Source organism: Aeromonas sp. R5-3, from assembly GCF_040908225.1.
GTDB lineage: Bacteria > Pseudomonadota > Gammaproteobacteria > Enterobacterales > Aeromonadaceae > Aeromonas > Aeromonas dhakensis.
Window position 1 is genome coordinate 454,875 of sequence record NZ_JBFODH010000029.1, and the last position, 57,258, is coordinate 512,132.

Here is a 57,258-nt window from a genome sequence, read left to right on the forward strand (position 1 = left end):
CAAAATCTCGGCCAAATTCTGATCGAGTCACCATGCTCAACTATGATCAGCCTCAACAGGATCGTGCCGGTTCACCCTGACGCCGAGTCTTGTGCCCGTTCCCACCTTGTCAGGTCATTACAGAGGTATGACACCCATGTTCAACAACAAGCTGAAGGCGCAACTGCAGGCCTGCCAGGCACAGCTCGCCGAGTCACAGGGCTTCGTGGAAGCGGTCAAGGCCGGGATCGCGACCATCATCTTCACCCCGGATGGCGAGATCCTGGAGGCCAACCAGCCATTTTTGAGCCTGATGGGTTACAGCGCCATGGAGCTGCAGGGTCAGCACCACCGAATGTTTTGCAGCCAGGAGCTGGCCCGCTCCGCCGAGTACCAGCAGTTCTGGGCCCAGCTCAAGCAGGGAAGGGTCAAGTCCGGCATCTTCTCGCGCCGCAACAAGCGGGGCGAGGTGGTCTGGCTGGAGGCCAGCTACTTCCCGGTAAAGTCGCAGGGCAGGGTGACCCAGGTGATCAAGATCGCCAGCGACGTCACAGCGGAGCATCAGCAACTGCTTAACCAGGAGGCGGTCTCCAAGGCGCTCGAACGGTCGCTTGCCATGATCGAATTCACCCCGACCGGTGACATCCTCTCGGCCAACGCCAACTTCCTGAGTTGCGTCGGTTACACCCTGAACGAGCTCAAGGGGCGCAATCACCGGATCCTGTGCGATGACGCCTTCTATGAGGAGAACCCCCGCTTCTGGGAAGAGCTGGCTCAGGGGCAATTCAAGTCCGGGCTCTTCCTGCGGCGCAACAGCCATGGCGATGCGATCTGGCTGGAGGCCACCTACAACCCCATTCGCGACGAGAGCGGCAAGGTGAGCCGGGTCATCAAGTTTGCCAGCGACATTACTGATCGTGTCACCAAGAGCCATGCGGTGCGCGATGCCACCCAGGTGGCTCACGCCACAGCGCAGGAGACCCTGCGCTGTGCCGAACAGGGGGCAGAGTTGCTGCGCTCCGTGGTGGAGACCTCGTCGCTCATCAGCGAGCAGGTGGACAAAACCATCCTGCTCATCAACCAGCTCAACGAGCAGTCCAGAAGCATAGAGGCCATCGTCTCCACTATCAGTAGCATCGCCGATCAGACCAATCTGCTGGCCCTCAATGCGGCCATCGAGGCGGCCCGCGCCGGCGATCAGGGGCGCGGTTTCGCAGTGGTAGCCGACGAGGTGCGCCAGTTGGCGGCCCGCACGTCGCTCTCCACCGACGAGATAGCCAAGGTGGTGCAGAAGAACCGCGAGCTGACCGCCAGAGTGACCGACGACATGGCCAGGGTGGCCGGTAGCGCCGAGCTCGGCAAGCAGCAGATCGACAAGGTCAACGAGGTGATGGTGGAGATCCGGCAGGAGGCCAACAACGTCTCGGCTACCGTCTCCAGCCTCTCCATCTAGTCAGCTGGCGGCCCAGTCTTCATGCGGGCCGCCTTGACCACTATTTCAACGACCTGCACACAATGTGAGTAGTCGAAATCCCAATCTGAACCCCTGCTGTATCGCTCCCTGCTTGTGAATTGCCCGTCGGCAGCAGCCTGTTTAGGCTTGCCGCCTCATTATTTCTGGAGCAGATAAAGACGATGGCAACGAGAAGAGAGGGCAGGGCGCTGGCGCTGCTGGCAGGTGTGGTGGCAAGCGTGGGACTGAGCGGCTGCATGGGGCAGATGGGGCTCTCCTCCATGGTGACCAAGGGCAACCTCAGCGTGGTGGACAACCGTTACGGCCGGGCCGGGGTCTTCATCCTGCTCTCGCCGGTCTACGGTCTGGCGGCCACCGCGGATCTCTTCGTGTTCAACACCATCGAATTCTGGTCGGGCAAAAACCCCATCACCGGCAAGTCGCCGGCGCTGGTGGATCAGAAGCTGGACGCCCTGATCAAGGTCAACCAGCATCTGGATCCCTCCCTCAACAAGGTGCCGCTGGCCCTGCTGCCGCAAGGGGTACGCGAGGTGGAGGTGAGCTACCCGGACGAGCGCACCGCCCAGATGGAGGTGCACTACCTGGACGGGCGCAGCAGCCTGATGCGCGGCGAGAAGCGCGGCGAGCTGCTGGATATCTACTTCGACGGCCGGCTGGTGTCGACCCTGACGCCGGCCCAGCTGGAGGAAAAAGCACGGACCGGTAGCGCCGAGGTATAAATTCATCTGAATCCAGATCTATTCCTCTCTGGATAAGGTATACCTAGTCAGCAGGCAAGATCGCCAAGATGACCAGGGATACAGGCTATGACGGTGAATGGATTGCGGTTGGCAGAGTTGATTGGTTCCCTCAGTCATGCGCTCGACATGACTGAGGGTCAACCAAGAGGGCACTGTATTCGCTGTTGCTGGATAGGTTCCCGTCTGGCCGAACGGTTGGCGCTGGATGCTCGACTGCGTCATGACCTCTATTACATGCTGCTGCTCAAGGATCTGGGGTGCAGCAGCAATGCGGCCCGTATCTGCGAACTCTATCTCACCGACGATCTTCACTTCAAACGCGACTTCAAGCTGGTGGATGGCTCTCTCTCCGAGGTGGTCAACTTCGTGCTGGGCCACACCGGTCTGCAGGCGGATCTGCTTGGGCGTTTTCGCAGCCTGTTTCACATCTTTCGCAACGGCGATCAGATAGCCAACGAACTGATCCAGACCCGTTGCCATCGGGGGGCGGACATCGCTCGTCAACTGCGTTTCAGTGAAGAGGTCGCCACCGGTATCCTCTCTCTGGACGAACACTGGAACGGCAAAGGTCGGCCGTTGCAACTGGTCGGTGACGCGATTCCGCTCTTCTCTCGCATAGCGCTGCTCTGCCAAGTGGTGGATGTGTTTCACGCCGCCGCAGGCCCTGATGCGGTGCTCAAAGAGCTGCGCGAGCGCAGCGGCAGCTGGTTTGACCCTCAATTGGTTAGCGAATTTGAAGCCTTGGCGGATGGTGATTTCTGGCAAGGGCTGGCGGATCCCAAGCTGACTGAGTGGGTGTTCGTCCACCCGGCCGGGCAGAGTGAGGTCGCTCTTGATGAAGATTATCTGGACGAGATCGCCGCGGCATTCGGCCAGGTGGTGGACTCCAAAAGTCCCTATACCGCCGGTCATAGCGGCCGAGTGGCACTCTATACAGACATTCTTGCCACTCAGATGGGGTTGTCCGAGCAGCGACGACGCTGGCTCAAGCGCGGTGCTCTGCTCCATGACGTGGGTAAGCTGGGGGTGAGCAATGCCATTCTCGACAAACCGGGCAAACTTGATGCGCAGGAGTGGGCCGCTGTGCAGATGCACGCCGCCTATACCGAGGAGATCCTGAGTCGCATAGGTGCGTTTGAAGAGCTGGCGCAAGTGGCGGGTGCCCACCATGAGCGCCTCGATGGCAAGGGTTACCCTAAAGGATTGAAAGGGGACGAGATAGCCTTGGAAACCCGCATCATCACCACGGCCGACATTTTTGATGCCATCACTGCCAAACGGCCCTATCGTGGAGCCATTCCGGTGCCCCAGGCGCTGGAGATGATGGCCGAGAATCTGGGGACGGCCATTGATCCGGATTGCTTTGCCGCTCTGCAGGCGGGGATCCAGGATTTTTCCCTCTATCTCCCGCTCGAGCAACCGCTGGCAAACGCCAGTTAATATTTGCGCCATATCGGGCTTCAGTCATTTGTCATTGGCCTGAGACGACAACGCCCCGCTTTGCGGGGCGTTTTGCTATGGGCGGCTCTGGCTGCGGGGCGGGTGCATCACCAGGCCCAGCAGCCGGCGCAGGTGGGTGAGCTGCTCGGTGAGCTGCAGGTTGAGCCACAGATAGCCGCTGATGGCAGCCTCGCCGCCGGCGTCGATCCGCACCCTGCCGGCCGCCTCCTGCAGGCGGCTGATGGCCAGCTCCGAGCCCTGCAGCTCGCCGCTTTTGAGCATCAGCGCCAGCTCGCTCATCAGCGCCTCGGTCGCCTGCTGGCAGGCGCGCAGTTCCGGGGTGCTCTGCATCAGAAAGTGGCTCTGGCGATCGCGCCAGTAGGTGTTGGCCAGCATCTCCAGGGTGCAGAGGGTGTTGCGCATGGTGGTCTGGATCGCCTCGAACAGGGCGCTGCCAAGGCGGGTCTCCTTGACCGCCGGGGTCAGTAGGGGGCGCAGGCTCACCATCTTGGAGAGCAGTCTGGCGTGGCTGTGGGCGAGCCGCGGTCGCTCCAGCACGTTGGGGGAGAGGTGGGTGTGATAGAGCCGCTGGGCCTGCTGCAGGGTGTCGTGCATCTGCAGCCGCCAGTGGCTGTAGGCGCGCTGGGGATAGATGCTGCAAAACAGCAGCGCCAGCAATGAGCCCAGGATCACGTCGGCACTGCGCCACAGGGCGGTCTCGATGTCGCCGGGCATGGCCCCCATGGTGACGCCGAGGGTGATGCCGATGAGCAGCCCCACGTAGGGACGCTTGCCGAGCGCCAGATAGCCGCACAGGAACATGATGCAGCCGCACCACAGCAGCATCAGCGGCAGGGAGTAGAGCTCGAGATAGAGCGCCACCACCCCACAGCTGGCGCCGAAGATGGTGCCGACCACCCGCTGCAGGGCGCGCGACAGCACATTGCCCCAGAACGAGATGGGGCCCATCACCACCACCAGGGTGATGAGGGGCCAGGTGCTTTCCGGCAGTTTCAGCTCGCGGGTCAGCAGAAAGGTGAGCATGAAGGCGAGCGCGATGCGCAGGCCGTGGACGATGCGGTAGTGACCGTAGATCAGCAGATCGAGTCGGGAGAGGGGGGCATTCAGGCGCAAGGGACAAGCCTCGGATTCATGGGGGCAGCCACCCCGCCACGCCCGGCGGGGTGGAGACCGGTATCAGGCCACTCGTCCCTGGAGTGGGTGGATCCAGACCCGCTCGCCGACCGCGATGGCCGGCTGGGCGGGGACGATTTCAATCAGGCAGTTGGCATCACTCATGGAGCTGAGGATGCCGGAGCCCTGCGGCCCTGTGGTGCGTACCCGCAGCACGCCGCTGGCGTCCTGATGGAAGATGCCGCGCAGGAACTCGGTGCGCCCGGGTCGGCTCTTCATCTGCTGCTCGGCCAGGGCTGAGAGGCGCAGCGGCTGCCACACCCGGCCCTGCAGGCGGGCGATGGCGGGCTCGACGAACTGCAGGAAGCAGATCATGGCGGCCACCGGGTTGCCGGGCAGGCCGAAGAAGGGAGTCTGCCCCAGCTGGCCGAAGGCGAGCGGGCGACCCGGCCGCATCTGGATGCGCCAGAAGGCGATCTGGCCAAGCTCGGCCAGCACCTGCTTGATGAAGTCGGCATTGCCCACCGACACCCCACCCGAGCTCAGCACCAGGTCGGCATCGGCCGCGGCCTGTGCCAGTTGCCAGCGCAGGATGGCGGGATCATCGGGGATGATGCCAAGGTCCATCACCTCGCAGCCGGCCCCGGCGATGAGCGCCATCAGGGTGAAGCGGTTGCTGTCGAAGATGTGGCCGGGGGCGAGCGTCTCGCCCGGTGCCTGCACCTCGTCGCCGGTGCTGAACAGCGCCACCTTGAGCGGCGCGCGTACCGTCAGGGTTGCCTGCCCCAGAGAAGCCGCCAACCCGAGCTGAGGGGCACCGAGGCGGGTGCCGGCCGGGATGGCGACCGCACCTTTGGCGAGATCTTCGCCAGCCTGACGCACGTTCTGCCCCGCCTTGACAGGGGCGCTGACGCTGACCCATTCACCGTCAAGCCGGGTCTCTTCGCGCATCACCACGGTATCGACACCGGGGGGCAGCGGGGCGCCGGTCATGATCTGCACCGCCTGTCCGGCCAGTACCGGCTCGCTGCGCGGCTGGCCCGCCAGCACTTCCCCTACCAGTTGCCAGCGGCCGGCGGCGAGATCGTCGCTGCGCAGGCCAATGCCGTCCATCGCCGAGTTGGCATGGGGCGGCACATTGATGGGGCTGACGAGATCCCCCGCCAGCACGGCGCCGTGGCAGCGGGCGAGCGGCAGGTCGATGCTGCGGGTAGAGGGGACGAGTGCGTCAAGAATGGCCTGGCGCGCCCCCTCGACCGACAGAAAGCCGTTGCCAGCCTCCTGCTCCCGCGTCTGGCTCTCCTTGAGCCAGTGGCAGACGAAGTCGGCAATGGCCTCCAGATCATTGATGTCGAGCCGGGGCAGGGTGGTCTCTACGGGCTGATCGCTGGCCAGGGCGATGATGTCACCATCGTCAGGGAACAGCAGCGGCTTGCCGATGGCGGCGCGGTGCAGCTCGATTTTCGGGAAGTGCTCATGCTTGAACCCCTCCACCAGCAGCAGGTCGAGGCTGCGCTGATCGAAGCTGGCCAGCAGCTCGCGAAAATCGGCCTCACCCAGATCGGTCTCGATGATGCGGGCGTGACGGCGGCGGGAGGCCACCATCATCTGGCTGGCGCCGGCCTGGCGCAGGCGGTGGCTGTCTTTGCCCGGCTGGTCGATGTCAAAGTCGTGGTGGGCGTGCTTGAGCACCCCGAGGCGCAGACCGCGGCTCACCAGCAGGGGGATGAGCTGCTCGAGCAGGGTGGTCTTGCCGGTGCCGCTCCAGGCGGCAAAGCCGAGCAGGGGCAGGGTGGGGGCCGGGATCATGAGGTGGCTCCTTGTCCGGTCGCGGCGTCTGGCAGGCGCGCCTCGTAGGCGGCCAGCTCGTCCGGGCTGTTGAGATTGATGAAGGCATCCGGTTGGTCGGCAAAGCTCACCACCGCCATATTGTGGCGGGCAAACCAGATATCGATTTTGCGCTCCCCCCCGGCCAGCGCGGCGCAGAGGGAGGGGAGCAGGGACTTGTGCAGCAGAGCCACCACGGGTTGCAGCCAGTCGCCGTCATGGGCCACCACCAGCTCGGTCTGCGGGGTGAGGGCGGCGCGAAAGCGCGCCATCAGATCGCGGGGCAGGGCGGGGCCGTCGCAGGGCACGAACAGCACCCAGTCGTGGCGGGCGGCACCAAGGCCCGCCTGCATGCCCGCCAGCGGGCCGAGATAGTCGGGGTTGTCGTCGCCGATGACCGGGGCCAGCGCCTGGTAGCGGGCCTGGCTGCGGTTGGCGTTGATCAGGATCTCGTCCACCTGGGGTCTCAGTCGGTCAAGCACGTGGTCGATGAGCGGGCGGCCCGCCAACTCGACCCAGCCCTTGTCGGCACCCCCCATGCGGGTGGCGCGGCCGCCGGCCAGCACCACGGCGGAGACGGGAAAGCGGTCAGTACGAGGTTCGCTGTGTGAGGTCATGTCGCTCGATGATTTTCAAAGGAGTGGGTTCGTGCAGCCGGCCCCGGGCGAGGGTCCATTGCCGCTCGCACAGGTCGGTCAGATCGTTGCTCTGGTGGCTGATGATGACCAGGCCGCTGCCCTGTTCCCGCAGATCTTGCGCCATGGCGGCCATCAGGGCAACCGAATGTGCATCCAGATTGGCGGTGGGCTCGTCCATCAGCAGAAACGCGGGCTGCAGCGCCCAGGCGCGGGCCATGGCCAGCCGCTGGCGCTCGCCGCCAGACAAAATGCTGATGTGCTCCCGTGCCAGGCTCTCCAGTTCGACCCGGCGCAGCGCCTCGAACACCCGCACCTCGTCGGCGGCGCGATGGCCGAGGGCCCAGGCCACGTTGTCGTGCACGCTGCGATCAAACAGGTAGGGGGTCTGGTGCAGGTAGGTGACCCGGCCCGGCCCCGGATCGCGCTTGAGCCACTGGCCGAGCTTGCCGCGCCAGCCAGAGGGGAGGTTGGTGTGGCCCCGGGTCGGGGTGAGCAGGCCGGCCAGGATCTTGAGCAAGGTGGTCTTGCCCACCCCGTTGGCGCCGCGCAGCCAGACGGCGTCGCCGGCCGCGATGGAGAGCTGCTCAATCTGAAACAGGTCGCGCTCGCCAAAGCGCATCATCAGCTGGTGGGCGGTCAGGGCCATGGCGTACTCCAGTGGATGGACGGTGGGGGCATGGTCAGTTCTTCAGATAGCTGTGGCCACGGCACGCGGTCAGCAACAGGTTGAGCAGCAGGGCCAGGGCCAGCAGCACGATGCCGAGCGCCACCCCCTGGGTGAAGGCCCCTTTCTGGGTCTCCAGCGCGATGGCGGTGGGGATGTTGCGGGTGAAATGCAAAATGTTGCCCCCCACCATCATGGAGCAGCCCACCTCGGTGACGATGCGGCTGAAGGCGCCGATCACCGCCGCCAGCAGGCCGAAGCGGCACTCGCGCATCAGCCCGAGCAGCGCCCTGGGCCAGGAGAGCCCCAGGGTGCGGGCGGTCTCCCAGGCACGCCGGTCGCTCTGCACGAACGCCGCGTGAGCCATGGTGGCGATCACCGGAAAGGCGATCAGCATCTGCCCCACCACCATGGCCTGCTGGGTGAACAGCATCTTCCAGTCGCCGAAGGGGCCGGCCCGCGACAGCAGCATGTAGAGCAAGAGGCCAATCACCACGGTCGGCACCGACTGCAGGGTATTGATGCAGGAGAGCCAGAGCCAGCGCGCCGGAATGGGCAGATAGGCCAGCGCGAAGCCGAGCAGCAGGGCCGGCAGCAGCACCAGCCCGAGCGCGAGGCCCGACACCGAGAAGGAGACCCCCACCACCTGCCACAGCTCGGCGTCACCACTGAACAGCAGCGAAAGGGCCGCCAGTGTGGTTTCGATCAGGGTCGGCATCGGGCGCCTCCGTCACTCAAGGTGGCGAGGGGCGCCAGGGGCTGGTCGAGCAGGGTCGGCCTTGGCATCACTGCGGCTTGGCGTCGGCCACGAACAGCGGCTGGCCGGCCACCTTGAAGTCACCGATAAGCTGCTGACCGTGTTTGGAGACCAGCCAGTTTTTCAGGGTACGGGCCCCTTCGGTGTTGAGATCCGGGTAGCGCTTGGGGTTTACCAGGATCACCTGATAGGGGTTGAACAACCGCTTGTCCCCCTCCAGCTGCACGGCGAGATCCAGCTTGCTCTGGTAGGCGAGCCAGGTGCCGCGGTCGGTCAGGGTGTAGGCCCCCAGCTCCGAAGCCATGGTCAGGGTCGGCCCCATGCCCTGGCCGATGGACTTGTAGCCGGCGAACTCGGGCTTGACGTCGGCCGCCTGCCACAGGGTCTTCTCCTTGATGTGGGTGCCGGACTCGTCCCCGCGGGAGATAAAGGTCTGCCCCTTCTCCTTGATGGCCTCCAGCGCCTTGGCGGCGTCGTGCAGCTTGCCAAGACCGGCCGGATCTTTCGCCGGGCCGACGATGACGAAGTCGTTGTACATCAGGTGCTCCGGCTCGATGCCAAAGCCCGCCTCGACGAAGGCCTTCTCGGCAGAAGGGGCGTGGGTCATCACCAGATCCGCGTCGCCGTTCTCGCCCATCTTCAGGCTTTGGCCGGTGCCGGCCGCCATCACCTGCACCGGGTAGCCGGTCTCCTTGGTGAACTGGGGCAGCAGCCAGCCCAGCAGGCCGGACTGTTCGGTGCTGGTGGTGGTGGCGAGGCGGATGGGGGCCCTGGTCTCGGCATGGCTGGCAGCGCTCCAGAGCGGCAGGCTCAGCAGCAGGGCGGGGGAGAGGGCAAGGGCGAGGCGTTTGCGCACTGTGGCTGTGATCATGATATCAGGGTACCCGGTGATGGAGAGAGGGCAGGACTAAGCAAGCAGGGTGCCAAGCTGGCCACATGCCTTGTTCGGCACGGTTTTTAATGTGAAAACAGTTGGTTAAGCGCCCTAATTGCGTGATGGCGGCGTCGCTTTTAATAAACGGAGTTGGCACTTGGGGCCGGTTAGCGACAAAATGTCCCACAGTTTATAAGGTCGGTGGAACAATCCCGGAACCTTGTCGAATCTGAGGTACTTTTTTCATGACTGCACCCGCCAGCCGCTGGTCCGCCCTCTCTTTGCTCATCGTCGACGACGAACCCGGCATGCGCAGCTTCCTCGCCAAGGCGCTGGCCCGCCGCTTCGCCCAGATAGAGACGGCCGCCAGCGTGGAGGAGGCCGAAGCCCTGCGCTGTCGCCTGCATTTCGATCTCATCATCGCCGACATCCGCCTGCCGGGGCGCTCCGGCATCGAGTGGCACGAGGCCATCGATCCCGCCACCCGGCGCAGCGACATCATCTTCATGACCGGTTTCGGCGACATGGATACCGCCCTCAAGGCGCTGCGGCTCGGCGCCAGCGACTTCATTCTCAAACCCTTCAACCTGGATCAGATGGTGCAGGCGGTGGACAGGGTCATCGAGCGCCGCCAGATGGAGCGGGAGAACCTGCTGCTGCGCCGGGAGGTGAGCAAGCTGTTCCCGCCCACCCTGATCGGCGACAGCGCCAGGACTCGCGAGCTCAAGACGCTGATCGCCCGGGTCGCCCCCTCCAACGCCGCCGTACTGGTGGAAGGGGAGTCCGGCACCGGCAAGGAGCTGGTGGCCCGCGCCCTGCACCAGCTCTCCGGCCGGATGGGGGCCTTCGTGCCGCTCAACTGCGCCTCCATCGCGCCCGAGCTTTTGGAGAGCGAGCTGTTCGGCCACGTGCAGGGGGCCTTTACCGGCGCCCGCAAGGGGCGCGACGGCCTGTTCCGGGTCGCCCATCAGGGCACCCTGTTTCTGGACGAGATCGGTGAGATGCCGCTCGCCATGCAGGCCTCCCTGCTGCGGGCGCTGGAGCAGAAGGCCATCCGTCCGGTGGGGGCCGAGCGCGAGCTTTCGGTGGATGTGCGCATCGTCGCCGCCACCAACCGCAACCTGAAGGCGGAGGTGGAGGCGGGCCGGTTTCGTGAAGACCTCTTCTATCGCCTCAACGTGGTGGCGCTGCCGGTAGCCCCCCTGCGCGAGCGCATCGACGACATCCCCGCCCTGGTGCACCACTTCACCCGCCAGCTCACCGCCGAGATGGGCATGGGCGCCCTGCACTGGACCCATGAAGACGTAGTTGCCATGCAGGCCTACCCCTGGCCTGGCAACGTGCGCGAGCTGCGTAACCTGATCGAGCGCTGCCTGCTGCTGGGCAAGCCGCCCGCCGAATACTGGCAGAGCGCCAAGCCGGCCGAGTCGGGACGGGGGGAGGAGGGCTATCCGCTAGAGTGGGCGCTGGCCGAGGTGGAGAAGGCCCACATCCTGCAGGTGGTGGCGAGCTTTGACGGCAACAAGTCGGCCGCCTCCCGGGTGCTCGGGGTGGCGCGCAAGACCCTGGAGCGCAAGTTCAAGGAGTGGGCCATCGAATGAGCCGGCTCGCCCCTTGCCGCCGGAGTGAGCCGTGAGGCTGGCGCAGCTCCCGTGGCTGCTCAGAACCAAGGTGCGCTGGCGGTTGCTGCTGCTCACCTCGGTGCCCATCATGCTGACCCTGGCCGGCATGATCGGGCTCACCCTCTACTGGACCCTCACCTACAGCTGGCAGAACCTGCTCACCACGGTGCGCAGCGACCTTGGCGTCGCCCACCACGCGGTGAGCGTGCAGCAGCAGCGTCAGGCCGAGCACCTCGAGCACCTGCGCGATGCCTGGGCCTTCCAGCTGCAACTGCGCGAATCCCCCGCCCGCTTGCGCCAGTGGGTGATGCCGCTCGCCGCCAACTACGGTCTCGACTTTTTGCGCCTGCGCAGCGGCAGCGAGCTGGATCAGCTGCCAGAGCAGGATCGCGCGGTCCTCGCCGCCGGGCGCAGCGTCAGCCACTTCGTGGTCTGGTCGCGGGAGCAGCTGCTGGCCCTCTCGCCGGCGCTGGCCAGCCGCGCCGTGCTGGACAAAGAGCTGGAGCCGGGCGCTGGGCAGGAGACTCGTGGTCTGATCAGCCTCTCCCTGACCCCGGTGATGGGGCGGGACGGCAGCCTCTGGGGCGTGCTGGAGGGGGGGGAGCTTATCAACGGCAGCACCCGGCTGGTGGACGAGCTCAAGGGCCAGGTGTTCGCCAAGAACACCCTGCCGGCCGGCAGCATCGGCAGCGTCACCCTGTTTCTCGGCGATCTGCGGGTGAGCACCAACGTGCCCGCCAGCAGCAGCCAGCAGCTGGGGCGGGCGGTGGGCACCCGGGCCTCGGCGCCGGTGCGCGAACAGGTGCTGGGCCGGGGCGAGCCCTGGATTGACCGCGCCTTCGTCCACGATGCCTGGTATGTGTCGGGTTACGAGCCGCTCTTGGGCGCCAATGGCGAGCGCATCGGCATGCTCTACGTCGGTTTTCTCGAGTGGCCCATCGTTCGCACCTACCTCACCAATCTGCTGGAGCTGGGCTCCGGCGTGGTGCTGCTGTTGCTGCTCTCGGGTCTGCTGGTCTATCGCGGCGCGCGGGACTTGTTCACCCCCATCGAGCGGATGCACAAGGTGGTGCGCCAGGTGCAGGCGGGCAGGCCGGCCCGCATCGGCGAGCTCTACCTCGACCCCGATCACGAGCTGGCCCAGCTCGGCCGCCAGTTCGACGCCATGCTGGATCGCCAGGCGGCGCACCGCCAGCAGCTGGCCCGCAGCGCCGACGAGCTGGAGCAGAAGGTAGCCGAGCGCACCCAGAGCCTCGAGCAGAAGACCGCCGAGCTCGAGCATCACATCCACATGCTGACCCAGGCCCGTCAGCAGCTGCTGATCAGCGAGAAGCTGGCGGCCCTCGGCGAGCTCTGCGCCGGGGTGGCCCACGAGATCAACAACCCGCTGGCGGTGATCCTCGGCAACGTGGAGCTGATGAAGCTGGAGCTGGGGGAGGCGGCCGCGCCGGTGAGCGAAGAGCTGGCGCTGGTGCTGGCCCAGATCGAGCGCATTCGCGCCATCACCCGCAGCCTGTTGCAATATTCCCGTCCCGGCGACTACGAGACGGCGCCGGTGTGGCAGCACCTCACCCCCATCATCGAGGAGAGCCTGACCCTGGTGCGCTCCGCCCTGCGCCAGCAGCAGGTGAACCTGGTGGCCGATCTCAAGGCCCAGCAGCCCATCGAGGCGGATCGCCAGCAGCTGCTGCAGGTGCTGATCAACCTCTTGGTCAACGCCAGCCATGCGTTGGGTGAGCAGGGGGAGATCCGGGTCGAGAGCCGCGACTGGCTGGATGACGCCGGGGCCCTGCAGGGGGCCGAGGTGCGGGTCATCGACAACGGCAGCGGCATAGAGGCGGCCATCATCGACAAGATCTTCGACCCCTTCTTCACCACCCGCGCCACCGGCACCGGGCTGGGGCTGGCCTTGAGCCACCGCATCATCAGCCGCTGGGGCGGGGAGCTGCTGGTGGATTCCACCCCGGGGCAGGGCAGCTGCTTTACCATCCGCTTGCGTAGCCACGCCCGGCTGGCCAACGGCGGCGAGCCAGCCCAGCTGGAGGGGTGGCGCATCGCCCTCAATGCCGAGGGGCGTGAGGCAAGCGTCGAGCCCCAGTCATGACGACATCATAAAAAGCCCGCCGAACTTGAAGGGCGCGCATTGCCCTCAAGGGGGAGGGGGGACTGTCGCAATTCAGAGTGAGACACAAAAAAGCCCGCCAATAGTGGCGGGCTTTTTTACAGGTAGGTGAGGGGATACTTACTGCGGGCTCCACACCAGCTTGCCGCTCTGGGTCAGGTCATAGCCGCCGAGGCGGGCCGCCAGCTCGCGCCCCTCGGGGGATTGCAGCCAGCCGATAAGCTGTTGCAGCAGGGTGCGAAAAAAGACCCCCTGCGGCATCACCAGATCGAAGCACTCCTGCGACAGCGGCATAAAGTCGAGGCCGAACTCGGTGGCGGTGCTCTGGGCGCCGGGCCCGACGTCGGCATCGCCGCGGCTGATGGCGGCGGCCAGCTCCCGCTCGCTGTTGACCTCGAGGGTACGCTCCAGCCGGGTCAGCGACTCCCCTTGGGTTTGCAGCCACTCCTGCAGGGCGCGCTGGCTGCCGGCCCCCTCCTGGCGCATGGCCCAGCGCCAGTCGAGCGCCTGTCTCGCCTCTTTCGGTTGCAGCCCTTGCCGCAGCACCAGCCCCTGCACCCGGCGAAATCCATGAACGATCACCCATTGCCGGTGGCCCTGATACTGCTGTACCAGCGCCGGGTGGCGCAGGTGGGCCTCCTCGGCCTGGCCCCAGTGGATGGCGCACAAATCCACATGGCCGCGCGCCAGCATCGCCAGCCCCTGACGGGTGCCGCACGGGGTGTAGCCCACCAGTGCCTGGGTGCCGAGCTGTTGGGCCAAGCGGCTGCTGGCGTAGTGCAGCAATACGTCGTCCGAGCCTGCCAGCAGCAGCCGGTCGTTCATCACCCCCTCGTGGCAGCTGCCGAGCAGCCAGCGGTCGAGCAGGGAGCGGGGAAACAGCCACTTGCCGGTCGCCTTGGTGGCGGGGATGCGCGCCTCGTTGGCGAGCTGGTAGACCTTCTTCTCGTTGAGATCGAGGTACTCGGCCACCTGCTTCACATTCATAAACTCGTTCATGGCTTGTTCCTGACCCCCGTGGTGGCCTGTGTAGTGGCGTGATCGAGATACAGCGCGATCTGCTTGGCACTCATCAACTCGTTCATTACCTAGTCCTGCATTCCGCGACCGGTTGAACCGGGCGCCAGCACAGGCGGCTTCTCGTCCAGCACCATATGGTCGTGGCCGCTAAAGACCTCGAAATGGCGCCCCTTGGCGCGGGCAATCATGGTGATGCCGAGCTGGCGGGCGAGATCCAGCCCCATCTGGGTGACGCCGGAGCGCGACAACAGCACCGGAATGCCCATCTGCGCCACCTTGATCACCATCTCCGAGGTGAGCCGCCCGGTGGTGTAGAAGATCTTGTCGTGGCCAGCCTCACCGCGCATCCAGAGCTCGCCCGCCAGAGTATCCACCGCATTGTGGCGCCCCACATCCTCGACAAAGGAGAGGATTTCGCTACCGCGACAGATAGCACAGCCATGCACGGCTCCCGCCATCTTGTAGGTTTCGTTATGGGCCGACAGCGCCTTGAGCAGGGCGTAGAGGGTGCTCTGTTTAAGCTCAGGCGCCGCCAAGACCACCCCTTCGAGCTTCTTCATCACGCTGCCATACATGGTGCCCTGACCGCAGCCGGAGGTGACCGTCTTCTTCTCCAGCGCTTGGTCGAGATCGGCGGCCTGCTGACTGCTCACCACGGCGGCGGCCTCGCTCTCCCAGTCGACGATCACCGACTCGATGGCTGCAATATCCTCGATAAAGCCCTGATTTTTCAGATAACCCAGCACCAGTGCCTCGGGGCGGACCCCCAGCGTCATCAGGGTTACGATCTCCTTCCAGTTGAGGTAGACCGTCAGTGGCCGCTCACAGGCGATTTGGCGGGTTTGCAGCGTGCCCTGTTCATCCATCACCTCGACGGCCATGGTGAGCTGGGCTGCGGCATTGCTTTTGATAAAGGTCGGTGTCATGGGCCCCTCGCGACCGGTTGCCGGGATCTAAGGGGAGGGATACAGCAAGTTTTGTTCCAGATTAATGTGGTAGGAAAGGAAAGACTAGAAATGAGACTGTTGTAGCGAATGGATAAGAGGTTTATACATACTTCTTGGCCATAAACTTATCTGGACAATTTTTTGTAGTCGTATAAATATACGCGTAATAAAAACTCATTTTTCTCTTCAGGGAAGTGAGCCATACGCATTATTTCATGCCTGTTTCAAGGGGAGATAATATGAGTTATTTGGATTTTGAAAAATTTATTTCACTAATTGGTAGTTTTAGTTTTGGTATGATTTTAGGTTGTGGGGCAATCTATCTTTTTATAAAATCCTTCTTGCCTTCATATTTGTCTGAAAAAGCGAAAAACCTTGCTTCAAAGGAAGATATTGAATTAATTACTAAAAAAGTTGAATCAGTAAAATCAGATTACGCTCATCTACTTGAAGAGGTTAGAAGTAACTATCAATTGAGGTTTGCAGCCATAGAGCGAGAAAAAATCACAAAGAAAGAAGTGTATATGGAAGCAATAGAAGCCATAACAAGAAGTCAAAATATAATACCTAGCTTCTGCAATCTAAATCTGAGTGAGGAACAAATCACATCAAGTTTAAGTTCTGATGCAGGTAAAATAGCGAAAGTTCAAGTGGTTGGAGATAAGGAAACTGTCAAGGCTGTAACAGCCTATATGGCGGAGATCGGAATTACCACAATGGATTTAATGTTAAAAAGAAGTGCACTAATTGAGCGAAGATACTCAATCCAGACGCATGAGTTATTACGAGATAAATCTCAGGGGGAAATTGAAAGATATATAGGGATTATGAAAAATATGAACTTGCAGGGAAATATGGAACCATCTCTGTGGGAGATAGTGAATCGTAGTTTAGAGTTTGAACGAGAACAGTATGATAAATTTCAAGAAAAGCTCGATTTTCTATTTAGTGAGCAAAACAAGGCACATCTTGAGTTTACTCGCGAATCTATGTTGAGGTTTTTTAATATATGTGAATCTCTACCATCAGCTGTTTTGGCAATTAGAAAAGAGTTAGATCTTGATATACTGAGTGAAGATTACCAGAATATTATAAAAGAAGATATTGAAAAGGGGCGAGAAGTATTTGCAGTATTCTTAAATCGCCTTGGTGAAATTAATTCACAATAATGTAAATTAGGTTCTGGAATTAAGGCGTCTCGTATGCTGGGCTGAATCATAGTTTCTGAAAAGGCAATATTCGGATAATTCGGCCTTATTTGATTATTGCCATTCCCTCGAATAAGCACTGACGGATTGGTGTTACGCCGCATATTGGGCTTCGCTGCGCTCTGCACCAACCTACGCTCGCGCCAACCCATATCCCGCACGACAGGCCAACCCGCAGCAATGCCTCCATCAACTACCAAACCGGCTTTGGCCCCACTCTTGCTATGTCTTATCCCATTGATGGCCGTGGTCGCCCTGAATTTTCCGCCGTGATCTGCCCAGACCGGGGTGGAGCACGAGGGAGGGCAGCCCGGCAGAGACCTTCTGATGGGAGCCGTGACAGTGCAAGACACCACCAATACTTTGCCCCCGCAGCGCTGGCTGCAACTGGAGTTAAAGGCCATCGACAGCCAGGTTGGCCGCTGGCAGAGCCGCCGTTTCGAGATTGCGGCGCTCCATCCCGCCGAGCCCAAGGCTGCCGGTGCCTTGCCCCTTACCCTGTTTCGCGATGAGCGGGGGGATTATCGCTTCAATTTGAGCTCCGGCTCGCCCTGCCTCTTTGTGACCGGAAGCCGCGTAGACAGCGGCTTTGTGGCCGATGGCCTCACCCTGAGCCAGACCGTGGCTGCCGCCTATATGGATGGCGAGCGGCAGGTGCTCTCCTGCCCGCTGCCCGAAGCGCTGCAAGCCTGGGTGGAGGCCTTTATCGGCCGCCACGGCGAGCTGCTGGAGGCTCGCCGCAAGGGCAAGAAGGGCAAGGGGCGGGCGCAGGATCAGCTCGGTGTCGATACGGTAGATCAAGCCAACTGCGGCGCCGTCAAAGCCACCGGCCCCGATGGCCGCGAGCGTGGCAGCGACGCCGGAACCTGTGCTGTAAACAAGGCCGGAAACAGCGCCCATGAGTGATTTCCTCAAGCGCTGGTCATCCCGCAAGAGTGAGGCGCGCAAGCATCAGGTATTGCAGCCACGGGAAGAGGCCATTCCCGAGGCTGTTGCCGCCCCCATAGAAGGCAGTGGCGAAGATGAAACTCCAGATACCGCGCTGGATAGCCCCGTAGTCAGCACTGACAAGGGGAGCAGTGAATCCCTTGCCGTTGAGGGGGCTGGGAGTGGCGAACCGCCGCTAATAACGGCTCAGCCGGGCAAGGCCAAACTCCCCGACAGGGAGGCGCTGCGGGCCATGTTTCGCACTCACAAGCCGGATGGGCTCGACGACTACACCCAGGATTTCAGCCAGCCCGAATTGCTGCCTGCGGCCCTGACCGCCGGCCTGCGCAACTGGCTGGTGGATCAGGTGATCGCCCCGGAGAGCGAATCAGCCAATCCGGCCAGCGGGTCTGCTGAACCGGTTGCGCTTGTCTGCGAACCTGCCGCCGACGAGCTGGCTGATAACTATTCTCAAACCCACACCGACGATCGGGACATTTTGGTTGACCATGATGGACAAAATGTCCCAGTCAAGGATGGGGGAATGGAGCATTTGGGATCCTGACTCCCTGCCAGTCACTTTTTTCCTGGGGGAGTTGGCTCGGCTCTTGCTCTCCCAGCTGACCAACAAGCACGCCATCCCACGAGGTGGCGCGCACAGGAGTGCATGTGAGCATCGAACAACCCATAACAACATCTGTCGCAATTCTGACCGCCGATGGCGTGGCCGCGCGCAACGAACGTGCCCGCGCCCATGCCCTGCAGCATACGGTCAAGACCGACAACCTGATCCCGACCACCGTCTCCTACCAGAGTCAGGGGCGCCTGTTGCTGGTCGGCCCGGAAGACAGCATTCGCCGCGCCGCCAGCCTGCTGCCCCAAGGCGTGATGCCGACCCTGCTGGTGACCGAAGCGGTGCACTATGCCGAGGCGGCGGATCTCGAAACCATCTTCGAGGCTACCGCCGCCCTGGACGCCCTGACCCTGCGCGAGCCGAGCCTGACAGGGTATCTCGGTCAGTTCCAGCTCACCGGCCTCAATGGGCAGGGTGAGCGTATCTCTCTGGCCGAGCTCTGCTTTCCGGTCCAGGTCGCAGGTAGTCACGCCAGCTTCGATCTGGTGGCCGATCTGGGCCGCGTCCCGCTCTTTGCGCTGGAGCGCCCGCCGGTGGGCTATCAGTCTCTCTTTGATGACGCTGACCTGGCCGAACGGCTCGCCGAGCTCTGTGCGCTGACCGGTATCTTCGACAAGCCGCGCTATTTTCGCCTCGACCCCGAGGCGTGTGCCTTTACCGCCCGCGGCGTGCCCGGTTGCAGCCGCTGTCTCGATGTTTGCCCGACCGATGCGCTCAAGCCCATCAATGGTCGCATCCAGATCGATCCCCATCTCTGTCAGGGCTTCGGCAGCTGCGCCTCGGCCTGTCCGACCGGGGCGATTGGCTATCACCAGCCCGATGCCAACACCAGCGGCGACTACCTGCTGCGTCTGCTCAAGCACTACCGGGAGGTGGGGGGCGACGCGCCGCAACTGCTGATCTCAGGTGAGAACGATCGCGAATGGGTGGAAACGGAACTCACCCGCTTGCCCGCCAACTGGCTGCCGGTCTGGGTGGAGGAGAGCGCGAGTTTAGGCATCGAGAGCTGGTTCGCCGCCCTCGCCTATGGCGCCAGCGCGGTGCGCATTGCACTGGGCGACGACGTCCCCGCCAGCGTCCGGGCATTGGTTGAGCGGGAGCTGGCGAGCGCTGCCGTACTCTTGGCGGGCGCAGGTCTTGCTGCCGATCGTATTGCCCTGTTTAACCGGGATGCCGAACAAGATAAGCCGATTTTCGGCCAGCCGGCCGTTGCCCTGCTGGACAAGCCGCTCAAGGGGGAGAAACGGGAGAACCTGTTTGCCGCCTTCGATGCCCTCTGGCAGGCCAACGAGGGGCGCCGCGAGCCGCTGGTTGTGCCACACGGCGCCCCTTACGGCAGCGTTGAATTGAAAGAAGCTGACTGCACCCTCTGCATGGGCTGCGTGGCGGTCTGCCCGAGCCGCGCCCTGCATGCGGTGGGCCATGCCCCCGGCCTCAACTTTATCGAGCAGGATTGCATCCAGTGCGGCATGTGCGAAAAGGCGTGCCCCGAGCAGGCCATCGTGCTCACGCCCCGTCTGCAACCCGTGCCCGAGGCGCGCCGCGCCGTGCAGAGCCTCAAAGCCGAAGAGGCGGCCTGCTGCATTCGCTGCGCCAAGCCGTTCGCGCCGGCCTCCCTTATCCGCCGCATCCAGCAGAAACTGGCCGGTCACTCCCACTTTCAGAACGAGGCCGCCCAGCGGCTGCTGATGTGTGAGGATTGCCGGGTCAAGGATGTGTTTGCGGCGCTGGCGGCGGATCCCGTCTCCCAGCTCAAGGTGTGAGGGGGCAGTGATGAGCGAACAACATAACGAAAAGGCTGGCGAACTGACCATGACCGAACTGGAACAGAGCAGCGCCGATCTCTACGCCCTGCTGGCGAGCCTCTGGCGCGCCGCCCCTCGTGGCGAACAGCTCGCCTGGTTGCAAGGCTTGCAAGCCATGCCCGGCCCCTTTGCCAGAGGGCTGGGGCTGGTGCAGCTGGCGGCCAGCAGCCATCACGAGCACGAGCTTGCCGAGGAGTATCAGGATCTCTTTATCGGGTTGGGGCGCGGGGAGATAGTGCCGTTTGCCTCCTGGTATCTCACCGGCTCCCTGATGGAGCTGCCGCTGGCGGTGCTGCGCGCCGACCTGCAGTCGCTTGGCTTCGAGCGCCAGAGCGGGGTGTGCGAGCCGGAAGATCACCTGGCCGCCCTCTGCGAGGTGATGGCGGTATTGATTGCCGAGCAGCACCCGGATCGCAACCGCTTCTATGAACGCCACCTTGCCCCCTGGGTACTCGCCTGCTGCCGTGATCAGCAACAGGCGAAAGGGGGCAGCTTCTACCGGGCGGTCGGGGCCCTTGCCGAAGACTTTTTCAAACTGGAACAGGAACTGCGCCTGCCCTTTGGCAGCCCGGTGGTGACGCTGCCATGACGCTGCGCCGCCCACTCATAGCAAAACCGGCTCACCGCAGCCGACCATAACAACAGAGGTCACAGAAAGATGAGCGATGAACAGCTGAAAGACCCGTCCCGCCGCAATCTGATCAAGGGGGTGGGGGTGGTTGCCACCATAGGTGTGCTGGCCGGTGCCACCGGCCGGGTGGTGGGCAAGGAGGTGCTGACTCACGACACCGAGCCTGACAAGGGCTATCGGGAGACCCCCCATGTTCACGACTTTTATCGCACCCTGCGCGGCACCGACTGAGCCGGCTCAGTGAAGGAGAACTCATGAAACTGACGAAACGTGCCGAGCAGCCCCAGGCGGGCGAGCAGGGCCACTTGCAGAGTAATGCAAACGCTCGCGGTCAGGGGCTGACCCGTCGCGCCTTTATGGTCAATTCAAGTCTGGTGGCTGGCGGCGCCGTGGCGGCCGGCTGGCTGGCACCGGCCATGATGCAGCGGGCCGAGGCCAAGACCGTGGCGGCCGGGGTGCCGGTCGAGGTGAAGCGCACCATCTGCTCCCACTGCTCGGTGGGTTGCGGCGTCTATGCCGAGGTGCAAAACGGCGTCTGGACCGGTCAGGAGCCGGCTTTCGATCACCCCTTCAACTTGGGCGGTCACTGCGCCAAGGGGGCGGCCCTGCGCGAGCACGGCCACGGCGAGCGTCGCCTCAAGTACCCGATGAAGCTGGTGGGCGGCAAGTGGCAGCGCATCAGCTGGGATCAGGCCATCGAAGAGGTGGGCAACGAAGTGCTGCGCCTGCGCAAGGAGTCTGGCCCCGACAGCGTCTACTGGCTCGGCTCGGCCAAGCACTCCAACGAGCAGGCCTACCTGTTTCGCAAGATGGCGTCCCTGTGGGGCACCAACAACGTGGATCATCAGGCGCGGATCTGCCACTCCACCACGGTCGCTGGCGTCGCCAACACCTGGGGCTACGGCGCTATGACCAACAGCCTGAACGACATGCACAACAGCAAGTCGATCATGTTTATCGGCTCCAACCCGGCGGAGGCCCACCCGGTCGCCATGCAGCACATCCTGCTGGCGAAAGAGCGCAACGGCTGCAAGATCCTGGTGGTCGACCCGCGTCGCACCCGTACCGCCGCCAAGGCGGACATGTACCTCTCCCTGCGCCCGGGCACCGACGTCGCCTTTATCTGGGGCATGCTCTGGCACATCTTCAAGAACGGCTGGGAAGACAAGGAGTTCATCCGCACCCGCGTCTTTGGCATGGACGAGGTGCAAAAAGAGGTGGCGCGCTGGACCCCGGCCGAAGTGGAGCGGGTGACCGGCCTCAATGAAAAAGAGGTGTATGGCGCCGCCAAGCTGCTCTCCGACAACCGCCCCGGCTGCGTGGTCTGGTGCATGGGCGGCACCCAGCACACCACCGGCAACAACAACACCCGCGCCTACTGCATCCTCGAACTGGCCCTCGGCAACGTGGGCAAGAGCGGGGCGGGCACCAACATCTTCCGTGGTCACGACAACGTGCAGGGTGCCACCGACTTTGGCGTCACCTCCGACTCATTGCCCGGCTACTACGGGCTGGAAGAGGGCTCCTGGAAGCACTGGGCCCGGGTGTGGGACGTCGACTACGAGTGGATCAAGGCCCGCTTTGACAACAAGACCTACAACGGCAAGCTGCCGATGAACAACAACGGCATTCCGGTCTCCCGCTGGGTGGATGGTGTGCTGGAGAACGCCGATCTCATCGAGCAGGGTGCCAACATCCGCGCCATGTTCTACTGGGGCCATGCGGTCAACTCCCAGACCCGCGGCCCGGAGATGAAGAAGGCGATGCAAAAGCTCGACATGATGGTGATTGTTGACCCGTACCCCACCGTCGCCGCCGTCATGAACGATCGTACCGACGGCGTCTACCTGCTGCCGGCCACCACCCAGTTCGAGACCTATGGTTCCGTCACCGCCACCAACCGCTCCATGCAGTGGCGCGACAAGGTGGTCGAGCCGCTGTTCGAATCCAAGGTCGACCACGAGATCATGTATCTCTTGAGCAAGAAGCTCGGCTTTGCCGATGAGCTGTTCAAGCACATCAAGGTGGAGAACAACGAACCGCTCCTGGAAGACATCACCCGCGAGTACAACCGCGGCATGTGGAGCGTGGGCTACACCGGCCAGAGCCCGGAGCGGCTCAAGGCGCACCAGCAGAACTGGCACACCTTCCACAAGACCAACCTCAAGGCCGAAGGCGGCCCGGTCAGTGGCGAAGTGTACGGTCTGCCCTGGCCCTGCTGGGGCACCCCGGAGATGAAACACCCCGGCAGCCATATCCTCTACGACACCAGCATTCCGGTCTCGCAAGGGGGCGGCGGTTTCCGCGCCCGTTTCGGCATCGAGTATCAGGGCGTCTCGCTGCTCGCCGAAGACTCCTGGCCCAAGGGGAGCGAAGTGGAAGACGGCTATCCCGAGATCACCGCCGACCTGATGAAACAGCTTGGCTGGTGGGATGAGCTGACCGAGGCCGAGAAGAAAGAGGCCGAGGGGCGCAACTGGAAGACCGATCTCTCCGGTGGCATCCAGCGGGTTGCCATCAAGCACGGCTTCGTCCCCTACGGCAACGCCAAGGCGCGCTGCGTGGTGTGGACCTTCCCGGATCAGGTGCCCAAGCACCGCGAGCCGCTCTATACCCCGCGCCGGGATCTGCTGGCTGACTACGCCACCTGGCCCGATGCCAAGAGCCTGTGGCGCCTGCCGACCCAGTATGCCTCGGTGCAGGAGAAGGACGTCAGCAAGGAGTTCCCGATCATCCTCACCTCCGGCCGTCTGGTGGAATACGAGGGGGGCGGCGACGAGACCCGTTCCAACCCCTGGCTGGCCGAGCTGCAGCAGGAGATGTTCGTCGAGATGAACCCGGCGGATGCCAACGACGTCGGCGTGCGCGACGGTCAGGATGTGTGGGTGGAGGGGCCGGAAGGGGGCAGAGTGAAAGTGAAGGCGCTGGTGACCCCGCGGGTCAAACCTGGGCTTGCCTTTATGCCGTTCCACTTCGGCGGCCACTTCGAGGGCCAGGATCTGCGCGCCAAATATCCGGAAGGGTCAGACCCCTATGTGCTGGGAGAGTCGGTCAACATAGTCACCACCTATGGCTATGACCCGGTTACCCAGATGCAGGAGACCAAGGTCACCCTGTGCCGTTTTCGCAAAGTAGGAGCCTGATCTCATGGCCAGAATGAAATTCATGTGTGACACCAAGCGCTGCATCGAGTGCAACGGCTGTGTGACGGCGTGCAAGAACGAGAACGACGATGCCCTCGAGTGGGGCATCCAGCGCCGCCGGGTGGTGACCCTCAACGACGGCCTGCCGGGGGAGACCTCCATCTCGGTCGCCTGCATGCACTGCACCGACGCTCCCTGCATGGCGGTCTGTCCGGCAGACTGCTTCTATCACACCGACGACGGCATAGTGCTGCACAACAAGGATCTCTGCATCGGTTGCGGCTACTGCCTGTTCGCCTGCCCGTTCGGGGCGCCCCAGTTCCCGAAGACCGCCGCCTTCGGCGATCGGGGCAAGATGGACAAGTGCACCTTCTGCGCCGGTGGCCCGGAAGAGGATCACAGCGAGGCGGAGCGCCAGAAGTACGGAGCCAACCGCATTGCCGAGGGCAAGCTGCCCATGTGTGCCGAGCTCTGCTCCACCAAGGCGCTGCTGGCGGGGGATGCACAGGTCATCTCCGACATCTTCCGCGAGCGGGTGGCCTATCGCGGCGCCCCTCACGCGGGCTGGGGCGGGGATGAGCAGGATCTGTTCCACGACGCCAGCCAACCCCGCGATGGCAGAGGCAAGGGGCTCAAGCCTGGCAAGCAGGAGGGTGGCCAATGAGACACTGGCTGACAGGGCTGCTGACAGCCTTGCTGCTGTTCAGTGCACCTGGCTTTGCCGATGCCCAGAAGGAGACGATCGGCTTTGCCGGCGCCGACTACTGGCGCGCGGTGAAGGATGGGCAGGAGGGGGTGACCACCTCCCGCTCGCCGGAGCACGGGGTGCTGATCTCGGTGCCGGGCCAGCTCTGGTTCGAGGTGAAAACCAAATGGGTATCGCCGCTCGGCGCCATCGCCATCTTCGGATCCTTGGCCATGTGCGGCCTGATGTACTGGGTGGTGGGGCCGACCAAGCTCTCGAAACCGCGCACCGGGCGCAAGCTCAAGCGCTGGAGCCGGCTCGATCGGGCGCTGCACTGGACCACGGCGGGCATGTTCCTGACCCTGTCCGGCTCGGGGCTGGCCATCATCTACGGCAAGCACTTCATCAAGCCGGTGGTGAGCATGGGGGTGTGGGAGAACTGGATCTGGTTCGCCAAGGTGTTCCACAACTACGTGGGGCCGCTCTTCTTCCTCTGCCTGATGGGAGTGCTCATCAAGTGGTTCCGTCACAACATCGTCAACATGGTGGATGTGCAGTGGTTCATGAAGGCGGGCGGCATGCTGGGACCCCACAAGGGGAGTCACCCCTCGGCGGGCTTCTCCAACGGCGGCGAGAAGGCGATCTTCTGGCTGCTGATCTGGTTTGGCGGCATCGTGGTGGCGACCGGGCTGTTTCTGGACTTCCCCATCTTCGGCCAGCTGCGCCGCCAGATGGAGTGGGCCAGCTTCATCCATATCGTCGGCGCCTTGATCCTCATCTGTGGTTTCATCTTCCATATCTACATGGGCCTGTTCCAGCTGGAAGGGGCGCTGGAGGGGATGGTGACCGGCGAGGTGGACGAGACCTGGGCCAGGGAGCACCACGACCTCTGGTATGAAGAGGTGAAGCACCAGCTCGACGAACCCAAGGCGGGCAAGTCAGGCTGAGGCTGACCGCGACATCAGGATGAAAGAGAAGGGGCGCTGCGGCGCCCCTTTGTTGTGCGCGTAACTTAACCGATATGCATGGTCTGAATGAGGCCGAAGTCCGTCCTGCCACGGTTTTTGGCCGCAAGGTATGCCCAAGCTCACAAAATGAAACGACCAAACGTCATATGATTGATTTCATTATGAGTCTTGCTCTCCTGCCGAACGGCAATTTCACGTAAATCAAAGAGAATGACTATGGCTACCGGACAATATCTGCTGTGGAAAGATGCACAGGGACAAGATTTTCGCCCCGTTGCACTGACTGGCACCGATCTGCTCAACGATCGCAACCTCAACAAGGGTACCGCCTTCACCGAACAGGAGCGCGCCGACTTCGAGCTCGACGGCCTGTTGCCTCCCCAGGTTCAAACGTTTGAAGCCCAGCTTGAGCGGGTTTATCAGGGCTTTTTGAGCGCCTGCAGCGACATCGAGAAGTACCAGAACCTGCGGGCCCTGCAGGATCGCAACGAGACACTGTTCTACGCCCTGCTGGCGCGCCACGTGGAGGAGATGACCCCCTACATCTATACCCCGACCGTGGGCAAGGCGTGCCAGGAGTTCAGCCACCGCTTCCAGAAGCCGCGCGGCCTCTACATCACCCCGAAGAACGTCGAGGACATGGGCTCCCTGGCCCGTCATCTCGATGCCAAGTCGGTGCGCATCATAGTCGTGACCGACAGCCAGGGGATCCTGGGGATCGGTGATCAGGGGGTGGGCGGCATGGGCATCCCCATCGGCAAGCTCTCCCTCTATACCCTGGGTGCCGGCATCCACCCCGCCTGCTGCCTGCCCATCGCGCTGGACGTGGGCACCGACAACCAGGCTCTGCTGGATGACCCCATGTATCTGGGTCAGCCCCACAAGCGCATTCGCGGCAAGGAGTACGACGACTTCATCGACAAGTTCGTGGCCGGGGTCAAGCGCCACTTCCCCAATGCGGTGCTGCAGTGGGAGGACTTCAGCAAGTCCAACGCCTTCAACAACCTCTCCCGTTATCAGCAGTCCCTGCCGTCGTTCAACGACGACATTCAAGGGACCGGAGCCGTGGTGCTGGCGGGCATCATAGGGGCGGTCAAGGTCAAGGGCGAGACCCTGGGCCAGCAGAACTACCTGGTCTATGGCGCCGGTGCCGGCGGGGTCGGGGTGGCGGATCAGATCTGTGCGGGCATGATCCGCGAAGGGCTGGATCCCCAGGCGGCCCGCGATCGCATCTACATTCTGGATACCCAGGGGCTGGTGTGCGACAACCGCGAGGGGCTGGACGAGTACAAGCGCCGCTATGCCAAGCCGGGCTTGTTGCTGTCGGGCTGGGACACCGAAGTGCCCGGCAAGGCCAACCTGACCGACGTGCTGCGCCACGTGCCCATCACGGTACTGCTGGGGACCAGCGGTGCCGGTGGCGCCTTCAAGGAGCAGCATATCCAGCTGATGCTCAAGCACTGCGCGCGTCCCATGGTGTTCCCGCTCTCCAACCCGACCGCCAACTGCGAGGCGCTGCCGGAGGACATCTATCGCTGGAGCCAGGGCAAGGCCATCGTCGCCACCGGCAGCCCGTTCAAGGATGTGCACTACGAGGGGCAGGAGTTCCGGGTCGGTCAGGGCAACAACGTCTTCATCTTCCCGGGGGTGGGGCTGGCGGCCATCGTCAGCCAGATCCGCGAGATCACGCCGGACATCTTCACCACAGCGGCCTTTGCGCTGGCGGAGTGCGTGAGCGAGGTGGACCTGGCCAAAGGTGCCGTCTATCCGCGCATCCGCGAGCTGCGCAGCATCTCGGTGCACGTGGCAACGGCGGTGCTCAAGGACATAGTGCGGCGGGATCCCTCCCATCCGCTGATCGGCCAGGATCTGCAGCAGCACATCCTCAACCACATGTGGGAGCCGGTCTATCTGCCCTATCGCCGGGTATGACGGACGCAAGCTGGCAATAATTGCAATAGAAGAGGGGTGGCCATGGCCACCCCTCTTGTTTTGTCACCTGAGCTGTCAGCTATCTTGTCAGCCGCGCAGCGGCAGCCAGTGCCCCGCCTTGCTGCGGCAGGCGGTGTCCTGCCACTGCTGGCTGGCCTGACCTACGTAGAGCTGCTCGCGATAGTCGCGACACCAGAGACCGTTGGGGTGGCGAAAGGTGCGCAGCGGCGTGACGCTGCCCGAGTGACGGCTGGCGGGGTTGAACCAGGTGAGGCTCTGACCCTTGGGACGGGTTTGCAGCGCCTCGGCCAGGGCCTGGTTGGCCAGCGCCACGTCCTGCTTGTCCATCTGGTGGTAGAGCGGGGCGGCGCTTTGGCTGGCGCAGGCGGACAACCACAGCGCCAGGCAGATCAGCAGATAACGGCTCATGGTTGCTCCTTGCTGTTGAACCCCTGCTGGATCAGGGCCTGCTCCTGTGCATCGGTCAGGGTCTGGCCGCGATCGTCGACCGTACCATCCCCCCGCAGCTTGTTACCGTCAGCATCGACGGCATCCATGCCGTTGTCGTCGACCGTGCCATCGCCCCGGATCTCGTTGCCATTGGCATCGACGGCATCCATGCCGTTGTCGTCGACCGTGCCATCACCCCGGATCTCGTTGCCGTTGGCATCGACGGCGTCCACTCCGTTGTCATCGAGGCCGTTGCCGAGGCCACGCCCGCCACCGTGACGATCGCCGCCGGCGTGACGTTCCCCGCCGCCATGCTGTTCGCCACCGGCATGGCGATCCCCTCCGGCATGTTGCTCGCCGCCGGCGTGCTCCCCACCGCCGTTGTCGTCAGCGCCATGGCTGCCGCCGTCACTGTCACTGCTACCGCCACCACTGCTGCCGCCGTCGCTGTCACTGCCACCACCGCCACTGTTGCTGCCGCCGTCGCTGTCACTGCCACCACCGCCACTGTTGCTGCCGCCGTCGCTGTCACTGCCACCTCCACCGCTGCTGCTTCCACCTCCACTGCTACTACCGCCGCCACCACTGCTGCTTCCACCACCACTGTCACCCCCACCGCTATTGCCGTCGCCATCCTTGTTGTGAACGATCAGCCCATTGGCGATATAGCTGTGGCTGCCATCGAGGATCAGGTTGAACAGTGCCGTGGTGGGCGGGGCATCAATCCAGCAGAGGGACTCCAGCAGCAACAGGGCGGGCTGCGGGGCCAGCGCCAGGTTGCCTGCGTTGCCATGCTCAGACCACCCCAGCAGGTGCATGCCGGTAAAGAGCGGCAGCACGGCGAGAGTCGGGTTTTCGGTACGGGTCATGGCCGGTGCGATGGCCGCCCAGCCGCGGGTGGTCAGGAAGGGGTGCTCGGCGGTGAAGAAGGGAGCCAGCCGGTTGAGCCCGTAGAGCCGGCGCGCTCCCAGCAGTACCCGCTCGACCGAGAGGATCCGGTTGCTGCGGCCATATTGATCCCGCACCCGTTCACCGGCTTGCAGGGTCTCGATGGGACGTTCCTCTCCGTCGGCCATCAGGATGCGGGTGCCGGTCACGAAACAGGACTTGGCATAGGCCTGATTCACCTGCCACTGATGGTGGCTGAAGTCATAGCTCAGCGGGGTGGCAAACAGGGCCAGGGCGATGGCCGAACCCACCAGCAGTCGGCGCTGGCTGGGCTTGAAAGCGGGCAGTGACATGGGGGACTCCTTGTCCGGCTGGGTTCACGTCATCAAGTATAGGGCGGGCTGATGGAGGGGCAGGGGAGCCATTGACAAACAAAACAGCATGGAAAAACGATTGGCGCCGGCCATAAAAGTGCGTAAAATTGCATCCTCGATGCTTGTAGCAACGAATCCCGCCTAAAAAGCCAGTTTCATGCCCTCCCCAAGCAGTAAGAGGCAACAAATGACGCCGAATGGCTCATTCAGTGCCTTGAAAAAGTCTTGTGATAACTGAAAAGTGTCAAATATCCCTGTCAGTTATCAAAAAATTAAGGACATCCATGTTTTCCTTAGTCAAGCAAAGCGTCGCCGGGCTGCAAATCCTGTTTGTCGCCTTCGGTGCCATGGTGCTGGTGCCCCTGCTCACCGGACTGAACCCCTCCATGGCCCTGCTTGGCGCCGGTGTAGGCACCCTGTTGTTCCAGCTCTGCACCCGCCGCCAGGTCCCGATTTTCCTCGGTTCCAGCTTTGCCTTCATCGCCCCCATCATTTACGCCACTCAGACCTGGGGCCTGCCCTCCACCATGTTCGGTCTGTTTGCCGCCGGTTTCATGTACTTCATCCTAGCCGCGCTCATTCGTGCCCGCGGCATGGGCTTTGTGCACAAACTGCTGCCGCCTGTGGTGATCGGCCCGGTGATCATGGTGATCGGCCTGTCGGTGGCCCAGGTGGCCTGCAACATGGCCATGGGCCGTGCCGGCGGTGAGCAGGTGATGCCTGCCTCGACGGCGCTGACCCTGGCCGGCATCTCGCTGGCGGTCACCCTGATTGCGGCGGTGTTCTGCAAGGGCTGGATCAAGCTCATCCCCATCCTGTGTGGCGTGATTGCGGGTTACGTCTCTGCCGTGCTGATGGGTCAGGTGAGTTTCGACGGCATGGTCAACGCCCCTTGGCTGGCGCTGCCCCACTTCGTGACCCCGGAGATCAACTGGGCTGCGGCGCTGTTCATGCTACCGGTAGCCATCGCCCCCTGTATCGAACACATCGGTGGCGTGCTGGCCATCGGTGGCGTGACCGGCAAGGATTACACCAAGAACCCGGGTCTGCACCGTACCCTGGCCGGTGACGGCATCGGCGTCTGCTTCGCCGGCTTCATCGGTGGTCCTCCCGTCACCACCTATGCCGAAGTGACCGGCGCCGTGATGATCACCCGCAACTTCAACCCGGTCACCATGACCTGGGCCGCGGTGTTCGCCATCATTCTGGCCTTCTTCGGCAAGTTCAACGCCCTGCTCACCTCCATCCCGATGCCGGTGATGGGCGGCATCATGTTGCTGCTGTTCGGATCCATCGCCGCCATCGGTCTCAAGACCCTGGTGGAGTCCAAGGTGGATCTGGGACTGTCGCGCAACATCGCCATCGTGGCCGTGACCCTGACCGTGGGTGTCGGCGCGCTGGAGATGAAGATCGGTGACTTCGCCCTGGCGGGCGTGGGTCTGGCCTCGGTGGCCGCCATCCTGCTCAACCTCATCCTGCCCCAGCACTCCGAAGAGGGTGCCATGGAAAGCGCCAAGGATTGAGTCAACGGACGGCGTATCCCTGTCTTGCAGAGGCCACCTCAGGGTGGCCTCTCTCTTTTCCGCCATCTGACACATCGCTGGGCCGGTGGAGGCTTAATGCGTATAAAGTCAATAGCTTGCTCACCGGCAGGCGTTGTCGTCCGAGAGTATCCGCCAGCCTCAAAATAGGGGTTGATTGAAGCCTGTCTGGCCAGGGCGCCATTTGACGGATCCCTGTTCCTGACCTTTGCTAAAGGTCAGGTTTGACACTGTGCTGTGCGGATCAGTATGAAAAAAGAGGCGTTTACGCCCCCCATCATGGGATGCATCTTCCTCTCTTCTTACTGATGCTGTTCTTGCCGTCACACCCTGTTAAACCACCCCATCTGCTTGCCGCCGACATGACGAAGGCGCGGCAAACCGTGCAAGCCGGCACGATCCGGTAAGGGTCAAAAGGGTCCGCACATCGACTGGTGCGGACATTGAGGGACGAGCTGTGAGCAAAGTGAGGTTGCAATGAAATATCAACTGTTGTGGAAAAGCGCCCTGTTCTCGGCCTCTTCGGTACTGGCGCTGGGAGCCGTACAGGCGGCACCCTTGAACGTGATGACCGAGGATTATCCGCCGTTCAACATGCAGGGGGAGGGAGGCAAGATAGTCGGCCTCTCCACGGAGGTGGTGGAGGAGCTGTTCAAGCGGGCCGGGGTCGAATACAAGCTGAGCATGATGCCCTGGAAGCGTGCCTACGAAGATACCCTCAGCACGCCCAATACCGCCCTGTACTCCACCACGCGCACGCCGGAGCGGGAAAACCTCTTCAAGTGGGTCGGGCCGCTGGTCAACAACAACTGGGTTTTCTTTGCCAATCCGTCTTCCACCATCACGGTCAACTCCTTAGAAGATGCCAAGCAGTATTCGGTTGGGGGCTACAACGGTGATGCCGCTGCCGAATATCTCAAGGCGCAAGGGTTTGGCAAGCTGCAACTGGCGGCCAACGATACCGCCAACGTGAAGAAACTGGAGGCTGGTCGCATCGATCTCTGGGCGACCGGGGAGTACCTGGCCCCCTATCTGGCCGCCCAGGAGAAGACGTCCAGTCCCAAGCCGGTGTTTGTGTTCAAGGAAACCCAGATGAGCCTGGCTTTCAACAAGGAAGCCCCGGATGAGCTCATCAACAAGCTCAACGAGATCTTGGCCGCCATGAAGGCGGATGGCACCATCGACAAGATCAATGCCAAGTACCATTAAGTTGTAACAAGACGTCGTTGCCGATATCGGGAGGGAACCATGGGTTGGAATAGTCTGACGTTCAGGATTGCCGTGCTGACCTCCCTGTCGGTGAGTCTGCTGCTGGTGTTGTTTGGTGGATATAACTACAACGCCGCCAGGGAGGAGAGCTATCGCAGACAGGCCGAGATGGTGGAGCAGGCCATCAGCCGGTTGCAGCTCTCCTTGCCTGGTCCGCTGTGGAATTACGAATCGGCTTTTGTCGAGGCATCCCTCAAATCCGAGCTGGCCACCGATGCGCTTAGCAGCCTGCTGGTGGTCAACAAGGACAAGCTGGTTGCGGGGTTTGTCCGTGATGATGCCGGTGAAATTCAGGTAGTGGCAAAGTTGCCCGCCGATCTGGGCAGCCACGCCAGCCATGAGCTGGTCTACGACGACAACGGCCAGCTCAAGACGGTGGCCAATCTGCTGGTGGTCAGCAGTGATCGGGCCATTTTGATCCAGTTGCGCCATCTGCTCATCACCACCGTCTGGCAGATAGTGGTGCTGGATGTCGGCATCATCCTGTTGCTGATGGTATTAATCCACCGCAATGTGTTGCGCCCCTTGCGGCAGATGAACTCCGCAGTCTTCGATCTGGCCCAGGGAGATGGGGATCTGACCCAGCGCCTCAAGATCCGCCGGCATGACGAGATGGGGGCGCTGGCTGGCAACATCAATCAATTCATTGCCAAGCTGCAGGGGACGGTGTCGGAGATAAACACCCTGTCGGCAGGCGTCTTGCAGACGGCGGAGCTGTGCGATTCGCTGGCGACCGATACCCGGCACGGCAGCGCCGAACAGCAGTCAGAGCTGGATCAGGTTGCGACCGCCATCACCCAGATGAGTCATGCGGTACAGGAAGTGGCGGGCAATGCGGTCAAGACATCCGGTGCGACCGACGAAGCCAGTCTCTATGTGGAGCAGGGTTACAAGCTGGCCGGCCAGGCCAATGAAGCCATTCATCAGCTGGTCGGCGAGGTGGAGCGGGTCGCCAACCTGATCCGCTCCTTGTCGAGCGAGAGCAGCAGCATCGGCAACATCATCGAAGTGATCAACGGCATTGCCGAACAGACCAACCTGCTGGCCCTCAATGCCGCCATTGAGGCGGCCAGAGCCGGGGATCAGGGGCGCGGGTTTGCCGTGGTAGCCGATGAGGTGAGAACGCTGTCCGGCCGTACACGCCAGTCGACCGAGGAGATCAGTGCCAGTATCGCGCGCTTGCAGCAGGCGACCCACAATCTGGTTTCTGGTATGCAGCAAAGTCAGGACAAGGCCTCCCAGGCGGGGGCACAAGCCGCCGACGTGCAGCTCTCGGTAGAGAAGATAAAGACCCAGGTCGGCCTTATCCGTGAAATGAACATGTATATCGCCCAGGCCTCGGAAGAGCAGCACTCGGTGGCGGAAGAGGTCAGCAACAGCGTCAATCGCATCGCCGGACTCAACAACGACAGTGCGGCGCGGGTGGGGCAGGTAGCCGATGCCAGCAGTGATTTGCGCCAGCTGTCGGCTCAATTGGACAGTCTGCTCAAACAGTTCAGGGTGTGAGCGCCGGGCGCCAGCGAGCTGGCCGTCAAGGCAGAGGAGTGGATGATGGGAGTAACCAGGATGCTTGTCCTGTTCTGGGCTCTGTGGGCAGGAGGATTGCAGGCCGGGTCCGTCAGGTATCAGGTCGAAGGGCGGACGTTCGAAGGTTATCATCTGGCGGGGGCCAGTCAGCAGTCAACTCTGGTGCTGCTGGTCCATGACTGGGATGGGTTGACCGGGTATGAAATGAAGCGTGCCGACATGCTGGCGGCCTTGGGTTACCGGGTGTTTGCCGCCGACCTGTTCGGCGTTGGCGTGAGACCCACTGCGGTGGAGGATAAAAAGCGGCTGACAGGGGCGCTATACCAGGACAGGGCGAGCATGCGGGCCCTGCTCGCCGGGGCGCTGGCCGAGGCCACGAGGTTGGGAGGCGAACCGGAAAAGGTCGTTGCGCTCGGTTACTGTTTCGGAGGGGCCGCCGTGCTGGAGCTGGCCCGCAGCGGGGCGGATCTGCACGGTACAGTGAGCGTGCATGGCGGGCTGGAGACGCCGCCAGGTCAGAACTACCAACAGGTCAGGGGACGTGTGCTGATACAGCATGGCAGTGCTGACGAGGCGGTCAGCCTGGGGCAGTTTGCCGCCCTGATCGGCGAGCTGGAGAGGGCCGGCATCAGCCATGAAGCGACCAGTTACAGCGGTGCCCCTCACGCATTCAGTGTGTTTGGATCAGACAGGTACCACGCCGAAGCCGATGCCCTTGCCTGGCAACGCCTGGTCGGTTTTCTGGCAGAGATCTCCGCAAAGTAACCCTGTGCGCTGGTTTGCAAGCCATGGCATTGCCATGGCTTTTTGCTGTCTGTTGATCATGGCTGATGGCGTGCCAGTACGAGCACCCACATGGCCCCGTCCCCCACGTGATAGCGTGCCAGCAGGGTCAGGGCGCCGCTGAGCGGGTCGATGCGATGCACCGCCAGCTGGTGGGAAGCCTGCCCGGCCGCCAGCAGCCAGTGGCCGCTCTGGTCGATGGCAAAACCGCGGGGCATGGTCTCAGTCGGGAAGTGGCCGACCACGCCGAGCTCGCCATCCGGCGCGATGGCGAACTGGGTCAGCAGGCTGCTGGCCCGCTCGCTGCTGTAGAGAAAACGCCCGTCGGGTGTCACGTGCAGATCCGCCCCCCAGCGCTCCCCCTGATAACCGGCTGGCAGCATGGAGAGGCTCTGACAGAGCCGGATCCCGCCATCGGCGGTGGGTCGGTAGCGGTTGATGGTGCAGTCGAGCTCGTTGAGGCAATAGAGGTCGCCATTGCTCGGATGCCGCGCAAGATGGCGCGGCCCGGCACCGCTGGCGGTCGCCAGATCCCCCAGCGGATGGGGGCGCAGCCGCCCCTCCTTGCAGAGCAGAAAGCGGCGGATGCAATCCTCCTTGAGGCAGGCGACCAGCACCTCCTGCTCACCCTGTTTATTTGCACGCAGCAGGGTGACCGAATGGGCGGCCTGCAAGCCGTCGAGCTGCTGGTGGGGGGGCTCTGCCCGGCCGTCGGCGCCGATGGCGGAGACGGTAACCTGATTGAAGGCATAGGAGGCCGCCAGCAGGAAGCGGCCGTCGGCCGAGATGGCGGTGTGGGAGGCGCTGCCCGCCAGCGGTGCCGATCCCTGCGTTTCCAACCGGCCATCGGTCTCGATGCGATAGCTTATCAGGGCGAAATCGGGGCGCACGGCGGCATGGAGCCAGCGCCCGTTCGGGCTGATCACCAGCGGCTGGACCTGGCCCGGGGTGTCGACCACCTGCAATGGCGTGAGCTCCCCAGTATTGGCCAGGGCAAACACGTGGATCTGCTGGCTGGCGGGGCTCGCCACATAAACGACCTGCTGCATCTGTTTATCACTCCTTGTCATGGGCAACCGCAGGCCATCTTATCCTCTTTCGCGCCCGGCTGGCGCTACTCTTTTGCCCGGCCCGGGCAGACCACTTGGCGGGCCTTGAGGTGGTAGAGCTCCACCTGCGGGTGGCTGAAAAAGCCCACTTCCCACGGGTTCTTCTGCACGAAGGCGGCGCGGATAGGTTCGAACAGCGGGTGATCCTGCGGGATCTGGTAAGCATCGGCGGCGATGATGGTGTAGTTCCACTCGATGGCGCGGGTGTAGGTGAACACCGCCCGCGAGTCGATGGCGAAGTGGCAGCGGCCGTCGCGCTTGAGCAGCTGCGACTTGAAGGTCTCGGGGAAGGTGATGAAGAAGATGTCGTCCTCATCGGAAGAGAGAAACGCCAGCACAGTGGTGTGGGGCTGGGACTGGGCCCGGGTCACCAGCACCCCGATCTTGTTCTCAACCTCACGCAAGTCAGGCACCGGCAGGCCGGTGAGCGGGGTGACGGGCAGCTCGCGAGCGGGGCGTTCATCGGCCGGATGCTGATAGCCCGGCTGGGCGAAGCCGTAGACCACCCGGTTGCCGTACCAGAGCTCGAACTGCAGTGGGGTGACCTGCACCCTGTCCGGAGCGGTGCGGGCGATAACCCCCTTGTAGGAGACGCGATAGACGCTCAAGGAGGCGTCGTACTCGTCGACCCCGGTGCGGTTGTCCAGATGCAGGGTGATCTTCTCCCCCACCGCCAGCTGGTGCCCCTTGGGGAAGGTCAGCAGCAGCTCGTCGTCTGGCTGGATCTCGACCCCGCAGATGTAGACGCCGGTCTCCTTGCTGGCGGGGTCGACATAGGTGGCGGCCACCCCGAGCAGGGGAGAGCCGAGAAAAGAGAGCAGAGAGGGTTGGGAACTCATGGCGCACCTTGGCAAATGTGGGGATCGGCTCCTCAGTGTATCGCGGCCGGCCGGGATTGGCAGGCCTCTCACCTGGGGAGGCAAGCGTTTCAGGCTAGCGACAAACCTTGCCCCATTCTGGCCGGCCCGTCACAAAATCAGCGCAAGCGGTGGGCCACCGACACAAAAAAGGCCCCTTGCGGGGCCTTCGAACGAGATGAGGAGCTGTCTTAACCGGGCTGGGGGCCCGGCAGGGCGGGAGGCTGAGCGGAGTCGGACTCCACCTTCTGCTCTTCGTCCTTCATGTTCTTGATGTAGACATCCATCTGGTTGAACGCGATCTCGATGCCGTTTTCGCGGAACAGCTGGTCTATCTTGCGGTTCAGCTCGTCCACCGCCGGGTTGCGATCGCCGAGCTCGCTCACGAAGAAGCGCAACTCGTGATCCAGGGTGCTGGCACCGAAGGTGAGGAAGTAGACGATGGGCGCAGGATCCTTGAGCACGCGGCTGTTCTCGTCCGCCGCCTGCTTGAGCAGGGTGCGGGTCAGCTCCAGATCCGAACCGTAGGCCACACCTACCCTTACGATGACCCGGGTGACCGTATCGCTCAACGACCAGTTGATGAGCCGCTCGGTCATCAGCTGCTGGTTGGGGATGATCACCTCCTTGCGGTCGAAGTCGGTCAGGGTGGTGGCGCGAATGCGGATCCGCGAGACGGTGCCGGAGAAGGAGCCGATGGTGACGGTGTCACCGATCCGCACCGGACGCTCGAACAGTATGATGATGCCGGAGACGAAGTTGGAGAGGATCTCCTTCATGCCAAAACCGATACCGACCGACAGACCACCGGCGACCCACTGCAGCTTGTCCCACTGTACCCCCATCATGGAGAGGGCGGTCAGTGAGCCGACCCCGATCAGCACGTAGTTGAGCATGGTGGTGATGGCGTAGGCCGTGCCCTGGGCCAGGTTCAGCTTGGAGAGCACCAGCACTTCCAGCAGACCCGGCAGGTTGCGGGCCAGCGACCAGGCGCCGCCCAGCAGCAGGAAGCCTATCAGTACATCGCTCAGGCTGATCGGGAACATCACGGCATTGGCCCCGGTCCCTTCAGTGCGGTGCCACAGCACCATGCTGTCGAGGTAGGAGAAGACCGCCACCAGATCGGACCAGAGCCAGTAGAAGGCGACGCCGAAGATCAGCAGCAACACGGTACGGGTCAGACGCAGCGACTGCTGGCTGACATCTTCCAGATCCATGGGCTGCTCTTCGATGGTGTCTCCCCCTTCCGCATCCTCCTGGGCCTTGTGTTCGCGTTTGGCCACCGCACGGCGATAGGCCAGGCGACGGGCTGCCAGCTCGAGGCCACGCAGGGCGGTACGGTAGACCAGGCTCCAGAGGATGAGCAGGTAGAAGGACTCGATCAGCCGGCCGGTCAGCTTGAGGGCTGTGTAGTAGTAGCCCAGTCCCACCAGCACGATCAGCGCCACCGGTGCCAGCGCCAGGGCAATGGCGGTGATGGACTGCTGCATGCTCGCCTCACCCTTGATGCGGGCGCGGGAGATGGGGAACACCAGGTAGGCGGCCAGCCCCAGCAGGGCCAGAGTCAGCGCCTGACCCACCACATCGTTGCCAAGGGAGGAGGGTTCCACCACCGCCTTGGTCGACAGCATGATGAGCGGCAGCAAGGGCACCCAGAGATAGCGCATGCTGGTGCGCTTGGCCTGCAGATCGGCTTTCGGAATGCGGAAGTGGCTCTCGGCGATGCCGCCCGGCCGCATCACCGCCAGATAGACGCTGAACACCAGATAACCGAGCGCCAGGTTGAGGGTGATCTGGAAAATCAGCTTGGAGCTGAGCAGACCGCAGTCAGTCAGCAGCAGGCCGGCAGCCAGGATGAACAGGCTGCCCGGCAGGCGTTGCAGCACGGTATAGCAGAGGGCTGCCGGGGTGTGCCACTGGCTGTCCTGGCGAAAGCGCCCCAGATCCTTGGTGATCTTCTTCTGCCGCTCGATCAGCGTCGGGCGCTTCCAGATCAGCAGGCCACCTATCAGCAGCAGCGGCAGGGCCAGCAGGGTGATGGGCAGCAAGGTCTCACCCCAGCCGCTCCAGTCCGGTTTCAGCACCCAGTCGGAGGCCTGCTTGTAGGCCTGGGCCGGCCAGCTGATGAACCACTTGCCGTCGATGGGCTTGTTGCTGCTCACCCAGAAGATGTGCTGCTGCAGGGTGAACTCGATGGAGGAGTAGATCCGCGCCAGCTGCTGCTGGGTCAGCTGCAGGCTGATGGCGTTGGTCAGTTGGGCATCCAGCTGGCGGTTGAGCTGATCGAGCAGGCTGATGCGGGTGTCGAGCAGCTTGGAGAGGCTGGCTCTGTCCTCCTCGCTCACCGGCTCGCTGCTATTGGCGATCAGGTTGTCCAGATACTGGGTCTTCTGGAACAGCTGGTCACGCTGCTGGCTCAGTTCGAACTGGGCCAGGTGCAGGTCGGCAATTTGCTCCTCCAGGTTTTTCACCAGGGTGGAGGGGGAGGACTCCAGCTGCTGGTAGAGCTGATAGAGGATGCGTGACAGCAGCAGGTTGCCCTTGAGCATCTGCACCTGTTCGTTTAGGTTGCGCTCGGTCTGGGTGCCGCGCTCCAGCCAGCTCTTGGCCTGCAGGTTCTTCTGCACCAGCGAGTTGAGGCTGGCGGTGGCGCTGACCAGCTGCTGGCTGAGCTGGTGGTTGAGCTCCTGCTCCTTTTGCACCAGCGGGCTGTCGGCGGCGGCCACCAGCTCACCGGTCTGCTCTGCAGTTTTTTCGGTGTCGCCCAGGCGCTTGGCACTGCTCTGCTCCTGCAGCAGTTGCAGCTTCTGCTCTTCGCTCGCGAGGCGGGCGGTCTGGTAGTCGCGCTGTTTGACCGCCAGATCCTGCATGCTGGTGCGGTTGTCCAGCTCCTTCTGCAGGTTGGCCAGCTGCAGATCCAGCAGGGCCAGCTCGGCATTAAGCTTCATCTTCTCGGCGCTGCTCACCCCGTCACCGGCATTGAGACGGGTACGGATCTCCTGGCTGCGCTGATAGGCGCGGCTCATGCTGGCCTGGGCCCGCTCCGGCAGGGTCTGCAGGTTGGTGAGCTGGCTGCCGATGGTGCCGAGGGCCTCCTGGGCATCCTGCATGTTGGCCATGACGTCGGGCTGGCGACTCTCCAGCTCGCTCAGGCTCATGCTGGCGTATTCGCTCTTGATCTGCTCGGCGCTCTTGCCCTGGGTCAGGGCATCCAGTCTGGCGCTGATGTCGCGCAGCTCGGCCGGCAGGGAGCGAACGCGCTCGTTCTGGCTTCTGGCCTTGCTCTTCTCTTTCTCGATGCTGTCGAGCAGGGAGAGGGTGTCGGTCAGGAATTTCTGGTCGGCCTGCTGGCTGACGGTGAGGGTGTCCGACTTGCCGAGGGCGTCGAGTGCCCGTTGTACGCTGGTACGTTGGGGCACGTCCTGCGCCATGGCTTGCGGGGCGCAGAGACTGACGAGTAAGCAGAGCAGCGGCAACAGGGTGGCCGAGGCTCTTTTGAACGGTATTGAGAGCATAAAACTTCCGGGTTATTACGCGATATTCGGGAGATGTCCCACTTGGATTAAATCCGCGTGGATTCTAACACCGGGCAGAAAGGGGCAGCAGGGGGGCGAGATAAAAAAAACGGCACCCGCGGGCGCCGTTTTCAGCTTGTTCAGTTCCGATTAAAGAACGTGAACGGAAGCGGTGTTGGTGGTGCCGCTCGGTACCAGGGCACCGGAGACCATGACAACCACGTCACCCTTCAGACCCATGCCGCTGGCCAGGGCCGCTTCTTTGCCGATGCGATAGAAATCGTCGGTGGAGGCGATGCTGTCAACCACGTGAGCAACCACACCCTTGGTCAGTACCAGCTGGGCTGCGGTCTTCTTGTTGGTGGTGATGGCCAGGATCCAGGCTTTCGGGAAGTACTTGCGGATGGCCTTGGCAGACTTGCCGCCTTCGGTGGCAACCACGATCAGCGGGGCGTCCAGCTTCTCGGAGGTCTCTACCGCGCCTTTACATACGGCCTCGGTGATGCGCAGCTTGTTGCTGTCGTTGGCAGCAGACAGGTTGGACGGCATCACGGCATCGGTACGCTCGCAGATGGTGGCCATGATGGTCACGGCTTCCAGCGGGTACTTGCCCTTGGCGGACTCACCGGACAGCATGACTGCGTCGGTACCGTCCAGGATGGCGTTGGCCACGTCGCCGGCTTCGGCGCGGGTCGGACGCGGGTTCTTGATCATGGAGTCCAGCATCTGGGTGGCGGTGATGACCACTTTGCGGGCTTTGTTGCACTTCTCGATGATCATCTTCTGGGCGAAGATAACTTCTTCAACCGGGATCTCGACACCCATGTCGCCACGAGCAACCATGATGCCGTCGGAGACAGCCAGGATCTCGTCGAAGTTGTCCAGGCCTTCCTGGTTTTCGATCTTGGAGATGATCTGGATGTTCTCGCCACCGTGGGCTTTCAGGTGCTCACGGATTTCCAGCACGTCTTCTTTCTTGCGAATGAAGGAGGCGGCAACGAAATCAACACCTTGCTCGCAACCGAAGATCAGGTCGCGCTTGTCTTTCTCGGCCAGGGCCGGCAGCTTGATGGAGACGCCCGGCAGGTTGATGCCTTTGTTCTCGCCCAGATCGCCGTTGTTCAGTACTTTACAGATGACTTCGCGCTCGGTGATTTCGATGACGTCCAGACCGATCAGGCCATCGTCAACCAGGATGCGGTTGCCGACGCGCAGGTCGTTGGCGAAACCGGCATAGGTCACGGCGACCTTGTCTTTGTTGCCAACCACGGTCTGGTCGGTGGTGAAGGTGAAGGTCTGGCCAGCGACCAGGGCCACATCGTTGCCGCCTTCCAGCTTGATGGTACGGATTTCCGGACCCTTGGTGTCCAGCAGGATGGCTGCGTGCTTGCCGGTTTCGGCCATGACAGCGCGCAGGTTGCTGATGCGACCACCGTGCTCGGCGTAGTCGCCGTGGGAGAAGTTCAGGCGCATGACGTTCATGCCGGCGTCCAGCATCTTGGCCAGCATTTCTTTGGATTCGGTCTTGGGACCGATGGTGCAGACGATTTTGGTCTTTTTCATGTCAGTCTTCATGGTTAAGGAGTTTCCGCCGTGCAATATACACCAGTTTTTGGATACTTTTTATGATCCAGAAACAACGTTTTGACCAGATAACGTTTTCTTTTCAGGGATAACGTTTTCCTCCCGGCTACTTTTTAGGGCATAAATTAACTGGTCAGCGCAGATTTGGCATAAATGTCGCCATATGTATCTCGGCGCCGGCCCGCCTCGTCAAATGTTGTAAAATGACGATCCCGTCCCTTCATCAAACCGTCATCGGTCCCCGACAAGAATAGACACTCTGCTGCCACCGGAGTGCTGCAAGATGGTCCCTTATCTGCTGCTGTTGTCCGTCGCCCTGCTGGGTGTGCAGGCGCTGCCCGCCAGCTGCTGGCCGGCCGATCCCGCTCCTCGCGATGGCACGCTGCGCGCGTTCGAGCGCCTTGAAAGGCTGCATGCGCAGGCCGCCACGGCCCACGCGCAGCCAGGCTTGCCGCGCTCCAATCCCCCGCTTGCCGGGACGAATTGACAGCCCTGAGCGGCAGGTTTGAAAAGAAGAGAGGGAGGCCTGGCCTCCCTCTTGTTTTGGATGCGTCACCGCGCCTTGGCGGCTCAGTTTATCTTGCCCATCTCGATGGCGAAGCTGGTGGCCAGCTGGGCGAACTTGAGGGCGTGGGCAGCCGAGGGATCCGAGTTTTGCAAGGTGTCCCGGGCGGTGTGGATGTTGGGGTTGTAGTCGTTGAAGCGTGACTCGAACGGCATGGCGGCCGGGTAGCCCTGATTGTGCCAGGAGGCGTGATCCGAGCAGCCGTAGCCGCAGCTGTCATAGCCGTAGCGGATCTGGGGCAGATAGGCGTCGAGCAGCTGGGCCAGATAGCCGGTCAGCCCCTGGTCGGTGTAGTCGGTCATGAAGACGATGTCTTCCGCCGAGCCCTGGTAGTTGGTCATGTCCAGCTGCAGCGCCGCCAGTACCTTGGTGTTGGCCGCCTTGTAGCGGGTGGCGATGTCCTTGGAGCCGCGCAGCCCCACCTCTTCCGCCGCATAGCCGATGAACTGCAGGGTGCGCTCAGGCTGGCGACCCTGCTCGGCGATGACCCGCAGCACCTCGGTCAGGGTGGCGATGCCGGAGGCATCGTCATCGGCGCCCGGGGCCAGGGTGCGGCTGTTGGGGGCCGAGCCCGCGGTGGAGTCGAGGTGACCGCCGAGCACCACCACTTCGTCCGGGTAGCGGCTGCCCTTGAGGGTCAGCACCACGGATTGTTGCGGATAGCCGCTGTGCTTGACCCGGCTGACGCTGGCCCAGGGTAGGGTCGCGCTCAGGGTCTGCCACTGGCCGGCCACCCAGTCCGCCGACTGCACCCCTGTGGTGGTGGTGTAGTAGCGATTGCGCCAGCTGGCGAGCTGGCTGATGGTGCCGACTATGTTGCCCTGATCCAGATAGGGCAGCAGCCGGTTGACGCTGGCTCCCTGGGTCAGCGGCGGGGCGCTGAACAGGTTCTGGCTGATGGGCTGGGCCATGCTCTGCAGGGCGTCGGCCAGGGTACTGTGCACCACGTAGCCGCCGCAGCGCTGGTGACCTTCGTGCATCAGGTGGGAGAGGGTGCCGAGCTCGCTCGCCTCGACCTGGGCCAGCTGGATGGGGGCGCCGCTGGCGCTGAACAGGGGGGCCAGCTTGGCCTTCACCTGTTTGAGTTCGACGCCGCTGTCGGCACCGACCGTGATCCAGACGGGCTCGGCGGCCTGTACGGCGAGGGGCAGCAGGGGGAGCAAGAGGGCAGTCAACAAGGGTTTCATGGCGGATCCTTCCAGATTGGTTGTGGGCACATGTGCCAAATGGGTGTCATAAGACGACTGGCCCAGTCTAGCCAAGGAGGCAGACCTCGGAATTTGACCATCTGGCGCGACCCTACCCCCGTCCGGTGGGGGCCGCTGCAGGATCTGCTGTCTACTGCGGGCCGGCGAGGGTGGCTGGCGGAGCTTTGTGCTGGTGAGGGGGATGTGCGCAGCGTGCTCGCGGCAGCAGCGGCGCTCGGCCCTGACCTGGGGGGCTGACAAAGGGAGTCAAACTATGCCATATCGGCGCGAAACGCCGGCGGGAATGGGTGAGGAGGGGCCTGGGTGCCCAAAAGCGCGGGTATACAAAGAGGCATAAAAAAGAGGGGCTGTGCCCCTCTTCTGCATCTGAATGCGGGTTCAGGCGGTCGCCTGAGCCAGCATGCCGAGGGCTATCTCCCGCTCCCCCATGATCACCTTGTCTGCCCCCTGCCTGGTGAGGAAGCTCACCTCGTCATCGCTGTGGGCACGGGCGATCACCCGGATGGCAGGGTTGATGAGCCTGGCCTGGGCGATGGCCTCGCCGGCTTCGAAGCTGTTGGGGATGGCCACCAGCAGCCAGCTGGCGTCGGTGATGGCGGCGCGGCACAGCACCTCGTCATCGGCCACGTTGCCGTTGACGTGGGGAATGTTGGCCTGGCGCAGGCTCTCCAGCCGGTGCGGATCCTGCTCGATCACCACCAGCTCGCGCCCGGCCTGCTGCAGGCCACTCACCAGCAGGCGACCGACCCGGCCATAGCCCGCCAGTATGGTGTGGCCTTTCATCTCCACCGGCGGGCATGTGCACTCGGCCAGCACCTGGGTGTTGTCGGCGTCCGGCTGTTTCTCCAGGTAGCGCTCGACGGCGTTGAACACCAGCGGGTTGAGCATGATGGAGAGGCTGGCACCCACCAGGATCAGGTCACGGGCTCCTTCCGGCACCAGTTTCAGCACTATGGCTAGGCCGATGAGGATGAAGGAGAACTCGCCGATCTGGGCCAGGCTGGCGGAGATGGTGAGGGCGGTGCGCTTGCTGTAGCGAAACAGCCGCACGATGGCGTAGGCCGCCGCCGACTTGCCGAACATGATGATGAACAGGGTGGCCAGCACCGCCAGCGGCTCGGTCAGCAGCACCGCCGGGTTGAACAGCATGCCCACCGAGACGAAGAACAGCACGGCGAAGGCGTCCTGCAGCGGCAGGGTGTTGTTGGCGGCGCGGTGGCTCAGCTCGGAGCGGTTCATGACGATGCCGGTGAAGAAGGCGCCAAGGGCGAAGGAGACGCCGAACAGCTTGACCGCCCCGAAGGCGATGCCAAGGGAGCAGGTCAGTACAGCCAGGGTGAACAGCTCGCGCGAGCCGGTGCTGGCGGTGTGGGTCAGCAGCCAGGGGATGAAGCGGCTGCCCACCACCATCATCAGCGCCACGAACAGGCTCACCTTGCCGAGGGTCCAGCCCAGATCCAGCGCTATGCTCTGCCAGCTCATGGCCTGCTCGCCGAACCGGATGTCGGCGATGATAGGCAACATCACCAGCGCCAACACCATCACCAGATCCTCGACGATGAGCCAGCCGATGGCGATGCACCCCTGCAGGGTCTCCAGATTCTGGCGGCTCTCCAGCGCCCGCAGCAGCACCACGGTACTGGCGGTGGAGAGGGCGAGGCCGAACATCAGACCGGCGACCGGATCCCACCCCAGCAGGGAGGCGAGCCCCATGCCGAGCAGGGTGGCGACGGCGATCTGGGCGATGGCGCCCGGGATGGCGATCCGCTTTACCGACATCAGGTCGCGAAAGGAGAAGTGCAGCCCGACCCCGAACATCAGCAGGATCACCCCCAGCTCCGCCAGCTCGGGCACCAGCTTCATGTCGGCCACGTACCCCGGGGTGAAGGGGCCCGAGATGACGCCGGCCGCCAGATAGCCCACCATGGGGGAGATCTTGAGGCGCTGGGCCAGCATGCCGAGGATGTAGGCCAGCACGAAGCCGCCGACCAGGGTGGTAATCAGGGGAAGGGAGTGGTCCATGTCGTCACCTCGCTAATGGCAGTCAGGGGGCTACCAGATCACCGCGCGGGTGAAGAGGGCAGCTGTCAATGAGCAGGGGGCGAAAGAGACAGATGCTGGTCCCGTGCACGGGGCGTGTCTGAAGGACAGCAGTTGCCGTTTCTGTTGAAAAATAATACGTTTTTGGTGGAAAAGCAATCTTTATCCACATTTAAAGGAATTTTTGAGATTAAAAGTGGATAAGTGATGCTTTTAGGGTGAGGAGCTCTATTTTTATTGACCTGGCTTGGCAGTATTAATCAATCGGTGATGATTTTTGTGGCCAGGGCGAGCGGATCCTGGCCTCACAAAAAAAGCGGCCAACCGGCCGCTTCGTTGCATTCAGAGCTGGGGCAGACCCCTGGGCTCACTGACCCTTGGCGATCCCCTCCCGACGTGGATCGGCGGCGCCAAGCCAGCCGCCGGCGTTGCGCTGCACCCCCTGCAGGCCCGAGGTCTGCTCGCTCAGCACCACCTCGTGCCCCTTCGCCTTGAGCGCCTCGACCACGGCGGCCGGGGTGCGGCCCGCCTCCAGCTCGGTGGGGCCGTTGCGACTGCCGAAGTTGGGCAGATTGATCGCCTGCTGCAGGTTGAGCCCCCAATCCTGGGTGCCCAGCAGCGTCTTGCCCACGTAGTTGATGATGGCGGAGCCCCCCGGGGAGCCCAGGCTCATCTCCAGCTCGCCGCTGCTCTTGTCAAACACCAGCAGGGGGGACATGGAGGAGCGCGGTCGTTTGCTCGGCTCCACCCGGTTGGCCACCGGCAGCCCGGCGGCGTCCAGCGAGGTGAAGGAGAAGTCGGTGAGCTGGTTGTTGAGCAGGTAGCCGTTGACCATCAGCCGCGAGCCGAAGCCGTCTTCAATGGAGCTGGTCATGGAGACCGCCATCCCCGCCTTGTCGACGATGGAGATGTGGCTGGTGGAGGGGAGCTCAGGGGTCGCATCCTGGCCGCGAGCCGGCGCCAGCGGCGGGGTGCCCGCGTTGGCCAGCCCCATGGAACGCTCGCCGATCAGGGCGCCGCGCCGGGCCAGATAGTGCTTGTCGAGCAGGCCGCTGACGGGGACCGCTACATAGTCGCTGTCCGCCACGTACTGGTTGCGGTCGGCAAAGGCGAGCCGCGCCGCCTCGCTGTAGAGGTGGATCGCCTCGGCAGAGGCGGCCGGCTGGCCCTGCTCCCCTGGCACCGGCTTGAGGGCCGCCATGTCGCGGCTCTCCAGCATGCCGAAGATCTGGCCGAGCGCTATGGTGCCGGACGAGGGGGACGGGAAGCCGCACACCCGGCTCTGGCGATAGTCAAAGCAGAGACCGTCGCGCAGTTTGGCGCGGTAGCTGGCCAGATCGACGGCGCTCAGCACACCCGGGTTGGTCGGGTGGGCGTGCACCTTGGCCACCATGGCCTCGGCCAGCGGGCCGCGATAGAAGGCGTCCGGCCCCTGATTTGCCAGGATACGCAGCACCTTGGCCAGCGCCGGGTTGGTCAGCCGGCTGCCCGCCGCTCTGGGGCTGCCGTCGGCCTGATAGAAGTAGGCCCGCGCGTCCGGGTCCTTTGCAAGATAGGGATCCTTGGCCAGCAGCGCGGCCAGCCGCGGGCTTATCACGAACCCTTGCTCCGCGAGGGTGATGGCGGGCTCGAACAGCGTAGCCCAGGGCAGCTTGCCGTAACGCTGGTGGGCCAGTGCCAGTGCCCGCACCGTGCCGGGGGCGCCCACCGAGCGCCCGCCCACCACGCCGTCGTAGAAGGCCATCGGTTTGCCATCCTTCATGAACAGCTGATCGGTGGCGGCGGCGGGGGCCGTCTCGCGGCCATCCACGGCGGCTACCTGTTTGCCGTCCCACACCAGCATGAGGGAGCCACCACCGATGCCGGAGGATTGCGGCTCCACCAGGGTCAGCATCAGCTGCACCGCGATGGCGGCGTCCACCGCGCTGCCGCCGGCCTGGATCATCTGGTAGCCCGCCTCCACCGCCAGCGGGTTGGCGGCGGCCACCATGAAGTCGTGACCCTGCCAGCCCTGCTTCTCTTGCCAACCGCTGGCGGCTTCCGGCGCGATCAGGGTGTGGGCGGGGGGATTTTGCGGGCTCTGCTGAGCGGCGCAGCCGGCCAGCAGAGCGAGGGCGATGGCCAGCCCCAGCGTTTTGCGCCACATGACACTCTCCTTGTCTGTTTTATGAGCATGAGGGGGGACTATGTCACGATTGGCGCTAATGACTCAAGTTGTTGAATCAGATCAACAAGTTACTCATCTATCAACAAGTCGTACCGGCGCCCGCCCATAAAAAAACCGCCCGGAGGCGGTTTTTTGCAATCAGGCTGAGCCAATTCGCTTAGATGGACTGCTCTTCACCGCCCAGGGCGGCGAACAGGGCCGGGATGAACTGGGCCAGCTCGGCGGTGACCAGGGCAAAGTCGGCATCCAGACGGGCGGCCGGATCTTCGCTGGTGACGTCGTCGTTCTGCTCGCGCAGCTCTTCGCTGAACTTGAGGCGCTTGATGGAGAGGTCATCCCCCAGCACGAAGCTCAGGGTCTCACCCCAGTTGAGGGCCAGTTTGGTGACCAGCTTGTCGTTGGCCAGGTGGTTCTTGATCTCGTCGCTCATCAGATCCTGCTGCTTGCAGCGGATGATGCCACCGTGTTCCATGGCGCTGCGCAGCTCGGCCTCGTCCTCCAGGGTGAAGGAGGCGGGCAGGTTGCCCTCGTTCAGCCACTCGGTCATGGTGATCTCGGGCGGGTTCTTGAGGGCCACCGGCACCACCGGCAGGGTGCCGATGGACTTGCGCAGCAGGGCCAGCAGATCGTCCGCCTTCTTGGCGGAGCCCGCGTCCACCACCATCAGGTTGTCGGCCGGATTGATCCAGGCGAAGGTCTGGCTGGTGCGGCTGAAGGCGCGCGGCAGCAGGGTGTGCATGATCTCTTCCTTGAGTGCTTCCTTCTCTTTCTTCTTGAGGGCACGGCCCTGTTCGAACTCGATCGCCTCTACCTTCTCCGCCAGCATCTCCTTGACCACGGTGCCGGGCAGCATCTTCTCTTCCTTGCGAGCGCACAGCAGGATGTGGCCGGCGGCGGAGTGGGTCAGGGTGGAGCCGAATTTGCCAAGGGGCTTGACCCACCCGAACCGGGAGATGTCCTGGCTGCCGCACGGGGTGAAGGCACAGGCTTCCAGCTGGGTTTCCAGCTGCTCGACGGTCAGCTCGAAGGGGCGGGTAAAGCGATAAATCTGCAGGTTTTTAAACCACATGGCGTCCTCGGTCTCATAGATTGTCCGGCGGGCATTGTACTAGAGAGGCGCTTTGTGATCAGCCAATCATTCTTGCTAAATAAAGGGCGATCGACTTCACAGGGAGTCATATCCGTCCCCAAAGCCGTCATCAAACTCCCCTAGACTGCGGATGTTAAGGTTGTTAACAAGGATACCAATATGCTGAGGGCGAGTCGGTCCGACGACATGGACGAGATTGTCGAGATCTGGTTGCTGGCCTCCCTGCAGGCCCATGATTTTGTCGATGCCTCCTGCTGGTGGCAGGCGCAGGAAGATCTGCGCACCCGCTATCTTGATCGCGCCCGCATCTGGGTATTCGAGGAGCGCGGCGAGCTGCTCGGCTTCATGGCGCTGGTGGATGACTACTTGGCTGCCCTGTTCGTGCGCCCCGACCGTCAGGGGCGGGGGGTGGGCCATGCCCTGCTGCAGGAGGCCAAGTCCAAGGGGGCCAGGCTGCATGCCCGGGTCTTCGTGGAAAACGATCAGGCGGTGCGCTTCTATCGTCGCCACGGTTTCGTGATCGAGGGGGAGCTGGCCGACCCGCTCACCGGTCATCCCCAGTACCAGATGTGCTGCGAGCCCGCCTGAATCTGACGCCAGCACCCGCTCCGGCTTGAAAAAAGGGAGGCATATCCTCATCTTGTCTGCATCGGGTGCTGCTGGCACCACCTCCATACGAGCCGTTTTTTCATGAAGATCCTGCATACCGCCGACTGGCACCTTGGCCACCAACTCCATGGCCATGACCGCCGTTTTGAACACGATGCCTTTCTCGACTGGCTGGCCGACACCATCAAGAGCCGTGACATCGACGCCCTGCTGGTGGCGGGCGATCTGTTTGACACCGCCAACCCCCCCGCCAGCGCCTGGCAGCAGCTCTACCGTTTTCTGGCCAGGCTGCGCGCCGAGCACCCGGCACTGGAGATGGTGCTGATCGGCGGCAACCACGACTCCCCCTCCAAGCTGGATGCTCCCCACGAGCTGCTGCGCGCTTTCGACCTGCATCTGGTGGGCAGCATCAGCCGGGACGACGAGGGGCGCCTCGAGACCGAGCGCCTGCTGGTGCCGCTGCGAGGCAAGAATGGCAAAGTAGCCGCCTGGTGTGCCGCCGTGCCGTTTCTGCGCAGCAGCGATCTGCGCCCGGAAGGGCTCAGCGAGGGGCAGGACAGGCTGATCGAAGGGGTACGCCAGGTCTATGAGGCGGTACTGAGCGAGGGGCGGGCGCGCTGCAATCCGGGTCAGGCCCTGATCGCCATGGGCCACGCCTATCTGGCGGCGGGCCAGCTCTCCGAGCTCTCCGAGCGGCGGGTGCTCGGCGGCAACCAGCACGCCCTGCCTGCCGAGCTGTTTGGCGCCGCCGATTACACGGCGCTGGGCCATCTGCACCTGGCCCAGAGCCCGGCCGAGGGGGTGCACTACAGCGGCTCGCCGCTGCCGCTCTCGCTGGCCGAGGCGAACTACAACCATCAGGTGCTGGAGGTGACGTTTGAGGGGGGCAAGCTGGCCCGTCTTGAGCGGATCCCGGTGCCCCGCGCGGTGGAGATGATCCGGCTGCCCCAGAGCGGCCTCGACGAGGCGCTCAAGGCCATCGAGGCGCTGGACCTGCCCGCTTGCCCGCAGCAGGCGCAGCCCTTCCTCGAGGTACGGCTGCTGCTGCCCAAACCCGAGGCCCGCATCCGCGAGCGCGTGCTGGCCGCCATCGCCGACAAGCCGGTGCGCCTGGCCCGCATCACGACCAGCTATCAGGGCTCGGGGCAGGGGCTGGCGGACGGCGCCGGCCAGCGCCGGCTCGATGAGCTTTCCCCCACAGAAGTGTTTCGCCTCTGTTATCAGCGTCAGTTTGACGGAGAGCCGGAGGCCGAGCTGGTTGCGTCGTTTGAAGAGATCCTGGAGCAGGTGAAGGAGGCAAATGCATGAAAATCTTGTCGCTGTCAGGGGAGAATCTGGCCAGCCTGACCGGTCAATTCACCATCGATTTTGCCGGTGGTGCCCTGGGGGCCGCCAGCCTGTTTGCCATCACCGGCAATACCCGGGCTGATGGGGGCAAGAGCACGCGCGATATCGGGTCGGTATGGATGGAGGTGTGTGGCGTATGAAGATCCTCTCTTTGAGTGGTGAGAACCTCGCCAGCCTGACCGGTCAATTCACCATCGATTTTGCAGGTGGCGCCCTGGGGTCCGCCGGCCTGTTTGCCATCACCGGCAATACTGGCGCCGGCAAGAGCACTCTGCTCGATGCCATCTGCCTGGCGCTCTTTGATGAGATGCCGCGCTTCATCGCCAATCGCAAGAACGTGGCCGAAGTGGGTCGCATGGATGACGAGGAGAAGCTCAAGGCCAACGACGTGCGCGGCATCCTCAGCCGTGGCCACGCCAGCGGCTTTGCCGAGGTGCAGTTTCGCGGCTGCGACGGCCGTGTCTGGCTGGCCCGCTGGGCGGTGCGCCGGGCTCGCAACCGCGCCGAGGGGCGCTTTCAGGCTCAGGAGCGCAGCCTGACCGACGTGGCATCGGGCCAGGTGTTCAGTGGCAGCAAGCGGGAGCTGCAGGATCGCATCGACGAGCTGGTGGGGCTCTCCTGGGAGCAGTTTCGCCGCGCCGTCATCCTGCCGCAGGGGGAGTTTGCCGCCTTCCTCAAATCGAGCGCCGACGAGCGTTCGGCCCTGCTGGAACGGATGACCGGCACCGAGCTCTACTCCGCCATTTCAGTCCAGACCCATGAACGGGCGCGGGAGGAGCAGCAGACACTGGCCACCATCAGCCAGCGGCTCGGCGACGTGGCGTTGATGGACGAGGTGACCCGCGAGCAGTGGGTGAGCCAGCAGATAAGCCTCGCCACCAGCCTCAAGCACGAGCAGCAACAACAGCAGCTGATGCAGGACTTGCGCGATCTCAACGGCCGTATCGCCGCCCAGTTGCAGGCTTGTCAGGAGGGGGAGGCGGCCTTGGCCGCGGCCGAGGCGGCCCATGGTGCGGCCGCCCCCGAGCGGGAGGAGTTCGCCCGCGCCGAGCAGGCCCAGGTGGCCCGCGCCGATCACGACGAGCTGGCTCGCCTTACCCTGGAGGTGCAGCAGCAGGAGAAACTGTTGGCCGAGCTCGGCCCCGAACTTGGCAAGCTGGAGGAGCAGACCCAGCAGAGCGCCCTCACCGAGCAGCAGCTGCTGGCAGAGAAGATCGCCGCCGAGCGCGAGTGGGGCGCCCTGCAGCCCGAGCTCAAGCGGGCGCAGGAGCTCGATACCCGCATTCGGGAAAAGCAGCAGCAACTGCAGAAGATCCAGCAGGAGGGAACGCAGGAGCGGGAGGTGCAGCTCACCCTGGAGCAGGGCTGGCACCAGCAGCGCCAGCAGGTGGAGCAGCTCAAGGCCCAGCACCAGCAATGGGGCGCTTGGCTTGAAGAGCACAAGGAGCTGGCGCCGGTGGCCCGCCAATGGCAGCCCCTGCTCACCGCCATGCAGGATTGGGCCGAAGATGCCGGCAGGCTGCAGCAACTGCTCACCCTGCGTGAGCACAAGCTGCGCGCCCTCAGGCAGTTGCAGCACCAGCTGGAGCAGGGGCAGCAGGAGCGCGACTATTGGCAGCGCGAGCAGGAGCGGCTGCAGCAGCAACAGCACGAGCTGCAGGAGCAGCAGTGGGAGAGCCGCCTCGCCAAGGCGCAGGAGCAGTGGCAGCAGCAGACCGAACAGCTGGGTCAGCTGCGCCAGTTGCTGGAGCTGGCGGACTATGGCCGCAATCACGGCGAGCAGCATGGTCGCCTGCAGCAGGAGATAGCCCAGCTGGAGCAGGCGCTCGGCAAGCTGGCCATCCTCGGCGACGAGCTGGCGCCGGCCCGTGAGCGGCTCGCCCTGCAACGGGACGAGGCGCGCCACGCGCTGGAGCAGTCCCGTGCCATCGCCAGTTTCGAGCAGCATCGCCACATACTGCGCGACGGTGAACCTTGCCCGCTGTGCGGTGCCGAGGAGCATCCCTATCACCAGAGCCAGCCGCAGGTGGCGGGCATTCTGGGCCAGCTGGCGGAGCGCGCGCGCGGCCTCGAGCTCGAGTGGGAGCGGCTCAATCACCAACACATTCAGTGCGAGAGCGAGCGCCAGGAGCTGGCCCGTCAGCTGGCGGTGCGCCAACAGCATCTGCCTGAGCTGGAGACGCGTGCCGAGCAGCTGACCTTGCGCTGGCAACAGCTGGGAGGTGATACCCTGCTCGGTCATCCGCTGCCGCTGCGTCAGAGTCCGATCGAGTGGAACGAGCTGATGAATACCCTGTTGGGCCGTGGCCAGAGCCTGGAGCAGGGGCTGGCCCACAGCCAGCAGCAACTGCGTGAGGCCCAGCAGGGGCAGCAGCAGTTGCAGGCCGTGCACCAGCAGTTGAGCCAGCTGGCCAGCCAGCACCAGCAGTTCGAGCAGCAGTGGCAGGAGGCCGACCGCCAGCGCATCGCCCTGGAGGGGGAGGTGAAGGCCATGGGCGAGCAGGAGGCGACCCTGCGCCAGCGCCTCGAGCAGGGGGGCAGCCGGCTCGACGAGCAGATGGGGGGCCAGCCCTGGCGCCAGTGGCTGGGCAGCCAGCAGTGGCACGAGTGGCAGCGGGCCTGCGAGGCCTGGCTGCACGGCCAGAGCGAGTGGGAGCGGCTGGCCGGCGAGATTGCCAGCCTCACCCCGGCCCTGAGCGCCCAGGAGGCGCGCCTGCAGACCCAGCGCGAGCTGCTGCACAAGCTCGAGCGCGACTACAAGGAGCATGAACAGCAACGGCAGGGGCTGGTCACCAGCCGCGCCACCTGTCTGGGGGGCGAGGAGATTGCCCAGGTCGAGCATCGCTGGCAGCAGCGGCTGCAGCAACTGGCCAGCGAGTTGGAGATGATGCAGGGGGCGGCCCGCGCCCTGCGCGAGCGCCAGACCGAGCTCAAGACCCGTCTCAGCCATCTGGAGCAGGAGAAGCAGGTGAGCAGCCGGCGCCGACGGGAGGTGCTGGGGCGCTGGGCTGCTCACGCCAGCAGCCTCGGCATCGCCGAATATGACCTGCGCCGCCTGCTGGCCATGAGCCCGGATGAGCTCAAGGCGCGGCGCGCCGCCTTGCAGGCGCTGGAGGATGCCCGCGCCGAGGCTCGTACCCGTTTGACCGAGCGGCAGCGGGCGCTGGCACTGGAGGAGAGCAAGCGGGATCGTTATCGCGAGCATCACCCCGAGCTGGCCGCGTTGGCGCCAGAGGAGCTCGACAGCCGGCTGATGGCGCTGGAGGCGCATTGCCGCGCCCTCGACGAGCAGCTGTTCCAGTGCAAGAGCACGCTGGCCCAGGCCGAGGCGGCTGCTCTCAAGGCGGGCACCCTACAGGAGGAGCTGGCCGCCCAGCAGGCGGTGGCGGATCACTGGCAGCGACTCTCTGATCTCATCGGTTCGGCCAGCGGCGCCAAGCTGCGTACCTTCGCCCAGAGCCTGACCCTGGAGCGGTTGCTGCTGGAGGCCAACGCCCAGCTTGCCGAGCTCTCCCCTCGCTATCGACTGGAGCGGGTGCCCGGCACCGATCTGGCGCTGCAGGTGGTGGATCTCGACATGGGGGACGAGGTGCGCTCGGTGGACTCCCTCTCCGGCGGCGAGAGCTTCCTGGTATCGCTGGCGCTGGCGCTGGCCCTCTCCAGCCTGTCGTCGCGCCAGACCCAGGTCGAATCGCTCTTTATCGATGAAGGCTTCGGCACGCTCGATCCCGACAGTCTGGATCTGGCGCTCTCAAGCCTCGACTCCCTGCAGGCGGCCGGCCGCCAGATCGGGGTCATCTCCCACGTGCAGACCCTGGTGGAGCGGATCGGTGTGCAAGTGCGGGTGGAGGCCCTCAGCGGCGGCGAAAGCCGGGTGGTGTTGCCCTAAGCCCCTGCTTCGCTTTGCTGAGAAATCGCAGCCCCGTCATCTGGCGGGGCTTTTTTGTTTCAGAGTTTTGGCAATCTGGTCGCTTGAGCTAGGTCCATGCCCGCGTATCGCGGGAAACGAGAGTGAGGGGTTGACCCCGGTCTTGCATCCATCTGCCCGCAAGAGGGAATGGTCAATGACATTGATGCCTGAAAGGATCCTGGCTCGCATCGCGATGCGGCCACGCAGTGACGCGCTGTATCTCATCTGGTTTTGCTGGGGCCTGGCGTTGCTGCTCTATGTGGCGGGATCTGCATATTACAAATTACCCATAGTGCCGTTGCTACTGATGGTGCTGCTGTTAATGGTGGAGAAAACCAAGATGTTTGGACGAAAGCGCAATGAGTCTGAGATGGTCGGGGTGGGGAGCACGACGACGGTGATCGCCAAAGGGGCCCGTTTCAAGGGCGAGTTGCAGGTGGAGGGCAATCTGGATGTGTATGGCCAGTTCGTCGGGACGCTGCAACTGAACGGCGGGACGGTACGCATCATGGAAGGTGGCCGGATTGAAGGGGATGTCAGCGCCGCCCACGTGATCATCAATGGCACCCTGGATGGCACCTGCGCCTCGAGCGAGGTGGAGATCCTCGAAAACGGCAAGATGAAGGGGTTGTTCAAGGGCGGGAGCCTCTCCATCCGCAAGGGAGGCCAGTTTGTCGGCCAGTCCCAGTCTCAGGAGGAGCAGAAGGGTGAGAGCAAGGGCAACGTCAAGCAGCTACAGCCTGAAGGTAAAAACAAGGCTGCCGATACTGCCGAGGTGGTGGCCAAACAGGCCTGATCAAGAGAGGGGCGAGTACGCCCCTCTTTGCTGGCAAGGGATCAACTGCGCCGCTCGGGCAGCATATTGGTCAGGGTGTTGTCCTTGAGTACGTGGTGGTGGTAGATGGATGCCGCCGCATGCAGGGCAATCAGGGCATAGCCAATGTTGGCCAGCGTCTCGTGCAGCTCCTTGATGGTGCCCTTCAGGCCGTCGTTGGGGGCGATGAGGGCGGGAAGTTCAAGGCCGAAGAAGGGGATGGGCTTGCCGCCCGCGCTCAGCAGCAGCCAGCCCAGCAGCGGGGTGAGGATCAGGAAGCCATAGAGCGCCAGGTGGGCGAGCTTGGCCAGCTTGAGCATCAGGGGGGAGAGCTCGGGCACGATGCGCGGTGAGGGGCTGCTCGCACGCACCAGCAGACGCACCACCACCAGCGCCAGGATCAGCAGACCCACCATGAAGTGAAACTCCTTCATCAGGTCGCGGCCGGCCGACCCTTTGGGGAAGATGTCCCTGAACTCCATCAGCGCATAGACGGCGATCATCAGCAGCAGGGTCAACCAGTGCAGCCCTATGCTCAGGCTGCCATAACGTTGTTCGGTATTTTTCAACATGTTCGTATCCTTCTCGGGGCTTGCATTGCATCACGGGTGGTCTCATCGGGTGGGCGTCCTGCCTCCGGGCCACTTTTTCCATGTTACTGCGAAGATGTGTCAAAACCTTGATCTCTGTGTGTTTTTAACATGTTATTTGTAACAGGCCGGCAGCGCGCCGGTCGAAGAGCTGGTTTCGCTCATCCGGGAGAGGCTGCCAGGGGGCGAACGGTTGATGCAAAGCCGCAGAGCAGGGTGTGCAGCGGCCGGGAACCGGGCACCCAGCCCAGTTCAATGAGGGCTTTACCCCTCTTCTCCCCTCATTTACCTTTAATAAAATCCTCAACAGGTGAAGGGAATTACCTTGACCATCACAGATCCCGTGATCCTGACCGAGCTGCAGCAGATCCTGTTTCGCTCCTTCGACGTGATCCCGTTTCCGATCCTGATCTCGGAATCGGCCTGCAGCGAGACGCTGGACAGCATTCCCACCCGGCTGTCGGAGATCCCCGCCCGCCATCACAGGTTCCTGAACCGGGCTTTCGTGGCGCAACTGGGTTACGACCTGACGGATCTGCCTGACATGGCCAGCTGGTTTGCCACCGTTTATCGCGATGAGGAGAGCCGGGCGCTGGCCATCTCGCGCTGGAACCGGGCGGTGATGACCAGCCTGGCAAGCGGGGCTGCGGTGGCCGAGATGAATGCCCTGCTTTACTGCAAGAACGGCCAGCAGCGCTGGTTTACCATCACGGCCCAGTTGAAAGCCGATGCCATGCCGGGCTGGCACATAGTGACCCTGCGCGACATTCACGATCTGCACTGCATGATAGAGGAGGTGAGCCGGATCTCCTGCACCGATCCACTGACCGAGCTTGGCAACCGGCGGGCTGCAGGCCAGCAACTGCAGGCGCTCTGGCTGCAGGGAGAACCCTTCTCGGTGATCCTGGGAGACATCGATCACTTCAAGCAGATCAATGATCGTTACGGGCATCCCGCCGGGGATGCGGCGCTGTGCGAGGTGGCCCGCATCATGACCGGCCAGCTGCGAGCCGGGGAGCACCTGGCGCGCTGGGGCGGGGAGGAGTTTTTGCTGATCCTGCCCGGGGTGGATGCGGAGTTGGTAGTCGAGCGGGCCGAGCAGTTGCGTCGGCAGTTTGTCGGACATGTAGTCGCGTGGGAGGGGCAGAGCTTCTCCCTGACGATGAGCCTGGGCTGTGCCGCCCTGGGCAAGGGCCAGAGCAGCGACAACCTGCTGCAGGTGGCTGACAAGGCGCTCTATCAGGCCAAGAGCAACGGGCGCAACCAGGTGGTCTTCGGCAAGGAATAGCCGGAAGGTGCCCATAAAAAAACCGAAGCCAAGGCTTCGGTTTTTTGTACGGCGGCGGGCGCTTGCCCGGGCGGCCTTATTTCTTGATGCGGATCACCGGGGTCTCGCCCACGGTCACGGCACCCGTCATCTTCACCAGCTCTTTGATCTCGTCCATGTTGGAGATGACCACCGGAGTCAGGGTAGATTTGGCTTTGGCTTCCAGAACGGCCAGATCGAACTCGATGATGGTGTCACCGCGCTTGACCTGTTGACCTTCCTGGGCGATGCGCTTGAAGCCTTCGCCTTTCAGCTCAACGGTGTCGATACCGAAGTGAACGAACAGCTCGATACCAGAGTCGGATTCCAGCGAGAACGCGTGGTTGGTCTCGAAGATCTTGCCGATGGTGCCGTCGCACGGAGCAACCATCTTGTTGCCAGCCGGCTTGATGGCGATGCCGTCACCGACGATCTTCTCGGCGAAGACCACGTCGGGCACATCTTCGATCGGTACGATTTCGCCTGACAGCGGGGCAAAAATTTCGATGCCGCCGGTATCAGAGCTGTCATCGGAAACCAGTTT

At 63.3% G+C, this 57,258-nt stretch carries 46 protein-coding genes (1 of these 46 cut by a window edge); 26 read left to right on the plus strand and 20 right to left on the minus strand.

Annotated elements, in window-relative coordinates:
- Positions 1 to 136 precede the first annotated feature (136 nt).
- From AB5Y95_RS21380 to AB5Y95_RS21390, 3 genes are all read left to right on the plus strand, one after another.
- Positions 137 to 1,432 carry a PAS domain-containing methyl-accepting chemotaxis protein gene (locus tag AB5Y95_RS21380; RefSeq protein WP_010633277.1) on the plus strand — a complete coding sequence of 432 codons (1,296 nt, stop codon included), beginning with the start codon at positions 137 to 139 and terminating at the stop codon, positions 1,430 to 1,432.
- 119 nt (positions 1,433 to 1,551) lie between these two features.
- Positions 1,552 to 2,172: a DUF3332 domain-containing protein gene (locus AB5Y95_RS21385; RefSeq protein WP_368162027.1), complete on the plus strand. Its 621-nt coding sequence runs from the start codon at positions 1,552 to 1,554 to the stop codon at positions 2,170 to 2,172.
- Between the two features lie 87 nt (positions 2,173 to 2,259).
- Positions 2,260 to 3,633, plus strand: a complete 1,374-nt coding sequence (locus tag AB5Y95_RS21390) for an HD-GYP domain-containing protein (RefSeq protein WP_124250748.1) — start codon at positions 2,260 to 2,262, stop codon at positions 3,631 to 3,633.
- A gap of 75 nt (positions 3,634 to 3,708) precedes the next feature.
- Here AB5Y95_RS21390 and AB5Y95_RS21395 read toward each other — a convergent pair whose 3' ends face one another.
- The 6 genes from AB5Y95_RS21395 to AB5Y95_RS21420 form a co-directional block, all read right to left on the minus strand.
- The gene (locus AB5Y95_RS21395) at positions 3,709 to 4,767 is read right to left on the minus strand and encodes an FUSC family protein (RefSeq protein WP_010633280.1); all 1,059 of its coding nucleotides are present in this window, start codon (positions 4,765 to 4,767) and stop codon (positions 3,709 to 3,711) included.
- A 63-nt stretch (positions 4,768 to 4,830) separates the two neighbouring features.
- Positions 4,831 to 6,576, minus strand: coding sequence for a bifunctional molybdopterin-guanine dinucleotide biosynthesis adaptor protein MobB/molybdopterin molybdotransferase MoeA (locus AB5Y95_RS21400; protein WP_368162029.1), 1,746 nt, complete (start codon positions 6,574 to 6,576; stop codon positions 4,831 to 4,833).
- Positions 6,573 to 7,211: a molybdenum cofactor guanylyltransferase MobA gene (mobA, locus tag AB5Y95_RS21405; protein ID WP_244365519.1), complete on the minus strand. Its 639-nt coding sequence runs from the start codon at positions 7,209 to 7,211 to the stop codon at positions 6,573 to 6,575. Before mobA ends, AB5Y95_RS21400 begins: the two co-directional genes overlap by 4 nt.
- Positions 7,183 to 7,878, minus strand: coding sequence for an energy-coupling factor ABC transporter ATP-binding protein (locus AB5Y95_RS21410; RefSeq protein ID WP_017781957.1), 696 nt, complete (start codon positions 7,876 to 7,878; stop codon positions 7,183 to 7,185). Before AB5Y95_RS21410 ends, mobA begins: the two co-directional genes overlap by 29 nt.
- 34 nt (positions 7,879 to 7,912) lie before the next feature.
- Entirely contained in the window at positions 7,913 to 8,614 is a 702-nt protein-coding gene (locus tag AB5Y95_RS21415; protein WP_010633284.1) for an ABC transporter permease, read from the minus strand.
- Positions 8,615 to 8,681: 67 nt separating this feature from the next.
- On the minus strand, positions 8,682 to 9,524 hold the full coding sequence (locus AB5Y95_RS21420) for a substrate-binding domain-containing protein (protein WP_368162033.1): 843 nt from the start codon (positions 9,522 to 9,524) through the stop codon (positions 8,682 to 8,684).
- Positions 9,525 to 9,772: 248 nt separating this feature from the next.
- On the opposite strand from AB5Y95_RS21420, the gene AB5Y95_RS21425 reads away from it, so the two are divergent.
- Together AB5Y95_RS21425 and AB5Y95_RS21430 are read left to right on the plus strand one after the other, a co-directional pair.
- Positions 9,773 to 11,128: a sigma-54 dependent transcriptional regulator gene (locus tag AB5Y95_RS21425; protein WP_195878925.1), complete on the plus strand. Its 1,356-nt coding sequence runs from the start codon at positions 9,773 to 9,775 to the stop codon at positions 11,126 to 11,128.
- A gap of 31 nt (positions 11,129 to 11,159) precedes the next feature.
- Complete coding sequence (locus AB5Y95_RS21430) at positions 11,160 to 13,253, plus strand: cache domain-containing protein (protein ID WP_368162034.1); 2,094 nt, start codon at positions 11,160 to 11,162, stop codon at positions 13,251 to 13,253.
- Positions 13,254 to 13,391: 138 nt separating this feature from the next.
- Here the strand turns inward: AB5Y95_RS21430 and AB5Y95_RS21435 are convergent, their stop codons facing one another.
- Entirely contained in the window at positions 13,392 to 14,258 is an 867-nt protein-coding gene (locus tag AB5Y95_RS21435) for a helix-turn-helix transcriptional regulator (protein WP_282467430.1), read from the minus strand.
- Between the two features lie 101 nt (positions 14,259 to 14,359).
- Positions 14,360 to 15,217, minus strand: a complete 858-nt coding sequence (locus AB5Y95_RS21440; RefSeq protein WP_368162036.1) for a formate dehydrogenase accessory sulfurtransferase FdhD — start codon at positions 15,215 to 15,217, stop codon at positions 14,360 to 14,362.
- A 260-nt stretch (positions 15,218 to 15,477) separates the two neighbouring features.
- Between AB5Y95_RS21440 and AB5Y95_RS21445 the strand changes: the two genes are divergently transcribed.
- The 10 genes from AB5Y95_RS21445 to AB5Y95_RS21490 all read left to right on the plus strand — a co-directional run bounded on the left by AB5Y95_RS21445 (position 15,478) and on the right by AB5Y95_RS21490 (position 27,171).
- On the plus strand, positions 15,478 to 16,407 hold the full coding sequence (locus AB5Y95_RS21445; RefSeq protein WP_368162038.1) for a hypothetical protein: 930 nt from the start codon (positions 15,478 to 15,480) through the stop codon (positions 16,405 to 16,407).
- Between the two features lie 366 nt (positions 16,408 to 16,773).
- The gene (locus AB5Y95_RS21450) at positions 16,774 to 17,352 is read left to right on the plus strand and encodes a DUF3305 domain-containing protein (protein ID WP_368162039.1); all 579 of its coding nucleotides are present in this window, start codon (positions 16,774 to 16,776) and stop codon (positions 17,350 to 17,352) included.
- Complete coding sequence (locus AB5Y95_RS21455) at positions 17,345 to 17,938, plus strand: DUF3306 domain-containing protein (RefSeq protein ID WP_368162042.1); 594 nt, start codon at positions 17,345 to 17,347, stop codon at positions 17,936 to 17,938. Before AB5Y95_RS21450 ends, AB5Y95_RS21455 begins: the two co-directional genes overlap by 8 nt.
- 104 nt (positions 17,939 to 18,042) lie before the next feature.
- A complete protein-coding gene (locus tag AB5Y95_RS21460) occupies positions 18,043 to 19,770 on the plus strand; it encodes a 4Fe-4S dicluster domain-containing protein (protein WP_368162043.1) in 1,728 nt (575 codons plus the stop codon).
- A gap of 10 nt (positions 19,771 to 19,780) precedes the next feature.
- Positions 19,781 to 20,401, plus strand: coding sequence for a molecular chaperone (locus AB5Y95_RS21465; RefSeq protein WP_017778418.1), 621 nt, complete (start codon positions 19,781 to 19,783; stop codon positions 20,399 to 20,401).
- Between the two features lie 69 nt (positions 20,402 to 20,470).
- Positions 20,471 to 20,674 carry a transcriptional initiation protein Tat gene (locus AB5Y95_RS21470; protein ID WP_005303194.1) on the plus strand — a complete coding sequence of 68 codons (204 nt, stop codon included), beginning with the start codon at positions 20,471 to 20,473 and terminating at the stop codon, positions 20,672 to 20,674.
- A 23-nt stretch (positions 20,675 to 20,697) separates the two neighbouring features.
- Positions 20,698 to 23,586: a formate dehydrogenase subunit alpha gene (locus AB5Y95_RS21475; RefSeq protein WP_368162045.1), complete on the plus strand. Its 2,889-nt coding sequence runs from the start codon at positions 20,698 to 20,700 to the stop codon at positions 23,584 to 23,586.
- Between the two features lie 4 nt (positions 23,587 to 23,590).
- Positions 23,591 to 24,250, plus strand: a complete 660-nt coding sequence (gene fdh3B / locus AB5Y95_RS21480; protein ID WP_005303185.1) for a formate dehydrogenase FDH3 subunit beta — start codon at positions 23,591 to 23,593, stop codon at positions 24,248 to 24,250.
- Complete coding sequence (locus AB5Y95_RS21485) at positions 24,247 to 25,218, plus strand: formate dehydrogenase subunit gamma (RefSeq protein WP_017765091.1); 972 nt, start codon at positions 24,247 to 24,249, stop codon at positions 25,216 to 25,218. The genes fdh3B and AB5Y95_RS21485 overlap by 4 nt, the downstream gene beginning before the upstream one ends.
- 237 nt (positions 25,219 to 25,455) lie before the next feature.
- Positions 25,456 to 27,171, plus strand: coding sequence for an NAD-dependent malic enzyme (locus AB5Y95_RS21490; protein WP_024943492.1), 1,716 nt, complete (start codon positions 25,456 to 25,458; stop codon positions 27,169 to 27,171).
- A gap of 87 nt (positions 27,172 to 27,258) precedes the next feature.
- On the opposite strand, the gene AB5Y95_RS21495 is transcribed toward AB5Y95_RS21490, so the two are convergent.
- Together AB5Y95_RS21495 and AB5Y95_RS21500 are read right to left on the minus strand one after the other, a co-directional pair.
- Positions 27,259 to 27,600: an RT0821/Lpp0805 family surface protein gene (locus tag AB5Y95_RS21495; RefSeq protein WP_025201355.1), complete on the minus strand. Its 342-nt coding sequence runs from the start codon at positions 27,598 to 27,600 to the stop codon at positions 27,259 to 27,261.
- Entirely contained in the window at positions 27,597 to 28,862 is a 1,266-nt protein-coding gene (locus tag AB5Y95_RS21500) for a hypothetical protein (RefSeq protein ID WP_368162048.1), read from the minus strand. Before AB5Y95_RS21500 ends, AB5Y95_RS21495 begins: the two co-directional genes overlap by 4 nt.
- A gap of 305 nt (positions 28,863 to 29,167) precedes the next feature.
- Here AB5Y95_RS21500 and AB5Y95_RS21505 point away from each other — a divergent pair, with 305 nt between their 5' ends.
- The 4 genes from AB5Y95_RS21505 to AB5Y95_RS21520 all read left to right on the plus strand — a co-directional run bounded on the left by AB5Y95_RS21505 (position 29,168) and on the right by AB5Y95_RS21520 (position 33,985).
- Entirely contained in the window at positions 29,168 to 30,406 is a 1,239-nt protein-coding gene (locus tag AB5Y95_RS21505; RefSeq protein ID WP_019839748.1) for a uracil-xanthine permease family protein, read from the plus strand.
- A gap of 495 nt (positions 30,407 to 30,901) precedes the next feature.
- Complete coding sequence (locus AB5Y95_RS21510) at positions 30,902 to 31,633, plus strand: ABC transporter substrate-binding protein (RefSeq protein WP_017781973.1); 732 nt, start codon at positions 30,902 to 30,904, stop codon at positions 31,631 to 31,633.
- A 39-nt stretch (positions 31,634 to 31,672) separates the two neighbouring features.
- Positions 31,673 to 33,199 carry a methyl-accepting chemotaxis protein gene (locus tag AB5Y95_RS21515; protein ID WP_005303170.1) on the plus strand — a complete coding sequence of 509 codons (1,527 nt, stop codon included), beginning with the start codon at positions 31,673 to 31,675 and terminating at the stop codon, positions 33,197 to 33,199.
- Between the two features lie 45 nt (positions 33,200 to 33,244).
- Entirely contained in the window at positions 33,245 to 33,985 is a 741-nt protein-coding gene (locus AB5Y95_RS21520; RefSeq protein WP_368162117.1) for a dienelactone hydrolase family protein, read from the plus strand.
- Positions 33,986 to 34,041: 56 nt separating this feature from the next.
- Here AB5Y95_RS21520 and AB5Y95_RS21525 read toward each other — a convergent pair whose 3' ends face one another.
- From AB5Y95_RS21525 to pykF, 4 genes are all read right to left on the minus strand, one after another.
- A complete protein-coding gene (locus tag AB5Y95_RS21525; RefSeq protein WP_368162049.1) occupies positions 34,042 to 35,052 on the minus strand; it encodes a beta-propeller fold lactonase family protein in 1,011 nt (336 codons plus the stop codon).
- Positions 35,053 to 35,117: 65 nt separating this feature from the next.
- A complete protein-coding gene (locus tag AB5Y95_RS21530; protein ID WP_017785177.1) occupies positions 35,118 to 35,951 on the minus strand; it encodes a hypothetical protein in 834 nt (277 codons plus the stop codon).
- Between the two features lie 209 nt (positions 35,952 to 36,160).
- On the minus strand, positions 36,161 to 39,484 hold the full coding sequence (gene mscK / locus AB5Y95_RS21535) for a mechanosensitive channel MscK (protein ID WP_201882494.1): 3,324 nt from the start codon (positions 39,482 to 39,484) through the stop codon (positions 36,161 to 36,163).
- 150 nt (positions 39,485 to 39,634) lie between these two features.
- Complete coding sequence (gene pykF, locus AB5Y95_RS21540) at positions 39,635 to 41,047, minus strand: pyruvate kinase PykF (RefSeq protein ID WP_010633307.1); 1,413 nt, start codon at positions 41,045 to 41,047, stop codon at positions 39,635 to 39,637.
- A 304-nt stretch (positions 41,048 to 41,351) separates the two neighbouring features.
- Here pykF and AB5Y95_RS21545 point away from each other — a divergent pair, with 304 nt between their 5' ends.
- Positions 41,352 to 41,555: a hypothetical protein gene (locus AB5Y95_RS21545; RefSeq protein WP_368162051.1), complete on the plus strand. Its 204-nt coding sequence runs from the start codon at positions 41,352 to 41,354 to the stop codon at positions 41,553 to 41,555.
- Positions 41,556 to 41,638: 83 nt separating this feature from the next.
- Here the strand turns inward: AB5Y95_RS21545 and AB5Y95_RS21550 are convergent, their stop codons facing one another.
- The 4 genes from AB5Y95_RS21550 to rdgC form a co-directional block, all read right to left on the minus strand.
- Positions 41,639 to 42,820: a M28 family metallopeptidase gene (locus AB5Y95_RS21550; protein ID WP_005303156.1), complete on the minus strand. Its 1,182-nt coding sequence runs from the start codon at positions 42,818 to 42,820 to the stop codon at positions 41,639 to 41,641.
- Positions 42,821 to 43,219: 399 nt separating this feature from the next.
- A complete protein-coding gene (gene ybaL / locus AB5Y95_RS21555; protein WP_368162053.1) occupies positions 43,220 to 44,863 on the minus strand; it encodes a YbaL family putative K(+) efflux transporter in 1,644 nt (547 codons plus the stop codon).
- A gap of 385 nt (positions 44,864 to 45,248) precedes the next feature.
- Entirely contained in the window at positions 45,249 to 47,027 is a 1,779-nt protein-coding gene (ggt, locus tag AB5Y95_RS21560) for a gamma-glutamyltransferase (RefSeq protein ID WP_368162055.1), read from the minus strand.
- Positions 47,028 to 47,205: 178 nt separating this feature from the next.
- A complete protein-coding gene (rdgC, locus tag AB5Y95_RS21565) occupies positions 47,206 to 48,117 on the minus strand; it encodes a recombination-associated protein RdgC (protein WP_005303149.1) in 912 nt (303 codons plus the stop codon).
- Positions 48,118 to 48,297: 180 nt separating this feature from the next.
- Here rdgC and AB5Y95_RS21570 point away from each other — a divergent pair, with 180 nt between their 5' ends.
- From AB5Y95_RS21570 to AB5Y95_RS21590, 5 genes are all read left to right on the plus strand, one after another.
- On the plus strand, positions 48,298 to 48,726 hold the full coding sequence (locus AB5Y95_RS21570; RefSeq protein ID WP_094698356.1) for a GNAT family N-acetyltransferase: 429 nt from the start codon (positions 48,298 to 48,300) through the stop codon (positions 48,724 to 48,726).
- Positions 48,727 to 48,828: 102 nt separating this feature from the next.
- The gene (locus AB5Y95_RS21575) at positions 48,829 to 50,055 is read left to right on the plus strand and encodes an exonuclease SbcCD subunit D C-terminal domain-containing protein (RefSeq protein ID WP_368162058.1); all 1,227 of its coding nucleotides are present in this window, start codon (positions 48,829 to 48,831) and stop codon (positions 50,053 to 50,055) included.
- Entirely contained in the window at positions 50,052 to 50,234 is a 183-nt protein-coding gene (locus tag AB5Y95_RS21580; protein WP_368162059.1) for an exonuclease SbcC, read from the plus strand. The genes AB5Y95_RS21575 and AB5Y95_RS21580 overlap by 4 nt, the downstream gene beginning before the upstream one ends.
- Positions 50,231 to 53,983: an AAA family ATPase gene (locus AB5Y95_RS21585; RefSeq protein ID WP_368162062.1), complete on the plus strand. Its 3,753-nt coding sequence runs from the start codon at positions 50,231 to 50,233 to the stop codon at positions 53,981 to 53,983. The genes AB5Y95_RS21580 and AB5Y95_RS21585 overlap by 4 nt, the downstream gene beginning before the upstream one ends.
- 175 nt (positions 53,984 to 54,158) lie before the next feature.
- Positions 54,159 to 54,800 carry a polymer-forming cytoskeletal protein gene (locus tag AB5Y95_RS21590; protein WP_368162064.1) on the plus strand — a complete coding sequence of 214 codons (642 nt, stop codon included), beginning with the start codon at positions 54,159 to 54,161 and terminating at the stop codon, positions 54,798 to 54,800.
- Positions 54,801 to 54,841: 41 nt separating this feature from the next.
- Here the strand turns inward: AB5Y95_RS21590 and AB5Y95_RS21595 are convergent, their stop codons facing one another.
- A complete protein-coding gene (locus AB5Y95_RS21595; protein WP_017765108.1) occupies positions 54,842 to 55,390 on the minus strand; it encodes a cytochrome b in 549 nt (182 codons plus the stop codon).
- A gap of 343 nt (positions 55,391 to 55,733) precedes the next feature.
- Here AB5Y95_RS21595 and AB5Y95_RS21600 point away from each other — a divergent pair, with 343 nt between their 5' ends.
- Positions 55,734 to 56,696, plus strand: coding sequence for a GGDEF domain-containing protein (locus AB5Y95_RS21600; protein ID WP_368162068.1), 963 nt, complete (start codon positions 55,734 to 55,736; stop codon positions 56,694 to 56,696).
- 76 nt (positions 56,697 to 56,772) lie between these two features.
- Here AB5Y95_RS21600 and crr read toward each other — a convergent pair whose 3' ends face one another.
- Positions 56,773 to 57,258, minus strand: the 3' portion of a protein-coding gene (gene crr / locus AB5Y95_RS21605; RefSeq protein ID WP_005303134.1) for a PTS glucose transporter subunit IIA. 24 nt of this gene lie beyond the right edge of the window; 486 of the gene's 510 nt are visible here — the last part of the coding sequence; its start codon lies beyond the right edge, outside the window — the gene reads right to left on this strand; its stop codon occupies positions 56,773 to 56,775.

Bases quoted from the DNA above. Each gene is read 5' to 3' on its own strand.
- AB5Y95_RS21380 (WP_010633277.1), top strand. From the start codon at position 137: ATGTTCAACAACAAGCTGAAGGCGCAACTGCAGGCCTGCCAGGCACAG.
- AB5Y95_RS21390 (WP_124250748.1), top strand. From the start codon at position 2,260: ATGACGGTGAATGGATTGCGGTTGGCAGAGTTGATTGGTTCCCTCAGT.
- AB5Y95_RS21400 (WP_368162029.1), bottom strand. From the start codon at position 6,576: ATGATCCCGGCCCCCACCCTGCCCCTGCTCGGCTTTGCCGCCTGGAGC.
- mobA (WP_244365519.1), bottom strand. From the start codon at position 7,211: ATGACCTCACACAGCGAACCTCGTACTGACCGCTTTCCCGTCTCCGCC.
- AB5Y95_RS21410 (WP_017781957.1), bottom strand. From the start codon at position 7,878: ATGGCCCTGACCGCCCACCAGCTGATGATGCGCTTTGGCGAGCGCGAC.
- AB5Y95_RS21415 (WP_010633284.1), bottom strand. From the start codon at position 8,614: ATGCCGACCCTGATCGAAACCACACTGGCGGCCCTTTCGCTGCTGTTC.
- AB5Y95_RS21420 (WP_368162033.1), bottom strand. From the start codon at position 9,524: ATGATCACAGCCACAGTGCGCAAACGCCTCGCCCTTGCCCTCTCCCCC.
- AB5Y95_RS21425 (WP_195878925.1), top strand. From the start codon at position 9,773: ATGACTGCACCCGCCAGCCGCTGGTCCGCCCTCTCTTTGCTCATCGTC.
- AB5Y95_RS21435 (WP_282467430.1), bottom strand. From the start codon at position 14,258: ATGAATGTGAAGCAGGTGGCCGAGTACCTCGATCTCAACGAGAAGAAG.
- AB5Y95_RS21440 (WP_368162036.1), bottom strand. From the start codon at position 15,217: ATGACACCGACCTTTATCAAAAGCAATGCCGCAGCCCAGCTCACCATG.
- AB5Y95_RS21445 (WP_368162038.1), top strand. From the start codon at position 15,478: ATGAGTTATTTGGATTTTGAAAAATTTATTTCACTAATTGGTAGTTTT.
- AB5Y95_RS21450 (WP_368162039.1), top strand. From the start codon at position 16,774: ATGGGAGCCGTGACAGTGCAAGACACCACCAATACTTTGCCCCCGCAG.
- AB5Y95_RS21455 (WP_368162042.1), top strand. From the start codon at position 17,345: ATGAGTGATTTCCTCAAGCGCTGGTCATCCCGCAAGAGTGAGGCGCGC.
- AB5Y95_RS21465 (WP_017778418.1), top strand. From the start codon at position 19,781: ATGAGCGAACAACATAACGAAAAGGCTGGCGAACTGACCATGACCGAA.
- AB5Y95_RS21470 (WP_005303194.1), top strand. From the start codon at position 20,471: ATGAGCGATGAACAGCTGAAAGACCCGTCCCGCCGCAATCTGATCAAG.
- AB5Y95_RS21475 (WP_368162045.1), top strand. From the start codon at position 20,698: ATGAAACTGACGAAACGTGCCGAGCAGCCCCAGGCGGGCGAGCAGGGC.
- fdh3B (WP_005303185.1), top strand. From the start codon at position 23,591: ATGGCCAGAATGAAATTCATGTGTGACACCAAGCGCTGCATCGAGTGC.
- AB5Y95_RS21485 (WP_017765091.1), top strand. From the start codon at position 24,247: ATGAGACACTGGCTGACAGGGCTGCTGACAGCCTTGCTGCTGTTCAGT.
- AB5Y95_RS21490 (WP_024943492.1), top strand. From the start codon at position 25,456: ATGGCTACCGGACAATATCTGCTGTGGAAAGATGCACAGGGACAAGAT.
- AB5Y95_RS21495 (WP_025201355.1), bottom strand. From the start codon at position 27,600: ATGAGCCGTTATCTGCTGATCTGCCTGGCGCTGTGGTTGTCCGCCTGC.
- AB5Y95_RS21500 (WP_368162048.1), bottom strand. From the start codon at position 28,862: ATGTCACTGCCCGCTTTCAAGCCCAGCCAGCGCCGACTGCTGGTGGGT.
- AB5Y95_RS21505 (WP_019839748.1), top strand. From the start codon at position 29,168: ATGTTTTCCTTAGTCAAGCAAAGCGTCGCCGGGCTGCAAATCCTGTTT.
- AB5Y95_RS21510 (WP_017781973.1), top strand. From the start codon at position 30,902: ATGAAATATCAACTGTTGTGGAAAAGCGCCCTGTTCTCGGCCTCTTCG.
- AB5Y95_RS21515 (WP_005303170.1), top strand. From the start codon at position 31,673: ATGGGTTGGAATAGTCTGACGTTCAGGATTGCCGTGCTGACCTCCCTG.
- AB5Y95_RS21520 (WP_368162117.1), top strand. From the start codon at position 33,245: ATGGGAGTAACCAGGATGCTTGTCCTGTTCTGGGCTCTGTGGGCAGGA.
- AB5Y95_RS21525 (WP_368162049.1), bottom strand. From the start codon at position 35,052: ATGCAGCAGGTCGTTTATGTGGCGAGCCCCGCCAGCCAGCAGATCCAC.
- AB5Y95_RS21530 (WP_017785177.1), bottom strand. From the start codon at position 35,951: ATGAGTTCCCAACCCTCTCTGCTCTCTTTTCTCGGCTCTCCCCTGCTC.
- mscK (WP_201882494.1), bottom strand. From the start codon at position 39,484: ATGCTCTCAATACCGTTCAAAAGAGCCTCGGCCACCCTGTTGCCGCTG.
- pykF (WP_010633307.1), bottom strand. From the start codon at position 41,047: ATGAAAAAGACCAAAATCGTCTGCACCATCGGTCCCAAGACCGAATCC.
- AB5Y95_RS21545 (WP_368162051.1), top strand. From the start codon at position 41,352: ATGGTCCCTTATCTGCTGCTGTTGTCCGTCGCCCTGCTGGGTGTGCAG.
- AB5Y95_RS21550 (WP_005303156.1), bottom strand. From the start codon at position 42,820: ATGAAACCCTTGTTGACTGCCCTCTTGCTCCCCCTGCTGCCCCTCGCC.
- ybaL (WP_368162053.1), bottom strand. From the start codon at position 44,863: ATGGACCACTCCCTTCCCCTGATTACCACCCTGGTCGGCGGCTTCGTG.
- ggt (WP_368162055.1), bottom strand. From the start codon at position 47,027: ATGTGGCGCAAAACGCTGGGGCTGGCCATCGCCCTCGCTCTGCTGGCC.
- rdgC (WP_005303149.1), bottom strand. From the start codon at position 48,117: ATGTGGTTTAAAAACCTGCAGATTTATCGCTTTACCCGCCCCTTCGAG.
- AB5Y95_RS21570 (WP_094698356.1), top strand. From the start codon at position 48,298: ATGCTGAGGGCGAGTCGGTCCGACGACATGGACGAGATTGTCGAGATC.
- AB5Y95_RS21575 (WP_368162058.1), top strand. From the start codon at position 48,829: ATGAAGATCCTGCATACCGCCGACTGGCACCTTGGCCACCAACTCCAT.
- AB5Y95_RS21580 (WP_368162059.1), top strand. From the start codon at position 50,052: ATGAAAATCTTGTCGCTGTCAGGGGAGAATCTGGCCAGCCTGACCGGT.
- AB5Y95_RS21585 (WP_368162062.1), top strand. From the start codon at position 50,231: ATGAAGATCCTCTCTTTGAGTGGTGAGAACCTCGCCAGCCTGACCGGT.
- AB5Y95_RS21590 (WP_368162064.1), top strand. From the start codon at position 54,159: ATGACATTGATGCCTGAAAGGATCCTGGCTCGCATCGCGATGCGGCCA.
- AB5Y95_RS21595 (WP_017765108.1), bottom strand. From the start codon at position 55,390: ATGTTGAAAAATACCGAACAACGTTATGGCAGCCTGAGCATAGGGCTG.